Consider the following 56,984-nt stretch of genomic DNA (forward strand, 5'->3'; position numbering starts at 1 on the left):
CCGGCATTCCGCCTCGCCGTACCGGGGGCGCTGCACTGATGGCCACCTACGCCGTCGGCGACTTGCAGGGTTGCCTGGAACCGCTCAAGTGCCTCCTGGAGCAGGTAAAGTTCGACCCGGCCCGGGACAAGCTGTGGCTGGTGGGCGACCTGGTCAACCGCGGCCCGGCGTCGCTGGAAACCCTGCGCTTCCTTTTTGGCATGCGCGATTCGCTGGTCTGCGTGCTGGGCAACCATGACCTGCACTTGATCGCCGTCGCCTACAACGCCGAGCGCCTGAAGAAGAACGACACCCTGCGCGAGATCGTCGAGGCGCCGGACTGCGCGCAACTGATCGAATGGCTGCGGCAAATGCCGCTGGTGCACCACGACGCCCAGCGCGACATGACCCTGGTGCACGCGGGCATCCCGCCGCAATGGGACATCGACAAGGCCCTGCAACGCGCCGCCGAAGTCGAAGCTGCCCTGCGCGACGACGCCCAGCTACCGATGTTCCTCGATGGCATGTACGGCAACGAGCCTGCCAAGTGGGACAAAAAGCTCACCGGCATCGCGCGCCTGCGGGTGATCACCAACTACTTCACGCGCATGCGTTTCTGCACCCCCGACGGCAAGCTCGACCTGAAATCCAAGGAAGGCCTGGACACCGCGCCTCCTGGCTACGCCCCCTGGTTCAGCTTTGCCGAACGAAAGGCCGCCGGACGCAAGATCATCTTCGGCCACTGGGCCGCACTGGAAGGCCAGTGCGATGTCCCCGGCCTGTTCGCCCTCGACACCGGCTGCGTGTGGGGCGGCAGCATGACGCTGATGAACGTCGATACCCTCGAGCGCATCCACTGCAGCTGCGCCGATAAACCAGAATGAATGATTGCAGCGCAGCCACAGGCTGCGCGCCTTGCGAGGTAACCCCATGAGCGACTTCAAGCGCATCGCCCCCGACCAGGCCCAGCAACTGCGCGAAAGCGGCGCCCAGGTCGTCGACATCCGCGACCCGCAAAGCTACGCGACGGGCCACATCAGCGGCTCGCGGCACATCGACAACTACTCGGTGGCCGACTTCATCCGCGAGGCCGACATGGACGCACCGCTGGTCGTGGTCTGCTACCACGGCAACTCCAGCCAGAGTGCGGCAGCCTATTTCGTCCAACAGGGCTTCTCCGAGGTCTACAGCCTCGATGGCGGCTTCGAACTGTGGCGCAGCGTCTACCCCGCGGATACCAGCGCTGGCGGCTCCGACTGAAAGCCCCTACGAAAGGGGCGGATTAGCCCCTTCAAAAAATCTGTAACTTCTCGCTCTTTCGTCCTTTACACACTGAAGAACGAACTATCCTTTCCCTCAGGCCATCCAAAAAAGGGAGAGCCGGCACACCGGCTTCCGGTTAATCGGCAGTGACCATTGGGGCGGATCAGGGCAGTGGCCAGGTTCCGTTGGAGTTCTGGGGGATTCTCGCCGGTAAGCACTGGCAGCCCGACCGCACCCGCACAGACCGATCCGGCGCCGGCTCCATGCATCGAGCGAGGAGACGTCATGAGCATTTTCAGTCACTTCCAGGAACGCTTCGAAGCGACCCGTCAAGAAGAGTACTCCCTCCAGGAGTACCTGGATCTCTGCAAGCAGGACAAGATCGCCTATGCCACCGCCGCCGAGCGGATACTGATGGCCATCGGCGAGCCTGAGCTACTCGACACATCCGTCGATTCCCGCCTGTCGCGAATATTCTCCAACAAGGTGATCCGCCGATACCCGGCCTTTGCCGACTTCCATGGCATGGAAGAGTGCATCGACCAGATCGTCTCTTTCTTCCGCCACGCCGCCCAAGGCCTGGAAGAGAAGAAACAGATCCTTTACCTCCTGGGCCCGGTCGGCGGTGGTAAATCCTCCCTCGCCGAGAAGCTCAAGCAGTTGATGGAGCACGTGCCCTTCTATGCGATCAAGGGCTCGCCGGTGTTCGAATCGCCCCTGGGGCTGTTCAACCCGGACGAAGACGGCGCCATCCTCGAGGAAGACTACGGCATCCCGCGCCGCTACCTGCGCTCGGTGATGTCGCCCTGGGCCACCAAGCGCCTCAACGAGTTCGGTGGCGACATCAGCCAGTTCCGCGTGGTCAAGCTGCACCCCTCGATCCTCAACCAGATCGCCATCGCCAAGACCGAACCGGGCGATGAGAACAACCAGGACATCTCAGCGCTGGTCGGCAAGGTGGATATCCGCAAGCTGGAAGAATTCCCGCAGAACGACGCCGACGCCTACAGCTACTCGGGCGCGCTGTGCCGGGCCAACCAGGGCCTGATGGAATTCGTCGAGATGTTCAAGGCACCGATCAAGGTCCTGCACCCCTTGCTCACCGCGACCCAGGAGGGCAACTACAACAGCACCGAGGGCCTCGGCTCGCTGCCCTACAGCGGTATCATCCTCGCCCACTCCAACGAATCGGAATGGCACAGCTTCCGCAACAACAAGAACAACGAGGCCTTCATCGACCGGATCTACATCGTCAAGGTGCCGTACTGCCTGCGCGTCTCCGACGAGATCAAGATCTACGACAAGCTGCTGATCAACAGCTCGCTGGCGCACGCCCACTGCGCGCCGGACACCCTGAAGATGCTCTCGCAGTTCTCCGTGCTGTCGCGTCTGAAGGAGCCGGAGAACTCCAACATCTACTCGAAGATGCGCGTCTACGACGGCGAAAACCTCAAGGACACCGATCCCAAGGCCAAGTCCATCCAGGAATACCGCGACACCGCCGGTGTGGACGAGGGCATGTCCGGGCTTTCCACCCGCTTCGCCTTCAAGATCCTTTCCAAGGTATTCAACTTCGACCCGCATGAAGTCGCTGCCAACCCGGTGCACCTGCTCTACGTGCTGGAACAGCAGATCGAGCAGGAGCAGTTCCCGCCGGAAACCCGCGAGCGCTACCTGCGCTTCCTGAAGGAATACCTGGCCCCGCGCTACGTCGAGTTCATCGGCAAGGAAATTCAGACCGCGTACCTGGAGTCCTACAGCGAGTATGGCCAGAACATCTTCGACCGCTATGTGCTGTACGCCGACTTCTGGATCCAGGACCAGGAATACCGCGACCCGGAAACCGGCGAGATCCTCAACCGCGCCGCCCTCAACGAGGAGCTGGAGAAGATCGAGAAACCGGCTGGCATCAGCAACCCGAAGGATTTCCGCAACGAAATCGTCAACTTCGTGCTGCGCGCTCGCGCCGGCAACAACGGCAAGAACCCCAGCTGGCTGTCGTACGAGAAGCTGCGTGTGGTGATCGAGAAGAAAATGTTCTCCAACACCGAGGACCTGCTGCCGGTCATCAGCTTCAACGCCAAGGCGAGCAAGGAGGATCAGCAGAAGCACAACGACTTCGTCAAACGCATGGTCGAGCGCGGCTACACCGAGAAGCAGGTGCGCCTGCTGTCGGAATGGTATCTGCGGGTTCGCAAGTCGCAGTAGTCTGCCATCGGCGCGGCGGCATTCCCGCCGCGCCGGTCGCCGTCGCATTCGGACCTGTCCGTGGCGGCTCCACGCCGCTACGCAGCAGGCCCTGAGGAGCATTCATGAGCTACGTCATCGACCGGCGTCTGAACGGCAAGAACAAGAGCACGGTGAATCGCCAGCGCTTCCTGCGGCGTTACCGTGAGCACATCAAGAAGGCCGTCGAAGAGGCCGTCAGCCGCCGCTCCATCACCGACATGGAACACGGCGAGCAAATCAGTATTCCTGGCCGCGATATCGACGAGCCGGTCCTGCATCATGGTCGTGGCGGTCGCCAGACGGTGATCCACCCCGGCAACAAGGAATTCACCACCGGCGAACACATCCCGCGCCCCCAGGGCGGCGGCGGTGGCCGTGGCGCCGGCAAGGCGAGTAACCAGGGTGACGGGATGGACGACTTCGTCTTCCAGATCACCCAGGAGGAGTTCCTCGACTTCATGTTCGAGGATCTGGAGCTGCCCAACCTGGTCAAGCGCCACCTCACCGGCAGCGACACCTTCAAGACCGTGCGCGCCGGCATCAGCAACGAAGGCAACCCCTCACGCATCAACATCGTGCGCACCCTGCGCTCGGCCCACGCGCGGCGCATTGCCCTGTCCGGCTCCACCCGCGGCAAGCTACGTGCAGCGATAGCGGAGCTCGACCGCCTGAAACGCGAGGAACCGGACAACCTCGGCGATATCCAGGAACTTGAGCAGAAGATCGCCGGCATGCGCGCGCGCATCGACAAGGTGCCGTTCCTCGATACCTTCGACCTCAAGTACAACCTGCTGGTGAAGCAGCCCAACCCGACCTCCAAGGCCGTGATGTTCTGCCTGATGGACGTCTCCGGCTCCATGACCCAGGCCACCAAGGACATCGCCAAGCGCTTCTTCATCCTTCTCTACCTGTTCCTCAAGCGGAACTACGAGAAGATCGAGGTGGTGTTCATCCGCCACCACACCAGCGCCCGCGAGGTGGACGAGGAGGAGTTCTTCTATTCCCGCGAGACCGGCGGGACCATCGTTTCCAGCGCCCTGAAACTCATGCAGGAAGTGATGGCCGAGCGGTATCCCACCAACGAGTGGAACATCTACGCCGCCCAGGCCTCGGACGGCGACAACTGGAACGACGACTCGCCGGTCTGCCGCGACATCCTGATGAAGCAGATCATGCCCTTCGTCCAGTACTACACCTACGTCGAGATCACCCCGCGCGAGCACCAGGCGCTGTGGTTCGAGTACGAGAAGATCCGCGATACCTTCGAAGACAGCTTCGCCCAGCAGCAGATCGTCTCCGCCTCGGACATCTACCCGGTGTTCCGCGAGCTGTTCCAGAGGAGGCTAGTCGCATGAGCAAGCGCCAGCCGATCGCCACCGGCTCGGAGTGGACCTTCGAGCTGATCCAGCAATACGACCGCGAGATCAGTCGCCTCGCCGAGCGTTATGCACTGGACACCTACCCCAACCAGATCGAAGTGATCACCGCCGAGCAGATGATGGATGCCTACGCCTCCGTCGGCATGCCCATCGGTTACAACCACTGGTCCTATGGCAAGCACTTCCTCAGCACGGAAAAGAACTACAAGCGCGGTCAGATGGGCCTGGCCTACGAGATCGTGATCAACTCCGACCCTTGCATCGCCTACCTGATGGAAGAGAACACCCAGTGCATGCAGGCACTGGTGATCGCTCACGCCTGCTACGGGCACAACAGCTTCTTCAAGGGCAACTACCTGTTCCGCACCTGGACCGACGCCACCTCGATCATCGACTACCTGGTGTTCGCCAAGTCCTACATCAACAAGTGCGAAGAACGTCACGGCATCGACGCCGTGGAAGACCTGCTGGACTCCTGCCACGCCCTGATGAACTACGGCGTGGACCGCTACAAGCGGCCCTACCCGATCTCCGCCGAGGAAGAGAAGCAGCGCCAGAAGGAACGCGAGGAGCAGATCCAGCGGCAGGTCAACGACCTCTGGCGGACCATTCCCAAGGCCGGCGGCAAGGACAAGGAGCAGGGCCTGGCCCGCTACCCCAGCGAGCCGCAGGAAAACATCCTCTACTTCATCGAGAAGAACGCCCCGCTGCTTGAGCCCTGGCAGCGAGAAGTGGTGCGCATCGTGCGCAAGGTGGCGCAGTACTTCTACCCGCAGCGCCAGACCCAGGTCATGAACGAAGGCTGGGCGACCTTCTGGCACTACACCCTGATCAACGACCTCTACGACGAAGGCCTGGTCAGCGATGGCTTCATGATGGAGTTCCTCCAGTACCACACCAGCGTGGTCTACCAGCCCGGCTTCGACAGCCCCTACTACAGCGGCATCAACCCCTACGCGCTGGGCTTCGCCATGTACCGCGACATCCGCCGCATCTGCGAGAACCCCACCGAGGAAGACAAACGCTGGTTCCCGGACATCGCCGGCAGCGACTGGTTGGCCACCATCAAGTTCGCCATGAAGAGCTTCAAGGACGAGAGCTTCGTCCTGCAGTTCCTCTCGCCCAAGGTGATCCGCGAATTCAAGCTGTTCAGCATCCTCGACGACGACCAGAAGGACGACATGCTGGTCGACGCCATCCACGACGACGACGGCTACCGCAAGATCCGCGAAACCCTGGCCGCGCAGTACAACCTCGGCAACCGCGAGCCGAACATCCAGATCTGGGACGTCGACCGCCGCGGCGACCGCTCGCTGACCCTGCGCCACCAGCAGCACGACCGCAAACCGCTGGGCGAATCCACCGACGACGTGCTCAAGCACCTGCACCGCCTGTGGGGCTTCGACATCCACCTGGAAACCCTGCAGGGCGAGAACATCGTCAACACCTTCCACATGCCCCCAAAGGGTGAACGCGACAGCGAGGAGGGCTACCCGCGTCTCGACCTGATCATCCCACCCATTTGATCGGTTGACCGGGGCAGCAGGCGTGACAAGCATGGCGGCAACCCCGCTGGAGACCGCCATGCGTCTGTTCGCCATTCTCCTGCTCTGCCTTGCTGTCGCGACCTGCAGCAACCCCGTCCCGCACGCCCAGGTCGCGCATCCCGCCGATGCGCGACTGGCCGGGCTACGCGACTTCCAGCTGATGCCGCCGGAAAATGCCGTCGATGCCCTGCCCTACCGCAGCCGTTACCCCCTGATCAACGCCCAGGTGCGCCAGGGCCTGATCGAGCGCGGCTACCGTGAAAGCGCCGCGCCGCAGCTGCGCGTCTACTACTGGCTGGCGCTGCAGGACGCGCCGCTGGAGTTCAAGGTCGACGTGCCGCCACCCGACCCGCTCGGCCCTTACCTCGCCATCCACCGCCTGCGCGATGAGACCGGCACCCTACGCCTGCGCCTGACCGACGCGCAGGAGCAGACGCTCTGGGAAGGCACCGTCAGCACCGGCCTGAGCCCCGCGCACTCCAGCGCCGCCCTGCTGCAGGACGCCATCGGCGCGCTGCTCCAGCAGGTCCCCGTCGCCACGCCTTGAACCAGAACTTCCTGTAGGAGCGGGCCATGCCCGCGACCGGCGCCGCAGGCGCCCCCTCCCGCCGCTGCGCTTGCCCCACCCGCCGCAAACCCCGAAGCTATCCCCCAGAACAGGAGACAGCTTCATGCAGATCTACAAGGTGGGCGGCGCCGTGCGCGACCGCCTGCTCGGCATCCCCTTCAGCGACACCGACTGGGTGGTGGTCGGCGCCAGCGCCGACGAAATGCTCGCCCAGGGCTACCGCCCGGTGGGCGCCGACTTCCCGGTCTTCCTCCACCCCAGGACCGGCGAGGAATACGCCCTCGCCCGCACCGAGCGCAAAAGCGGGCGCGGGTATGGCGGCTTCACCTTCTACGCCAGTCCCGACGTCACCCTGGAAGAAGACCTGATCCGCCGCGACCTGACCATCAACGCCATGGCCGAGGGCAATGACGGCCAGGTCGTCGATCCCTACCACGGCCAGAAAGACCTCGAAGCCCGCCTGCTGCGCCACGTCTCCCCGGCCTTCGCCGAAGACCCGTTGCGCGTGCTGCGCGTTGCGCGCTTCGCCGCCCGCTATGCGCCGATGGGCTTCGCCGTGGCGCCGGAAACCCTGGCGCTGATGCGCAAGCTGTCGGAATCCGGCGAACTGGAAGCGCTGACCGCCGAACGCAGCTGGAAGGAAATCTCCCGCGCCCTGATGGAATCGCGCCCGGACGTGTTCATCCAGGTCTTGCGCGACTGTGGCGCCCTGGCCGTGCTGATGCCGGAAGTCGATGCGCTGTTCGGCGTGCCGCAACCGCCGCAGCACCACCCGGAAGTGGATAGCGGCGAGCACGTGCTGGCCGTACTGCGCGAGTGCGCCAGGCACGATCAACCGCTGAGCGTGCGCTGGGCCTGCCTGCTCCATGACGTGGGCAAGGGAGAGACGCGCAAGGAAGAGTGGCCCAAACACCACGCCCACGAACACCTGGGCCTGCCGCTGATCGACGCGATCAATGCACGCTTCAAGGTCCCGCGAGATTGCCAGGAGCTGGCGCGACTGGTCGGCGAGTACCACACCCACTGCCACCGCGCGCTGGAGCTGCGGCCAAACACCATCCTTGAGCTGCTGCAATCCTTCGACGTCTACCGCCGGCCGCAGCGCTTCGAAGAGTTTCTCGCCGCCAGCGAGATGGACGCCCGCGGCCGCCACGGGCTGGAGGATCGCGAATACCCGCAGGCCGAGTACCTGCGCGGCGCAGCACAGGCCGCCCGCTCGGTCGCGGTGCAGCCATTGCTGGACAAGGGATACAAGGGTGCCGAGCTAGGCGAAGCGCTCAAGCGTGAGCGGCTGACAGCACTGAAGGCCTACAAGGAAAGCCACGCCGCCTGACAGCACCGCGGAGGGATCGCCCCTCCAACGACGAACTCTCACTGTAGGAACGGTCCATGCCCGCGATCGCGCCCATGGGGCGCTCCTACAAATGAGGCGTCAAGCTGTCGGATGCGCCTCGATCAGCGCCGCCGGTGTCAGCTCCACACCGCGCCACTGGAAGGGCACCGGCCAGAGTTTCTGCCCGATCTGCGCGTCCGCCCAGAGTCCGGCAAACGAACGCTGCGCTCCCGGATGCTTCACTTCAGGCGCCAGCAACGCCAGCGGCCAGAGCACGAAGGCATTCTTCAGCACCTCCGCGCGCGGCAGCGTCAGGCCGTCGAACTCCCCGTGCAGGTCGCCATATAGCAGCACGTCGATATCCAGCGGCAGACCCTTGCGCTCCGGCGCATAGCGACCGTTGTCCGCCTCGATATGCTTGAGCCGCAGGCTCAGCTCCGCCAATGGCAGGTCGGTGCGTGCGACGATCACGAAGTTGTAGAAGGGGCCGCTGCGGATGCCCACCGGCTCGCTCTCGAAGACCGGCGAGCAGTGGATGTCCTCGAGGAAACCGTCCAGCGCCTCCAACCCGGCGAGCAGATGGCGCTCACGGTCGAAATTGCTGCCCAACCCGAGGTAGACCGTCGTCAGCGGCATCCGCGTTCGATCTCCACACCCACGCCGATGGCAGCCGCGACGGCGCCGGGCTTGGTGACTTTCAGGCGCAGCCACTGAATGCCGAACTCCGCCATCAGCAACTCGGCCAGGCGCTCGGCGAAGGTTTCCACCAGCTGGAAATGCGCGTCACGGGCGAAAGCCATGACCCGCTCGGAGAGCACGGCGTAGTCCAGGGCCTTGGCAATATCGTCGTCGGCCGCCGCCGGGCGGTTGTCCCAACCCAGCGTCAGGTCCAGGCGCAGGCACTGCCGGATACCCCTTTCCCAGTCGTAGACGCCGATCACGGTGTCCACTTCCAGCCCCTCGATGAAAACTCTGTCCACTGACTGCATGCTCCAAGGCGACACGACAAGCGGCCGGCGCCCCGTTAGAATCGGAAACGACCTCGTCTCCGGTGGAAACCATGTTCTGGTTCTTGGCGATCCTCGCCTACCTGCTCGGATCACTGTCCTTCGCGGTACTCCTCAGCCGCCTGTTCGGCACAGCAGACCCGCGCGCCAGCGGCTCGGGCAATCCCGGCGCCACCAACATGCTGCGCCTGGCCGGGAGGAAGATCGCCATCCTCACCCTGCTCGGCGATCTCGCCAAGGGGCTGGTTCCGGTTCTTTTCGCCCGGATGATCGGCCTGTCCGACGTGGAGCAGGCCTGGATCGGGCTGGCAGCGGTGATCGGCCACCTCTACCCGCTGTACTTCAACTTCCGTGGCGGCAAGGGCGTCGCCACCGCCGCCGGCATGCTGCTGGCGCTGTACCCGCCGGCCGCCCTGCTCGCGGCAGTGGCCTGGCTGGTGACCTTCAAGCTGTCACGCACCAGTTCGCTGGCTTCCCTGGTGGCCACGCCACTGACCCTGCCGCTGCTGGCCTGGCAGGAGCCTTCGGCGCTGCTGCCAATGACCGCACTCACCGGCCTGATCGTCTGGCGTCACCGCAGCAACCTGCGCGACCTGATCGCTGGACGCGAACGTCACTTCTAAAGCCGCGAGCTTCCCGGCCCGCGTACCACGCTGCAAGCGAAAAAACGGCCCATGCCGCTCAGAGCATGGGCCGCGTCGTTTGCAGCTTCATTATTCAGATCGCCGGCAGCGACTCCATTGGCCAACGCGCCTGGACGCCGATCGACGGGCCGTCCTGCTGCCCGGCCACCAGCCGCTGGCAGCCAGCATAGGCGATCATCGCGCCGTTATCGGTACAGAAGCGCGGGCGGGCATAGAACACCTGGCCCTTCATCTCGCCGAGCATCTTTTCCAGATGCTGGCGCAAGGCCTGGTTGGCGCTGACGCCACCGGCGATCACCAGGCTCTTCAGGTGAGTCTGCTTGAGCGCGCGCTTGCACTTGATGGTCAGGGTCTCGACCACCGCCGTCTGGAACGCCAGGGCGATGTCGCAGCGGGTCTGCTCGCTGTCGTCACCTTCGGCCACGCAGCGCTGCCAGGTGTTCAGGGCGAAAGTCTTGAGGCCGCTGAAGCTGAAATCCAGGCCCGGACGGTCGGTCATCGGGCGCGGGAAGACGAAGCGACCAGCGGTGCCGCTCTGGGCCAGACGTGCGATTTCCGGACCACCGGGATAGGCCAGACCAAGCAGCTTGGCGGTCTTGTCGAAGGCTTCGCCGGCCGCGTCGTCCACCGACTCGCCGAGCACCTGGTACTGGCCGATGCCATCCACCCGCACCAGTTGGGTATGGCCGCCGGACACCAGCAAGGCGACGAACGGGAACTGTGGCGGCTGCTCTTCGAGCATCGGCGCCAGCAAGTGGCCTTCCATATGGTGCACGCCGACGGCCGGTATACCCCAGGCAAACGCCATGGCCTGGGCGCAGGACGCGCCGACCAGCAGCGCGCCCACCAGGCCGGGGCCGGCGGTGTAGGCGATGGCATCGATGTCTTCGGCAGTCCGGCCGGACTCATCCAGCACCTGGCGAATCAGCGGCAGCATGCGCTTGACGTGATCACGGGAGGCCAGCTCGGGAACCACGCCGCCATAGATGCGGTGCAGGTCGATCTGGCTGAACAGCGCGTCGGCCAGCAGGCCTTTTTCGCTGTCGTACAAGGCGACGCCGGTCTCGTCGCAGGAGGTTTCCAACCCCAGCACTAGCATGGGTTTGAGCCTTTACTCTGGGCAAAATTGAAGCCGCGCATCATAATCGCCGGCTGGGCTTCGGACCAGTGCTTTTCGATCGGAGGCTTTGCATTCCTCCTTCCGAACGTTTAATATCCGCAACCCTTGAAAACCGCCGACTCCGAACAACCGTCAGGAGCGCGATAAATCCTCCGGTAATCATTGAAGGTACGACCTGGATGCCCGCCGTCAAAGTTAAAGAGAACGAACCCTTCGACGTAGCTCTGCGTCGTTTCAAGCGCTCCTGCGAAAAAGCAGGCGTACTGGCCGAAGTCCGTAGCCGTGAGTTCTACGAAAAGCCGACCGCCGAGCGTAAGCGCAAGGCCGCTGCCGCTGTTAAGCGTCACGCCAAGAAAGTGCAGCGCGAACAGCGCCGCCGCGAGCGCCTGTACTGAGTTACAGCGCTTCGTCGCACGCTTTCCGCATCGCCCGGCCCACTCGCCGGGCGAGTGCCTGAAACAAGGCACCCCACTCCGATTCGCATTCGCGGACTTCGGAGTTTTTGCTTTTCCAGCCCCATGCTTAGTCTCAAGCCTCGCTAGCGGCCTCAACGCCCCGCGCTATGCTTGGGTCCACCCTGCGTCCCGATGAGTCTATGGCCGGCCTGATTCCACAATCCTTCATCGATGACCTGCTCAACCGCACCGACATTCTCGATGTGGTGAGTTCGCGCATCCAGCTGAAGAAGACCGGCAAGAACTACAGCGCGTGCTGCCCGTTCCACAAGGAGAAGACACCCTCCTTCACCGTCAGCCCGGACAAGCAGTTCTATTACTGCTTCGGCTGCGGCGCCGGCGGCAACGCTCTCGGCTTCATCATGGACCACGACCAGCTGGACTTCGTCCAGGCAGTGGAGGACCTGGCCAAGCGCGCCGGCATGGACATCCCCCGCGAGGAAGGCCGGCGCGGCAACAAGCCCCGACAGCCGGTCGACTCGCCGCTCTACCCGCTGCTGGCTGCCTCTGCCGAGTTCTACCGCCAGGCGCTGAAAGGCCACCCGGCGCGCAAGGCAGCGGTGGAATACCTCAAGGGACGCGGCCTCACCGGCGAGATCGCCCGCGACTTCGGCCTGGGCTTCGCGCCGCCGGGCTGGGACAACCTGCTGAAAAACCTGGGCGGCGACAACCTGCAGCTCAAGGCCATGCTCGATGCAGGCCTCCTGGTGGAAAACCCCGACAGCGGCAAGCGCTACGACCGCTTCCGCGACCGGGTGATCTTCCCCATTCGCGACAGCCGCGGCCGGGTGATCGCTTTCGGCGGCCGGGTGCTGGGCGACGACAAACCGAAATACCTGAACTCGCCGGAAACCCCGGTCTTCCATAAAGGACAGGAGCTCTACGGCCTGTACGAGGCCCGGAAGAACAACCGGGATCTCGACGAGATCATGGTGGTCGAAGGCTACATGGACGTCATCGCGCTGGCCCAGCAAGGCATCCGCAATGCGGTCGCCACCCTGGGCACGGCCACCAGCGAAGAACACATCAAGCGGCTGTTCCGCATCGTGCCGAACATCCTCTTCTGCTTCGACGGCGACCAGGCCGGCCGCAACGCCGCCTGGCGCGCACTGGAGTCGGCACTGAGCAACCTGCAGGACGGGCGCAAGGTGCGCTTCCTGTTCCTGCCCGAGGGCGAGGACCCGGACAGCCTGGTACGCGCCGAAGGCCCGGACGCGTTCCGCGCCCGCCTCGCCCACCAGGCCCAGCCGCTGGCGGACTACTTCTTCCAGCAACTGACCCAGGAAGCCGACCCCAGCACGCTGGAAGGCAAGGCGCACCTGGCGACCCTGGCCGGGCCGTTGCTGGAAAAAATCCCCGGCAACACCCTGCGCCTGCTGATGCGCCAGCGCCTGGGCGAGATCACCGGGCTGTCCGCCGAGGCGCTCAGCCAGATCAGCGCGCCGCGCTCGGGCCTCACCGGGCAGGGCAAGCCCAGCCAGGCGCCCGCTCCGACCAAGACGCAGGGCTCAGAGCAGCACGCCCACGAATACGCCGACTACGACATGGGCCAGTTCGCCGGCCAGTTCGCAGAGCATGGCGACAGTCACTACCAGGATGCTTCGAACTACTTCGAGGCGCCGCAGGAATTTTCCGCCGGCAACGGCGGCGCCAAGCAGGGCAAGAAGCCCTGGAAGGGCGATCGCAAATGGGACGGCAAGGGCAAGAAAGGCGACTTTACGCCGCGCCAGCCACGTACCGAGATCAGCGTCGAATCGCCGACCCTGACCGCGCTGCGCACCCTGTTGCACCATCCTCAACTGGCGCAGAGCGTCGAGGATGCGAGCCACTTCTCCAACGAGGGACAGACCTACTCGCAACTGCTCGCGGCCCTGGTCGAAGCGTTGCAGAAGAATCCGAAACAGAGCTCGATGCACCTCATCGCGCGCTGGCACGGAACACCCCAAGGGCGCCTGCTACAGGTGCTGGCGGGGAAAGAATGGCTGATCGATGACGGCAATCTTGAAAAGCAGTTCGTCGACACCATTACTACACTTGCACACAACCAACTGCTCAGCAGCCGCGAAGCCCGCCTGCACAGTGTGCTGCGAAAGAATCCCAGTGAACTGACCGACGAAGAGAAAGCGTTACTGCGGGAGCACTACAGCACCCCCTCTTCAACAGGCAGCCAGAGCTGAACTGGCGCCTGAAGCCTCGAATCTGGTATAATCCTCGGCTTATTTCAGCCCGCCAAGACCTTCAGTGGATAGGGTGTTATGTCCGGAAAAGCGCAACAGCAATCTCGTCTCAAAGAGTTGATCACCCGCGGTCGTGAGCAGGGTTACCTGACTTACGCGGAGGTCAACGACCACCTGCCGGAGGATATCTCTGATCCGGAACAGGTAGAAGACATCATCCGCATGATCAACGACATGGGGATCAACGTATTCGAGACAGCCCCGGATGCGGATGCCCTGCTGCTGGCGGAAACCGATACCGATGAAGCTGCCGCCGAAGAAGCTGCTGCCGCCCTTGCCGCGGTAGAGAGCGACGTTGGCCGCACGACCGACCCGGTGCGCATGTACATGCGTGAAATGGGTACCGTGGAACTGCTGACCCGCGAAGGCGAGATCGAAATCGCCAAACGCATCGAGGAAGGCATCCGCGAGGTCATGAGTGCCATCGCCCAGTTCCCGGGCGCGGTGGACGGCATTCTCGAAGAGTACAACCGCATCGTCGCCGAAGGCGGCCGCCTGTCTGACGTCCTCAGTGGCTACATCGACCCGGATGACGGCACCCTGCCGGCCGAAGAAGTCGAGCCGGTCGGTCTGAAAGACGACGCCGAAGCCAAGGACAAGGATAAGGACGAAGAGGACGAAGAGTCCGACGGCGACAGCGAGGAAGAAGAAGGCGACGGTGGTCCGGATCCGGAAGAAGCCGCTCGTCGCTTCGGCGCCGTTTCCGAGCAGCTGGAAAAAGCCAAGAAAGCCCTGAAGAAGCACGGTCGCGGCAGCAAGCAGGCGACCGAAGAACTGGTCGCCCTGGCCGAACTGTTCATGCCGATCAAGCTCGTGCCCAAGCAATTCGACGTGCTGGTCGCCAAGGTCCGCGATTCGCTGGACAGCGTCCGCCGCCAGGAACGCGCCATCATGCAACTGTGCGTGCGTGATGCCCGCATGCCGCGTGCCGACTTCCTGCGCCAGTTCCCCGGCCACGAAACCGACACCGCCTGGGTCGACTCCGTACTCAAGGGCAAGCCCAAGTACGCCGAGGCCATCGAGCGCCTGCGTGACGACATCCTGCGCAACCAGCAGAAGCTGGTCGACCTGGAAGCCAGCTCGCAGCTGACCGTTGCCGAGATCAAGGACGTCAACCGCTCCATGTCCATCGGCGAGGCGAAAGCCCGTCGTGCGAAGAAGGAGATGGTGGAGGCGAACCTGCGTCTGGTGATCTCCATCGCCAAGAAGTACACCAACCGCGGCCTGCAGTTCCTCGACCTGATCCAGGAAGGCAACATCGGCCTGATGAAGGCGGTGGACAAGTTCGAATACCGTCGCGGCTACAAGTTCTCGACCTATGCCACCTGGTGGATTCGCCAGGCGATCACCCGCTCGATCGCCGACCAGGCCCGCACCATCCGTATTCCGGTGCACATGATCGAGACGATCAACAAGCTCAACCGTATCTCCCGCCAGATGCTGCAGGAGATGGGCCGTGAACCGACCCCGGAAGAGCTGGGCGAACGCATGGACATGCCGGAAGACAAGATCCGCAAGGTCCTGAAGATCGCCAAGGAACCGATCTCCATGGAAACGCCGATCGGTGACGACGAAGACTCGCATCTGGGCGACTTCATCGAGGACTCCACCATGCAGTCGCCGATCGAAGTGGCGACCAGCGAGAGCCTCAAGGAAGCCACCCGCGAAGTCCTCGCCGGCCTTACCGCTCGTGAAGCCAAGGTCCTGCGCATGCGCTTCGGCATCGACATGAATACCGACCATACCCTCGAGGAAGTCGGCAAGCAGTTCGATGTAACCCGCGAGCGTATCCGCCAGATCGAAGCCAAGGCGCTGCGCAAGCTGCGCCACCCGTCTCGAAGCGAGCATCTGCGCTCCTTCCTCGACGAGTGACGAAGAACCCCCGGCCAAAACCGGGGGTTTTTCTTTGGGCCTTCCATCGGGCAAAGTGCCACGTCTACACTTCGGCATAGTCCCCCCTGGAATGAGGCCCTTCATGCCGCGTCTGCAGGCAGTTCTACTGTGGTGCCTCGCATTCTGGGCGGGACAGGCATTCGCCCTGAGCCTCACGCCCGAGGAGCAGCAGTGGCTGCAGGCGCATCCCACGCTGCGTCTGGGCGTGGACGCCTCCTGGCCTCCCTTTGAGTTCCGTGACGCGCAAGGCCTCTACCAGGGTCTCGCCCCGGCGTACGTGGAATACCTCAGCGAACAGCTCAAGGTGAAGCTGGAGTCGGTCGAACCGAAGGACTGGAACGACCTGCTGCAACAGGCCCGCGCCGACCAGGTCGACCTGCTTCCCGGCGTCATGGCCACGCCCACCCGCCTCGACTACCTCAGCTTCACCCGCCCCTACCTCGACTTTCCGATCATCATCCTCGCCCGCCGCAACGGGCCGGAGCCGGCGAACGTGAAGGAGTTGTACGGCCTGAGAGTCGGCGTGGTGGCCCACTACGCGCCTCACGAGCTGCTGGTCGCCAACCACCCCGACCTGAACCTGCAGCCGCTACCAAGCATCGCCGCCGGCCTGCAGGCGCTGGCCACCGGTCAGGTAGACGCCTTCGTCGGCGACCTCGCGTCCAGCGTCTGGAATCTGCGCCAGCTCAAGCTAGAAGGCCTTCAGATCAGCGGCGAGACGCCGTACCGCTACCAGTTGGCAATGGCCGTCCCCAAAGAGCAGACCATCCTGCTGGGAATCCTCGACAAGGTGCTCGCCGATATGAAGCCCGAACAGATCGAGGCGCTCCAGGCGCCTTGGGTCGGCGGATTGGTAGATCGCCGCAGCGTCTGGCCCGAGCTGTTCCGCGTCGTGCTCCCCATCGCCCTGCTCACCGCCCTCACCCTGCTGGTGCTGTTCACCATGAACCGCCGTCTGCGCGGCGAGATGCAGCGCCGCGAGAAGCTCGAGCAGGCCCTGCGCGACAGCGAGCAGCACTACCGCGGCTTGGTGGAAAGCCTCACCGCCATCGCCTGGGAAATGCGCCTGGCGGAAAACCGCTTCACCTACGTCTCGCCCCACGCCCAGCGGCTGCTCGGCTACCCGATCAAGGACTGGCTGGAACCCGGCTTCTGGCAGCGCACCCTGCACCCGGAAGACGCCGAGCGTGCCATCCACTTCTGCCTCAGCGAAAGCCAGGCCGGGCGCAACCACAGCTTCGACTACCGCATGCTGGCCGCCGACGGGCGGATCGTCTGGATTCGCGACATCGTCACGCTGATCCAACACGACGACGAGATGATCCTGCGCGGCCTGATGATCGACATCACCGACGCCATGCACACCGAGCAGGCCCTGCGCCTGTCCGAACAGAAATTCGCCTCGGTGTTCCACCACTGCCCGGACATCATCGTCCTCGCCCGTCGCGTCGACGGGCAGTTGTTGGCGGTGAACAGCACCTTCGAACAGCAGATCGGCATCCCCGCCAGCGAGGCGCTGGGCAAGACCTCCACCGAGCTGGGCATCTGGGGCGAACCGGGCATGGGCCCGGCGATGCTCGCACGCCTGCAGGGCGAGCCGCTGAACAACGTCGAGATTCCGCTCAACCGCCGCGACGGCACGCGCTTCACCGCCCTGCTCTCGGCCCAGCACATCGTCCTCGACGACACCCCGGCGCTGGTGGTGGTGGTGCGCAACATCTCCCAGGTCAAGGAAACCCAGGAACAACTGCGCGTCTCCGAGGAAAAGTTCGCCAAGGCCTTCCACGCCTCCCCCGACGGCATGCTCATCTCGCGCATCAGCGACGGCCGTCTGGTGGAAGTGAACCAGGGCTTCACCCGCATCACCGGGTACAGCCGCGAAGAAGCCGCCGAGCGCTCCACGCTCGACCTGCGCCTGTGGGCCAACCCGGCCGACCGCAGCAAGCTGCTGGGCATCCTCGACAACGCCTCCAGCGCCCCGGACTTCACCGCACAGATTCGCACCCGCGACGGCAGCCTGCGCCTGTGCGAGCTATCCGCCCACCGCATCACCATAGGCAGCGACGACTGCATGCTGACCATCGCCCGGGACATCACCGAGCAGCAGCAGATGCAGGAAAAGCTCCGCCTCGCCGCCACCGTGTTCGAAAGCACCGCCGAAGGCGTGATGATCACCGACGCGCACCAGCAGATCGTCGCGGTCAACCGCGCCTTCAGCGAAATCACCGGCTACAGCGAACAGGAAGCCCTCGGCAACTCGCCGCGCCTGCTTGCCTCCGGCCAGCATGACACCAGTTTCTACGTCGCCCTCTGGCACCAGCTCAACGCCGAAGGCCACTGGCAGGGCGAGATCTGGAACCGGCGGAAGAACCAGGAACTGTACCCGGAGTGGCTGACGGTCAGCGCCGTGCGCAACGCCGACGGCGAGCTGACCCACTACGTCGGCGTGTTCGCCGACATCTCCACCCTCAAATACGCCCAGGCGCGGCTCGACTACCAGGCCCACCATGACCCGCTCACCGGCCTGCCCAACCGCCTGCTGTTCGAAAGTCGCCTGAACGCCTCGCTCAAGGAAGCCCAGGAAGACGATCACCAGGGCGCCGTGCTGTTCCTCGACCTCGACCGTTTCAAGCACATCAACGACAGCCTCGGCCACCCCGTGGGCGACCTGCTGCTGAAATCCATCGCCACCCGCCTGCGCGAGCAACTGCGCGACGTCGACACCGTGGCCCGCCAGGGCGGCGACGAATTCATCATCCTGCTGCCCGGCCTCCACCACGCACTGGACGCCGAGCACGTGGCGAACAAACTGCTGGTCTGCTTCGACAAGCCGTTCATCGCCGGCGAACAGGAGTTCTTCGTCAGCGCCAGCATCGGTATCTGCCTCTATCCCAGCGACGGCGGCGACGTCGCCACCCTAGTGAAGAACGCCGACGCTGCCATGTACCGGGCCAAGGCCCAGGGCCGCAACCGCGTCGAGTTCTACACCCGTGAGCTGACCTTCCAGGCCACCGAACGCATGGCCCTGGAGCACGAACTGCGCCGTGCCCTGGAAAGCGACCAGCTCCAGCTCTACTACCAACCCAAGCTGTCCCTCGCGAGCGGGCAGCTTGTAGGAGCAGAAGCGCTGATCCGCTGGAAACATCCGCAATTCGGCGCGATTTCTCCGGATCGCTTCATCCCCCTGGCCGAGGAAAACGGCCTGATCCTGCCGCTGGGCGACTGGGTCCTGCGCGAAGCCTGCCGGCAGATGAGCCGCTGGCAGGACAGCCACGCCGCGTTCGGCCCGCTCTCGGTCAACCTCGCCGGCGCCCAGCTGCGCCAGACCAACCTTGTCGAACGCATCCGCGAACTGCTCGCCCACTACAACCTGCAGTCCTCGCGCCTGCAGCTGGAGATCACCGAGAGCTTCCTCATGCACCAGACCGAGGAAGCCCTGTCGATCCTGCACAGCCTCAAGCACCTGGGCGTGCAACTGGCCATCGACGACTTCGGCACCGGCTACTCCTCGCTCAGCTACCTGAAGCAGCTACCGCTGGACACCCTGAAGATCGACCAGTCCTTCGTCCACGGCCTGCCTGACGACCCCCACGACGCCGCCATCGCCCGCGCCATCATCGCCCTGGGCCGCAGCATGAACCTCACGGTGATCGCCGAGGGCGTCGAACACGAAGCCCAGGAACGCTTCCTCGAAGCCGAAGGCTGCGACCAGATCCAGGGTTACGCGCTGAGCGCCCCGCTCCCGGCCGACGCCTTTGCCAACCGCTTCCTGGTCCCGCTGCATCCGGTTGGCGCAAGCCAGAACGCACCGGTATAATCCGCCCGCCTTCTGGGGGCCTATAGCTCAGTTGGTTAGAGCAGAGGACTCATAATCCTTTGGTCCACGGTTCAAGTCCGTGTGGGCCCACCACCCTTTCAGCAAAAAGCCGCGCAGATGCGCGGCTTTTTCGTATCCGAGCTTTGGCGAACCGCACCGGTTACCTCAAGAGCAGCGCAGCCCGCATCGTGCCCATGCCAGGACGTACAGTTCCGACGGTTTTTGCCCCTGCAATGAGCACCCTTTCACACCAGCCGTCGACTCTCTGACGGAAGACGCCTCAGCCTATGACAGGGGTCAATATCAGATAGCCATTAGCCATTAAATTGGCATCTCCCTGATATGAGTGATCCCCTCATGACTCTCCACCGGCATCCCGTCCAATTGCTTGTCGCGTCCGAGGACCCGGCGCTGGCCCGTCAGGTTCGTGCCCTGCTGGCGGCCTATGAGCTGCGCTGCGGGGTGATGGAAGGCCCTTGTGACTGCCAGCAGGCGCCGCTGTGCCGCTGGTTTCAGGACGCACCGCTGGGCGAGACCGGGAAGATCACCGCGCTGCTGGCCGATGCCATCGGCGTGCTGGAGCGCACCCGCCATGCCTTCCGCTCCCGCGAGCTGGGCGAGCTGCGCCAGCGCCTGAGCGGCGCGCTGCAAGAGTTGTCGGGGCCCCGCCCCCTGGTGTAAAAGACAAACCACCCGCGTTCCGCCATTGCGGAAGCTGGCTTTGCCGGGCAGGACTTGTGGGCCTGCAAGACAAAGCGCCGAGTTGGTCGCCGTCGATTTCGACGGGATGACGAGCCGGCGCTTTTTTCATGCCCGACAAAAACAGCAGACCCGCAAGGAGCCGAACATGGGCCTGGGACCGAAGCTCGAGAGCGTGCTCGAGCGCATCGGCCTGTCGACGATGGAAGTCGATCAGCGCCTGAGTTACCTGGAGTGGCGCGAGGAGGATGGCTGCCATCTCCACGGCCGCGCCGCCGAATTGGAAGGCTGCCACCAGCGCTTCATCGAGCAGCTCTACGACCACCTGCGCCACTACCCGCCGCTGGGGGCTATCCTCGCCGAGCCGGCCACGCTGGCGCGGCTGAAATGCAGCCAGCTCGACTACTACCGCCAGCTCTGGGATGCCCCGCAGGACGCCGACTACGTGCGCGACCGCCTGCGCATCGGCCTGGTGCACCAGCAGGTCGGCGTCGAGCTGAAGTGGTACCTGGGCGCGTATCGCCTGTACCTGGACCAGATGCTCGCCGACCTGATGGGCGATGCCCACGAAGCCAAGACCTACGCCAGTCTGCTCAAGCGGGTGTTCTTCGACATGTCGCTGGCCATCGACACCTACGGCGCGGCCCAGCGCCAGGCGCTGGAGGACAGCGAGGCGCGCTATGCCCGCGCCCTGCGTGGTGCCAACGACGGCATCTGGGACTGGGACCTGGGCAATGATCGCCTCTACGTCTCCGAGCGCTGGGCGCGCATGCTCGGCCTGACCCGCGACAACCTCGGCGAAGGCAGCACCAGTTGGTTCGCCCGCGTCCACCCGGACGACCTGCCCGGCCTGCGCAAGGCCATCGACGCCCACCTGCGCGGCAGCAGCGCGCTGCTCAGCCACGAATACCGCATCCGCCAGCGCGACGGCAATTACCTCTGGGTGCTGGCGCGGGGCGTGGTCACCGACGGGCGCATGGCCGGCTCGCAGACCGACATCAGCCAGCACAAGGCCAGCGAGCACCAGCTCAGCCACGCGGCGCGGCACGACCCACTCACCGGCCTGGGCAACCGCCTGCGCCTGGACGAACTGCTGCAACAGGCGCTGATGCGCCAGCGCCGCCCCGGCGCGCGGGAGTCCGGCCTGCTGTTCATCGACCTGGACCGCTTCAAGCTGATCAACGACAGCCTCGGCCACGCAGTGGGTGACCGCGTACTGGTGGAAGTCTCCCAGCGCCTGCTGCGCTGTCTGCGGCCGGGCGATCACCTGGCGCGCTTCGGCGGCGACGAGTTCGTCGTGCTGCTGGACGATCTGGCCAGCCTGGTCGACGCCGAGCAGGTCGCGCAGCGCATGCTCGATTGCCTGCGCCAGCCGCTGCACGTGGATGGCCGCACGCTGGTGGTCAGCGCCAGCATCGGCATCACCGGGCTGATGACCGACGGCCAGGCCATCGACACCCTGCAGGCTGCGGACCTTGCGCTGTACCGCGCCAAGGAAGCCGGCAAGGCGCAGTACGCGCGCTTCAGCCTGGAGCTGCAGGCCGAGGCGCAACGCCGGCTGGACCTGGAAAGCGCGCTGGCCCAGGCGCTGCGCCGCGAGGAGTTCAGTCTGCACTACCAGCCCATCGTCCGCCTCGACCGCGATTCGCCGCACTGGGAAGCGGTGGAGGTGCTGCTGCGCTGGAAGCACAACGGCCAGTCGATCTCGCCGCTGGACTTCATCCCGGCGCTGGAGGAATCCGGCGAGATCGTCCCGGTCGGCGACTGGGTACTGCGCCAGGCGTGCCGGCAGACGGCGTTGTGGCAGCGGCAGGGGCATCGCAGCCTGTACTGCTCGGTCAACCTGTCGAGCCGGCAACTGCAGCAGCCGGGGTTCGCCGCGCGGGTGCAGCAGATTCTCGCGGAGAGCGGCCTGTCGCCGCGCAGCCTGGTGCTGGAGATCACCGAAAGCCTGCTGATGCAGGATGGCGCAGAAACCCTCGCCTGCCTGCGCGAACTGGCCGCCGAGGGCGTGCGCCTGGCGCTGGACGACTTCGGCACCGGCTATTCCTCGCTGGGCTATCTCAAGCGCTACCCGCTGCACATCCTCAAGGTCGACCGCAGCTTCATCACCCGCGTGCCGGACGACCCGGAGCTCAGCGCCATCTGCCGCGCGATCATCGGCCTGGGCCACAGCCTCGGCCTGGAAGTGGTGGCCGAAGGCGTGGAGCGCCAGGAGCACCTGGACTTCCTGCGCGCCGAAGGCTGCCGCCACGCCCAGGGCTTCCTGTTCAGCAAGCCGCTGGCACCGGAGCAACTCTTCCAGACCCGCCTGGAGCACCAGCGATGAAGCTCAACATGCCCGTCACCGGGCGCCAGGTAGACGTGCCGGTCAATGCCAACATCCTCTCCACCACCGACCTCAAGGGCGCGGTCACCCATGTGAACCCGGACTTCATCAAGATCAGCGGCTTCGACGCCGAGGAGCTGGTGGGCTTCAACCACAACCGCGTGCGCCATCCGGACATGCCACCCGCCGCCTTCGCCCACCTCTGGCAGACCTTGCAGGCCGGGCGCAGCTGGATGGGCCTGGTGAAGAACCGCTGCAAGAACGGCGACCACTACTGGGTCAGCGCCTTCGTCACGCCGATCCGCCATGGCGGCAAGGTCGTGGAGTACCAGTCGGTGCGCACACGCCCCGGCGCCGAGCAGATCGACGCGGCGGAGCGCCTTTATGCGCGCATGCGCCAGGGCAGGACATTGCGTCGCCCGCGCGTGCCGCTGGTGCTCCAGTTGCTGCTCGGCCTGTTGCTGGCGCAGGCCAGCGGCGCTCTTCTCGCGCTGCTGCTGCCCAAGCTGACCGCACTGGCCTTCCTGTTGGCGCTGGGCGCATCAGGCACTTGGCTGGTACTGCGCCTGCAACCGCTGGGCGCGCTGCTCGGGCGCGCACGGAAGATTGCCGACAACCCGCTGAGCCAGCAGCTCTATTCGGGCCGCGCGGACGAATTCGGCGAGCTGGATTTCGCCTTGCGCATGCTGGAGGCGGAGACCGCCGCGGTGGTCGGGCGCATGGCCGATGCGTCCCAGCAACTGGCCGAGCACTCCGCCGCGCTCGCCGACGCCATGGCCGGCGGCAGCGCGGCTTCGCAGTTGCAGCAGCGCGAGACCGAACAGGTCGCCAGCGCCATGCAGCAGTTGGCGCAGAGCGTCCAGGAAGTCGCCCGTCACGCGCAGCACAGCGCGGTGGCGGCGCAGTGCAGCGAGCGCATCACTCAGTCAGGGCATCAGGACGTGCACGGCACCCGCGGGCAACTCGCTGCGCTGGAAGCCGGCGTGCGCGCGGCCAGTGCCGCGGTGGAGCAACAGAAGGAACACAGCGAGGCGATCTCGCGGATGCTCGAGGTGATCCGCGACGTCGCCGGGCAGACCAACCTGCTGGCGCTGAACGCCGCCATCGAGGCGGCGCGCGCCGGGGAAAGCGGACGCGGTTTCGCGGTGGTCGCCGACGAGGTTCGCGCGCTGGCTTCGCGCACGGAGCATTCCGCGCGGGACATCCAGTCGCTGGTCGGCAACCTTCAGCAGGGAGCCGAGGATTCGGTGCGTGCGCTATGGCACTGCTGCGACCAGGCGGTGGCGAGCCTGGCCCAGGCTGGCCAGGCGGCGGGCACGCTGGAGCGCATCAGCGAGCAGGTCTCCGCGATCCAGCGGATGAGCCTGGAGATCGCCGAAGCCATCGAGGAACAGGGCGCCGCCAGCGAGGACGTGCAGCGCAGCCTGCACGCCATCCGCGGTTCGGCCGACAGCAACGCGGCGAAGGTCGGTACCTGCCAGCGCAGCGCAGCGCGCATGGCGGAACTGTCGGCGGAGCTGCGGATGCTGGCGGAGCATTTCTGGGAGGGCAGCCGGGCGGGTTAGCGCTTGGCGATGATGTACACGGCGTGGACGATGCCGGGGATGTAGCCGAGCAGCGTCAGCAGGATGTTGAGCCAGAACGCTCCGCCGAAACCGACCTGGAGGAACACGCCCAGCGGCGGCAGAAGGATGGCGATGAGGATGCGGATGAGGTCCATGCGGTGGCTCCTTGTGAGATTGCCTCGTGCATGGAATGGACCGCCGGGCAGCGGAGCGGGTTCAGAGAATCTGGTGTTCCCTGCAGGAGCGGGCCATGCCCGCGATCGCGTCCATGGGACGCTCCTACAGGGTGCATTGGCCGTTACAGGAACCAGCGGTACTCCCGCGCGCTGACTTCGTTCATGAAATCCAGGTGGTCGTGGCGTTTGTTCTCGCAGTAGACGAAGACGAACTCGCTGCCCAGGCCTTCCTTGACCACCGGGTGGTCTTCCATCTCGGCGACGGCGCCGAGCATGTCGCGGGGGAAGTCGATGCCGCTGGTGCGGTCTTCGTTCAGCGGCGGGATCGGTTCCTGGCGGGTTTCCAGGCCGTGCTCCATACCGGTGAGGATCGCGGCGAGCACCAGGTACGGGTTGGCGTCGGCGCCGGCCAGGCGGTGCTCGATGCGCAGGTTCTTGCCGTCAGACTCCGGAATGCGGATGCACGCATCGCGGTCCTCGAAGCCCCAGCTGGCCTTGCTCGCGGCGTTCACGCGGGAGCCGTAGCGGCGGTAGGCGTTGTGGTTGGCGGCGAAGATCGGCATGCAGTGCGGCAGCAGCTCCAGGCAGCCGGCCACGGCGTGGCGCAGGGCCTGCTGATTGTCGCGGTCGAGCAGGTTGTTGCCGTCACGGTCGTACAGGCTGACGTGTACGTGCATGCCGCTGCCCGGCGCATGCAGGTAAGGCTTGCTCATGAAGCTGGCGCGGTAGCCGTGCTTGAGCGCCACGCCACGGGTGGCGCGGGTGAACAGCGCAGCCTGGTCGGCGGCGTGCAGGCCATCGTCGCAGTGGGCGAAGTTGATCTCGAACTGGCCCGGGCCGATCTCGGCGGTAATGACGTTGGCGTCCACGCCCTGCTCGCGGGAGGCTTCGACGATTTCATGGAGCACATCGGAGAAGCGCGACAGGCGCTCGATGTGCATGTTCGGCTGGTCGTCCTCGTCGTCGCTCAGCGGGTCGCGCGGGTACTGCGGCAGGCCGGCATCCAGTTTTTTGTCGAACAGGTAGAACTCCAGCTCGAAGGCCACCACCGGACGAATGCCCTTGGACTCCAGGCGCTGCATGACGCGGGCGAGTACTTCGCGCGGTTCGAATTCGATGGGCGCCTCGGTGCCGTCGGAGCTGATCAGCATCTGCCCCAGCGGCTGGTTCTCCCAGCGCACCGGCTTGAGCGAGCCGGGGATCAGGCGGCGCGGCGCATCCGGGTCGCCGTCGTTGAAGCAGTAGTCGCCGATGGGGTGCAGGCCACCTTGTACGCCCAGCAGCACGCAGTTCTGCGGCAGTTTCAGCGGGCTGCCGGCGGCGACCTTTTCCAGCATGTCCACGGGGTAGCGCTTGCCGTAGAAGTGGCCGGGAATGTCCAGGCAGATCAGGTCGACGTAGCGGATGTCCGGGTATTGCTGGCGGAAGGCGCGGACTTCGCTGAGCAGGTCGGGATGCATCGGGCGGTTCATGATGTTCTCTGGGGCCTTTGTGCGGGAGCGGCCGGATCGTTTTCCCAAGCCAACCCTCGCGGGCTGGCTTGGGAAATCAGGTGAAGATCCACAGCACCCTGGTTGGTTTGTCGGTGAGGTTGCCGTAGCGGAACTGGCTGTGCGGCGGCAGCTGGAAACTGTCGTTGGGGTAGAGGGTGACGGTGTCGTCCTCGTACCAGATGGTCAGTTCGCCTTCGAGGACGAAGCCGCCCTGCTCCGAGCTGTCGTCCAGGTGGCCTTCGCCGCTGGTGGCGCCGGGGGCGAGAATGCTGTCGAGCAGGGAGAAGCCGCCGGACATGTTCGGCGAGGCGAGGATGTCGGTGACGCCGCCGGCGTAGTACAGGGTGCGGCGGTCGTTCGGCCGGGTCACCCAGTCGCGCTCGCGGCGGGTGTCGCCGGCGTAGAAGTAGGTGGTCGGTACGCCCAGGGCTTCGCTGATGGCGGTGAGGTCGGCGACGGTGGGTTGCGACAGGCCACGCTCGACCTGGGAAAGAAAGCCCACCGAGCGGCCGATCTGCTCGGCCAGCTCGCCCAGGGTGAGGTTCTTGTGCTTGCGCAGGTCGCGGATCAGCGTGGCAAGGTGTTCGTTGGCAACCGTCTGGGTCATGTCAGGGTCCGGATCAGATGAAATCCCGTAATCGATACCAGGCCTTGCCGACGGCTTCCAGTGGCGCGGCGAAGCGCTGGCCGCCGGGGAACCCGGGATTGCGGATGCGTTGATAGAGGTCAAGCTCGTCGCTGCGGCCGCCCATGGCTTCGCTCACGGCGTGGGCGGCGGCCAGGCTCGGCAGTACGCCGTGGCCGGAATAGCCCTGCAGCCAGTAGAGGTCGCCGCGCCGGCCGATATCCGGGGTGCGCCGCATGCTGCAGTCGATGTGCCCGCCCCAGGCGTATTCCAGCTCCACGCCCTTGAGTTGCGGGAATACCCGTTCGACGTAGGGGCGCGTAGCCGCGCGGATGTCCGAGGGCATGCCGCCCAGGTAGGTGCAGCCGCCGCCGAACAGCAGGCGATGATCGGGGGTCAGGCGGAAGTAGTCGAGGACGAACTGGTTGTCGGTGACGCAGCAGTTCTTCGGCAGCAGCGAGCGGGCCAGTTCCTCGCCCAGCGGCGCGGTGGCGACCTGGTAGGTGCCCACCGGCAGGATGCGTTCGGAGACGTCGCGGTCCAGCCCGTCGATGTAGGCGTTGCAGGCCAGCACCAGGGAGGCGCAGCGCACGCTGCCATGCTCCGTAGTCACTTCATAGCCGTTGCCGCTTTCGCGGAAACTCAGGGCGCGAGTCTGTTCGAAGATGCGGCCGCCGGCGCGCTCGATGGCGCCGGCCAGGCCGTAAGCCAGTTTCAGCGGGTTGAGGTGCGCGGAATTCGGGTCATACAGGCCGGCCTGGTAGCGGTCGCTGGCGATCCACTGCGGGAGGTCTTCACGGGGAATGAACTGTAGGCCTTCGTAGCCCCAGCGGCGATTGGCTTCGGCCTGCCAGTCGTAGAGCGAACCAACCCGGCGCGGCAGCACGGCGGTCCACAGGTGGCCGATGCGGTAGTCACAGTCGAAGCCGTGGCGTTGCGGCAGGTCACGCAGTTCGTGGGCAGCCCAGAGCATGCCCTGCCAGAGGCGCAGCGCGCCTTCGTGGCCGAGGTCGTCCTCGATGGGGCCCAGGTCGCTGGACCAGCCCGGCAGTGCCTGCCCGCCGTTGCGTCCGGAGGCGGCCCAGGCGATGCGGCTGGCCTCGATCATGCAGACCTGGCGGCCGCCTTCGACCAGTTGCAGCGCCGTGTGCAGGCCGCTGAAACCGGCACCGATCACCAGGACTTCGCACTCCAGCGGCTCGCGAAGGGCTTCGCGGTGCTGGATCAGCTCGGGGTTGGCGCCGGCGTAGTAGGTGCCGACCGGTTCGGGCGAACGCAGGAACATCGCTACCTCGTGAAATTGTTCTGATTATTTTTCATGAAAAATAACAGAACAAATTTCACAAGGCTAGCCCGTCGCACTTTTGCGGACGGGGTGCGTTTCAGATCATCAGGAAGACAGCACCGCAGCGCTGCCCTGCTCCTCGCGCTTCTGCCGCACGCTGACCACCACCACCAGCGCCACCAGGATAGCGGCGAGGATGGCCGAGGAGCCGATGGTGCCGAAGTCCAGACCGCCCTTCTCGTGGGACTTGGTCAGCACGTCGCCCAGGGTCGCGCCGAACGGACGGGTCAGCACGAAGGCCACCCAGAACAGCAACACCGAGGACAGCTTGGTGAAGTAGTGCAGCGCCACCACCACGGCGATCAGGCTACCGATCAGCAACGCGCCGCCGGCGAAGCCCAGGCCGGAGTCGTCGGCGAGGAAGTCGCCCAGCGCGGTGCCCAGGGTGTTGGAGAAGAGAATGGCGATCCAGTAGAACATCTCGCCCTTGAAGCTGCGGATGTTGTCCACCGACAGCGAGGTGCCGCTGAAGCGCCAGGCCGCGAAGATCGCCCCCAGGATGCTGATGAGGATCGCCGAACCGGTGGCGTAGCCCAGGCCCAGCGTGCGGTCCATGAAGTCCGACATGGTGGTGCCAGCGGTGCTGGTGGAGAGGATCACCAGCCAGTACAGCCAGGGTACGTAGCGCTTGCTGGCGAGCTGGCCGACGAGGGTGACGAGGGTGACGAGGAACAGGCTGATGAGGATCAGCGAGCTGATCGCATAGCCGACATTGAGGGTCATCGACAGCAGGTCGCCGGCGGTTTCCCCCAGGGTGGTGGCGCAGATCTTCATCACCCAGAAGGCCAGGGTGATCTGTGGCAGTTTGTTGTTCACGGGTTTGTCTCCGGAAATGAGCGGGATAGACGCGCGTCGGTCACGTCGCTGCACCCGGAGTTGGCGGTCTCCCCCGATACCCCCTGGCGCATGGTCGTGGAGACTGAGGGCGGCGCGGTGAAGAAAGGGTCAAGCCGGTATGAAAAATCCATTGGCCAATTTCGCTTCTGCGGCGACCGACGGATGACAGATCACGCTCAGTTGCTATGGTTTTACGTGGGGGCGATGCGCCCGAAGACCGCTTGACTGCGCGCAATTGGCCGGCGCATGGGGATATGGATGAATCAGATGATCAAACCGCAACCGTACTGCAAGAACTGCCGGCTGGCGCCGCCGACCCTGAGCGACGACAAGGTCATGGAGCTCGAGGCGATCATCAAGCCAGGGCACCTGCTGCACAAAGGGGACTTCGTATTCCGCCAGGGCGACCCGTTCCACAGCGTGTACCTGGTGCGCTCCGGTTCGATCAAGACCTTCACCACTAACGAACAGGGTCTGGAGAAGATCACCGGCTTCTACTTCGCCACCGAGATTTTCGGCTTCTCCGGGATGGGCGAAGGCAGCTACCCGGTTTCCGCGCAGGCGCTGGAAAGCACGCTGTGCAGCGAGATTCCGTTCAGCCAGCTGGAAGAGCTGTCGCTGCAGATTCCAGGGTTGTCGCACCAGATCATGCTGATGATGAGCCGCAAGATCCGCGAGGATCAGCAGATGAAGCTGCTGCTCTCGCGGCTGAACTCCGACTCGCGCATCGCCGCCTTCCTTCTCAACATTTCCGCGCACTTCCGCGAGCGCGGCTTCTCCGCCACGCGTTTCCGCCTGAGCATGTCGCGCAACGAGATCGGCGATTACCTGGGGCTGGCAGTGGAGACGGTTTCGCGCAGCTTCACCCGCCTGCAGAAGCACGGGTTGATCCGGGTGGATGGGCGGGAGACGGAGATCGTCGATTTCACCGAGCTGTGCGCGCTGGCCGGAGGTGAGGTCGAGCTTTGAGATGCAGCCCTCTCAGGGCTTCGCTGGCATGACCCGCTCCTGCAAAACGCAGGGCGTCTGACGTTCGATGTCAGACGCCGCTTGCCCTCCCTCGCCTTCCTCTGCCTGAACGGCGTACAACCATGACCGGTTGTACGCCCTACGGACCGTCGAGTCCTTGCGTACCCGTAATCAAGTCCCGATCACACCGCCATCATCCTTGGTGATCACCAGCGTCGTGGAACGCGGGATGCTCTTGCCGTCGCTGGCCGGGAAGCTCAGCGTCGGGTGCTGGATGTTCACCCACAGCGTCTTGCCGTCCGGCGTCTGGGTGATGCCGGTCAGCTCGCAGCCGCGCGGGCCGACCAGGAAGCGCCGTACTTCACGGCTGTGCGGGTCGGCGCAGAGCAACTGGTTGCAGCCCATGGCTTGCATCGCCGGGACGTCATCGTCGTAGTCGGTCTCGATCCACAGGCGCCCGGCGGCGTCGAAGTACAGGCCATCCGGCGAGGAGAAGATGTCGCCGTTGATGGTACCGATCAGGTTCTCCGGCGCGCTGGCGCCCTGGTGCTCGCCGGCCAGCAGGAAGATTTCCCACTGGAAGGTGGTGGCGGTCGGATCACCGCCGGCCTCGTTCCAGCGCAGGATCTGCCCGTGCAGGTTTTCCTTGCGCGGGTTGGCGGCGTCCACCGGCTGCTTCTTGCCGCGGGCATCGTTGTTGGTGAGGCTGACGTAGACCTCGCGGGTGGTCTGCTGCACCGCGACCCACTCGGGGCGGTCCATGGGCGTGGCGCCCAGCCTGTCGGCGGCGGCGCGGGCGTTGACCAGCACCTCGGCCTGGCTGGCGAAGCCATTCTCGGCGCTCAGGCCATTCTGCCCATGCACCAGCGGCAGCCACTGTCCGCTGCCATCGGCATTGAAGCGGGCGACATAGAGGGTGCCTTCGTCGAGCAGGTCGACGTTCGCCGCGCGGTTGTTTGCGTCGTATTGGCCGGCCGGGACGAATTTGTAGATGTACTCGCCCTTGGTGTCGTCGCCGTAATAGAACGCCATGCGGTTGTCGGCGCCCAGCGAGAGGGTCGAACACTCGCGGCAGAAACGGCCGACGGCGGTGCGTTTCTTCGGCGTGGAGGTCGGGTCGAACGGGTCGATCTCCACCACCCAGCCGAAGCGGTTCGGTTCGTTGACGTGGCCGCCATGGGGCTGGTCGGCTTTCGGCGTGGCGTCGAAGCGCGCATCCACCGCTTCCCAGGCGTAGTAGTTGCTGAACTGGCCGTTGGACAGGCCGTAGCGCTTGTGCGAAACGCGCTTGGCGTAGTCGTCCTTGTCGCGGTTGACGAAGTACTGGTGCCAGTTCTCTTCGCAGGCCAGGTAGGTGCCCCAGGGCGTGACGCCCATGGAGCAGTTGTTCAGGGTGCCGAGCACCTGTTTGGCCTCGGGGTCACTGGCGGTGCGCAGCAGGTCGTGGCCGGCCAGCGGGCCGGACAGGTCCAGCGGCGAGCTGCCGGTGATGCGGCGGTTGTAGCTCGAGCCTTCGACGCGCAACCACTGGCCGCCGGCGTCCTTCTTCACCTCGATCACGCTCAGGCCGTGGGCGGCGATTTCCTTGCGCACTTCGCCTTCCGGGCGGCCGCGCGAACCATCGGGGCGGTCCTCGAAGGTCTGGCCCTTGGGGTGCAGCGTCGGGTTGATGTACTCGTGGTTGATCACCAGCAGGCCGTGGCTGTCCGGCGCATTGGGGAAGGGGAAGTAGTGCATGCCGTCATGGTTGTCGCCGGCCTGCAGTTCCTGGGCTTTCCAGTCCTCGCTGGCGTCGCCTTTCCAGGCCGGCGAGCCGCTCACCACAGCGTCGCCCCAGGAGAAGAACGGCCGCGCGCTGTAGCCCTCGGCGACGATCACCCGGTCGAATTTCGGGTCCTGCTGCACCGGCACGCCCTTGAAGCCCAGCAGCGCGGTGGGCACCGGGGCGTCGGCAGCAAACAGTGAGCGGCCGGGGAAGAGGCCGCCGCCGAGGAAGCCGACCGCGCCCAGCACCAGGCTGTTCTTCAGCAGGCGGCGGCGCGAGGCGTCGATGATCTCGCTCATCGGCAGGTTGCCGGAGGGGTTGATCGCCTGGTCGTCGAAGGCGGCCAGTCGGTCGTGGAAATCCTGGAAACGCTCGCTCATCAGATGGTTCCTTCCGCGCGGCCGTCTTTCTGACGGCTCGGGTTGTCAGTAATAGCTATCGGCGGAAGGTTAGGAACGCGGTGTTACGTCGGCATGACAACGCCGCCGAGCCCTGTGACAGGCTCGGCGGCGGTAATAAAAGCCGCCCCGCAGGACCAAGACGACGTCCGGGGGCGGGCGCGAGGGCATTTGCGAAACAGTGCGGCTCAGCTCTGCAGGCCGCCCTGCTCCGAACATTCGGGGCCCGCCAGGCGGGCCGTCCAGTCTTCCAGCACGCCACTGGTGAGGCGTTGCGCGGCGGTCTTGCGCCAGCGCAGGGAAAGCGCGTCGCAGGCCATCATCAGGCGCAGGCCGGTACGTTCCAGCGGGTGGCCGAAGTACCAGTCCAGCAAGCTCGCCACGCTGAGCTGCGGGTAGTGCCGCTGCACCAGTTCCAGCGGTGCATCGGGGACGACCATGCCGGAACGGCGCACCCGGTAGAACCAGCCGCAGCGCCCCTGCTCCTGCACTTGCTGCGGCAGCTCGGGGAGATTCCAGCGCCGCGCCAGGCGGTAGCTGGGCGAGCGCGGCTGGCTCACTTCGATCAGCGCTTCGCCCCAGCGGAACAGGTCGCCGATGCAGACCTCCTGTTCACTGAGGCCGAAGGTCGACAGGTTCTCGCCGAAGGCCGGCTGTCGCCAGCGCGTCTGCGGGTGCTGCTTGCGCCAGTGGCGGTAGTGCTCGGCCGGGTAGTGGTGCAATGCGCGGTCCAGGCCGCCGTCGCGGCGCAGCTCAGGCCTTGCGTCCCCCGGCAGCCCTTCGGCACCGAGCCAGACTTCCTGATGCGCTTCCAGCTTGTCGATATCGCTGAGCAGACCTCCCCAGCTTTCTTCGACTTTGCCTATGAAAACGCCCTGGATGACGATGCTTTCCACCTTTGTCTACCCATCTGAGACAGCGGACAAGCGCTAGAGTAGTGGCCTGGATAGCTGACTATCCATTTCGATTTTCCAGTTTCGTTGATAAGCAGACCTTATGGATTTCCGCCAGCTCCGCTATTTCGTCGCGCTCTACGAGGAAGGCCATGTCGGGCGCGCGGCCGAACGCCTGGCGATTTCCCAGCCGGCACTGTCGCAGCAGATCCGTCAGTTGGAGCAGAACCTCGACGTGGCACTGTTCCAGCGCAGCGGCAAGCGCCTGCTGCCCACCGCTGCCGCGCACACGCTGTACAACCATGCAGTGCCGCTGCTGGAAGGCCTGGAACGTGCCCGCGAGGCGCTGCGGGGTTTCCGTGGACAGAGTGCGCGCAGCCTGGCCATTGGAGTACTGCAGACGGTCAACGCGAGCTTGGTGCCGCACTTGGTGGAACGCCTGCACGCTGCCCAGCCGCACGTGCAGGTGCGCATCTACGAACTCTCCGGGGTGGAGATCGAGCGCCGCCTGCTGATCGGCCAGCTGGATATCGGCATCGGCTTCCTGCCTCCGCGCCAGCCGGCGCTGCATGGCGTGGAGCTGTACCCGGACGAGTTGCAGTTGGTGATCCCGGCGGAGCATCCGCTGAAGGACTTCAAGAAGGTCTCGCTGGCCCAGGCGGCGGAACTGCCGATGCTGCTGCTCGGCGAGGAATTCCGTGCCCGGCAGATCTGGCAGGAACAACTGGCGGCCATCGGCCGGCGGCCACGGGTGCAGGCGGAGCTGAACCACATGGGCGGCATCCTCGACAGCCTGCCGCAGAGCCGTTTTGCCACCGTACTGCCGGGGCGGGCGCGGCAGATGCACGCGCACAAGGACCTGCTCTGGAAGCCATTGAGCGAACCGCGCATTCCGCTGAGCGTGGGGCTGGTCTATCGCGATGCGCAGCGGCAGCAGCCGACGGTGGAGCTGTTGCGGTCGTTGCTGGATGGGGCGGTGTGACGCCCAAATTCCCGATGGGTATCGCAGGCCCGCACGGAGCTTCTACGTAGGGCGCATAACCTGGAACAGGTAATCCGCCGTCCCGACCACCAGCGGCGGATAACGCTGGCGCGTTATTCGCCCTACGGGTAGACAGACCGAATCGCAGGCAAGAAAAAACCCCGCTTCTTGCGAAGCGGGGTTTTGCAGACCGATATCCTGACGTCCATGCAGGCCACCATCCGTGGTGGAATCCCTATATTTCCGTGTTGTCTTTGGCGCTTCCTGCGCAATGTCCTGACTGAGGAGAAGGTTACCGCCGTAAGCCTTTGTCAGAAAGACGCCGATCACCACCGCTGTTTGTAAGCTTTGGCTTACACGGATTCGTACTAGCGCCCTTCGGAAAGGAAATATCCCCATAAAAAAGCCCCGCCGGAGCGGGGCTTTTCAGAACGAACGCTTAGAACTGCGCAGCGTCCAGCAGGTAGAGCGACTCGCTGCCGGCCTTCACCGAGGCACTCAGCGAGTGAATGCGCGGCAGCAGGCGAGCGAAGTAGAAGCGCGCGGTGCCGAGCTTGCTGGCATAGAACTCGTCCTGGCCTTCCTTGCCCAGCGAAGCGCGAGCCATCAGGGCCCACATGTACGCGTAGGCGGTGTAGCCGAAGGCATGCAGGTACTCGACCGAGGCGGCGCCGATTTCGTTCGGGTTGCCCTTGGCGCGGTCCAGGACCCAGGCGGTCAGCTCGTCCAGGTTCTGCACGGCGGCGTTCAGCGGGCCGGTGAATTCGGCCAGCTCGGCGGACGCCGAGGCGGTGAAGGCGCGGATCTCGTCGGTGAACAGCTTGCAGTAGGCGCCGCCGCTGCCGACGATCTTGCGACCCATCAGGTCCAGCGCCTGGATGCCGTTGGTGCCTTCGTAGATCTGGGTGATGCGGCAGTCGCGTACCAGCTGCTCCTGGCCCCACTCGCGGATGAAGCCGTGGCCACCGAAGATCTGCTGGCCGTGGATGGTGGTTTCCAGGCCCATGTCGGTGAGGAAGGCCTTGGCCACCGGGGTCAGCAGGGCAACCAGTTCCTCGGCGCGCTTGCGGGTGGTCGGCTCTTCGCTGTACTTGGCGGTGTCCAGCTGCATGGCAACGTAGCTGGAGAAGGCGCGGCCACCCTCGTTCAGCGCCTTCATGGTCAGCAGCATGCGACGCACGTCCGGGTGGACGATGATCGGGTCGGCAGCCTTGTCCTTGGCGACCGGGCCGGTCGGCGCGCGGCTCTGGATACGCTCGCGGGCGTATTCCACGGCGCTCTGGTAGGAGCGCTCGCCGGTGGCCAGGCCCTGGATGCCAACGCCCAGGCGCTCGTAGTTCATCATGGTGAACATGGCGGCCAGGCCCTTGTTCGGCGCATCGACGATCCAGCCGGTGGCGCCGTCGAAGTTCATCACGCAGGTGGCGGATCCCTTGATGCCCATCTTGTGCTCGATGGAGCCACAGGACACGGCGTTGCGCTCGGCCAGGGAGCCGTCTGCGTTGACCATCACCTTCGGCACCAGGAACAGCGAGATGCCCTTGGAGCCGGCCGGCGCGTCGGGGAGCTTGGCCAGGACCAGGTGGATGATGTTCTCGGTGAGGTCGTGCTCGCCGCCGGTGATGAAAATCTTGGTGCCGGAAATCTTGAAGCTGCCGTCGGCCTGGGGTTCGGCCTTGGTGCGGATGATGCCCAGGTCGGTGCCGGCGTGCGGCTCGGTCAGGCACATGGAACCGGCCCAGGTGCCGGCGTACATGTTCGGCAGGTACTTGGCCTTGAGTTCTTCGCTGGCGTGGTTGAGCAGCGACAGGCAGGCGCCGGCGGTCAGCATCGGGTACAGACCGAAGGACAGGTTGGCCGAGTTGACCATTTCCTCGACCTGGGCGCCGATCACCTTGGGCATGCCCATGCCGCCGAACTCCGGCGCGCCGCCCACGCCCACCCAGCCGCCTTCGGCGTAGGTGCGGTAGGCCTCGGGGAAGCCAGCCGGGGTCTTCACGCCCTCGGCGCTCCAGCTGCAACCTTCCTCGTCGCCGCTGCGGTTCAGCGGGGCGATCACACCGCCGGTGACCTTGCCGGCCTCTTCGAGGATCGCGGATGCGGTCTCGGCATCGACGGTCTCGGCCAGAGCGGGCAGTTCGGCCCACAGGTTGGCGACCTCGAAGACTTCATTGAGGACGAATTGCATGTCGCGCAGGGGAGCTTTGTAGTCAGCCATGATGGATCCTCGAACGAAAACGACGGCTGATCTGGCAGCCAGCGGTATCAGAATAGGAGGTACACGAAGGTACGCCGCCGGAGTTTACTCCAACAACTTTTCAGACTTTAAGCGTCATGTTGTGACCGCACAACTATAGATTGGTCACAATATGTAGCGAAAAACGAGGAGGCCCGCGCGGGGCGGGCCTCCTCGTCTGGCACGCGGATTACAGGGCGAACTGCTCTGCCGACAGGCGCATCAGCACCTCGGAACCGGCTTCCGCCGCTGCAACGTGAGCCTGCGCGCGCGGCAGCAGGCGGCTGAAGTAGAACTCGGCGGTGGCCAGCTTGGTCTGGTAGTAGGCCGCCTCGCTGGCGCCCTGCTCCAGCTTCTGCTGGGCGACGAGCGCCATGCGCAGCCAGAAGTAGCCGAGGGTGACGTAGCCGGAGAACATCAGGTAGTCGACCGAGGCCGCGCCGACTTCGTCCGGGTTCTTCATGGCGGCCATGCCGACTTTCTGGGTCAGCTCGCCCCACTGCTTGTTCAGCGTCGACAGCTGGGCAACCTGTGCCTTCAGTTGCGGGTGCTCCGCGTGCTGCTGGCAGAGCTGATGGACGAGCTTGGTGAAGCCCATCAGCAACTTGCCCTGGCTGCCGAGGACCTTGCGGCCCAGCAGGTCCAGCGCCTGGATGCCGTTGGTGCCCTCGTAGATCGGCGCGATGCGGCAGTCACGCACCAGCTGCTCCATGCCCCACTCGCGGATGAAGCCGTGGCCACCGAATACCTGCATGCCGATGTTGGTGACTTCCAGGCCGGTCTCGGTCATGAAGGCCTTGCAGATCGGAGTGAGGAAGGCCAGCAGGCTGGCGGCGCGTTCGCGCTCCTCGGCGTCCTGGGACAGGTGCTCGATGTCCAGCAGTTGCGCGGTGAAGTAGGCCAGCGCGCGGTTGCCTTCGTTGAACGCCTTCATGGTCAGCAGCATGCGGCGCACGTCCGGGTGGACGATGATCGGGTCGGCGGGCTTCTCCGGCGCCTTCGGGCCGGTCAGCGAACGCATCTGCAGGCGGTCCTGGGCGTAGCGTACGGCGCCCTGGTAGCTGGTCTCGCCGAGGCAGAGGCCCTGCATGCCGGTGCCCAGGCGCGCGTGGTTCATCATGGTGAACATGCAGGCCAGGCCCTTGTTGGCCTCGCCGATGAGGAAGCCGCGGGCGCCGTCGAAGTTCATCACGCAGGTGGCGGACGCCTTGATGCCCATCTTGTGCTCGATGGAGCCGCAGGCCACGGCGTTGCGCTCGCCAGCCTCGCCGTTCGCATCGAGGTTGAACTTCGGCACGATGAACAGCGAGATGCCCTTGGTGCCGGCCGGCGCATCGGGCAGCTTGGCCAGGACCAGGTGGATGATGTTCTCGCTCATGTCGTGTTCACCGGCGGAGATGAAGATCTTGGTGCCGGTGATCGCGTAGCTGCCGTCCGCATTGGGCACGGCGCGGGTCTTGATGATGCCCAGGTCCGTGCCGCAGTGCGGCTCGGTGAGGCACATGGTGCCGGTCCAGACCGCGCTGGTCATGCGCGGCAGGTAAGTGTCCTTCTGCTCCTGCGTGCCGTGGGCGTGGATGGCGGCCATGGCGCCCTTGGTCAAGCCGGGGTACATGCCCCAGGAACAGTTGGACGCGCCGATCATCTCGCTGACCAGCAGGCCGAGAGACGGCGGCAGACCCTGGCCACCGAATTCCGGGTCGCTGGAAACGCCGTTCCAGCCAGCCTCGACGTACTGCGCGAAGGCTTCCTTGAAGCCCTTGGGCGTGGTCACCACACCGTTGTCGAAGTGGCAGCCTTCCTCGTCGCCGGAGCGGTTCAGCGGGGCGATGACCTGCTCGCAGAACTTCGCGCCTTCCTCGAGAATGGCGGCGAACATGTCCGGGGTGGCATCGGTGGCGCCGAGGGCTTCATAGCGGCCGGTGAAGTCGAAGACTTCGTCGGTGAGGAAGCGCACGTCGCGCAGGGGGGCCTTGTACTCGGGCATCGCGAATCTCCGTTCGGTTCGGGGCGCCAGCGTGGCGCGGAAAACTCGAACCTAACGGCCCGCTACGATGCGGACAATCACGCTGCACGCGCTGAATGCGCGGTCATAACGCAGGCCGCTCAGGCGGTGCGCACCGCTCCGCGACGCGACTGCCCGTGCACGGCCACGCGGTTGCGCCCGCCGCTCTTGGCCGAGTACAGCGCCTCATCGGCGCCCTTGATGACTTCCTCGGGGCTGCGCCGCTCGCCGTCGCGCTCGGCGACGCCGACGCTGATGGTCACCGAGACCGTCTGCGCCTCCTTGCCGGCGCGCTTGCCGCGGCCCTGGCGGTCGTCCTTGGGGCGGTTGCCACGGTCGCGCAGGTGCATGGCGTAACCCTCGATGGCCTGACGCACGCCATCGAGGTAAGGCAGGCACTGCTCCACGGTCTTGCCGGCGAACACCACGGTGAATTCCTCGCCGCCATAGCGGTACGCCTTGCCGCCGCCACCGGTACGACGCAACTGGCTGGCGACCATGCGCAGCACCTGGTCGCCGACGTCGTGGCCGTGGCTGTCGTTGAATTTCTTGAAGTGGTCCACGTCGATCATCGCCAGCACGTACTGCTGGCCCAGGCGCTGGAAGCGCTCGTTCAGCGCGCGGCGTCCGGGCAGGCCGGTGAGCTCGTCGCGGAAGGCCATCTGGTACGCCTCGTGGGCCACCGCGCCGGCCAGGGTGAGCATCACCAGGCTGGTCATCACGGTCAGCGCGTGGGGCAGGATGAATACCTTGGGCAGCATCCACAGCAGCCCGAGCAGGCCCAGCAACTGCGCGGCGTGCAACGGCCGCGGCTGGCGCACGTAGGCGGCGACCAGGGCGACGAAGGCCATCAGGAAACCGAAGTAGGACAGCTGCGCCAGGCTCATCCAGTGGCCGTGCAAAGCCGGCCAGTAGGTGTCGCTGAGCAGCTCCGCCAGCCCCTGTGGGAAGCGCTTGGCCAGTGCTGTCGCCACCCCGGCCACGGCGACCAGCGCGGCACTGCGGGCGAGCAGGTCCTGCAGCATGTGCATGCGCTCCTGCCAGATGCCGTACAGGCCGTAGAGCAGCGGCAGCAGCACGCAACACAGGTGGAACACCAGCGCCGCTTCCGGCATTACCACGCGGTGCGCCTGGAAGTAGTCGACCTGGGTATCGAGCAGGAAATAGGCGATGTACACCACCGTCAGCATGAACAGCTGGCGCTGGCGGCCATAGACCATGCACAGCGCGCCGCCGAGCAGGAGCAGCAGGGTCGGCAGGACGTTGAACAGGGAGATGAAGAAGTCAGACAGTTCGCCCAGGGAGCCGGCGGCGATGCCGGCCGGAATCAGCAACAGGGGCGTGAGGAAATGGCTGATCCGGTAAGGGGCCGTGGGTCGCACAAAGGGTTCCGCAGAGTGGGTGCCGGTCTTGCCGTCAGTCGATCGGCAAGTGGCGTAATGATGGCATTTTCTGCGGCGTTTTGTGTGGATTCGGATACGAAAAAGCCCGCCTTGCGGCGGGCTTCCTGCTGTTCAGCAGACGGACGGCGAACCGTCCGTCCAAGGCGCTGATCAGTAACCGAGGGCGAAATCTTCCTCGGCCAGGTCCATCAGGTTGTTGGCGCCGGACAGCATGGAGCCAACGTGCGCGCGGGTGCGCGGCAGGATACGCTGGAAGTAGAAGCGCGCGGTCTTCAGCTTGGCCTGGTAGAAGGCCTCTTCGCTGGTACCGGCAGCCAGCTTCTCGGCAGCCAGGCGAGCCATGTCGGCCCAGAAGTAGGCCAGGCAGGCGTAGCCGGAGAACATCAGGTAGTCGACCGATGCGGCGCCGACTTCCTCGCGGTCCTTCATGGCAGCCATGCCGACCTTCATGGTCAGGTCGCCCCACTCCTTGTTCAGCGCAGCCAGCGGTGCAACGAACTCCTTGACGGCTTCGTTGGCTTCGTTGGCCTGGCAGAACTTGTGCACGATCTTGGTGAAGCCCTTGAGCGCTTCGCCCTGGGTCATGAGGATCTTGCGGCCCAGCAGGTCCAGCGCCTGAACGCCGGTGGTGCCTTCGTACAGCATGGAGATACGGCTGTCGCGGACGTTCTGTTCCATGCCGTGCTCGGCGATGAAGCCGTGGCCGCCATAGATCTGCACGCCGTGGTTGGCGGCTTCGAAGCCCACTTCGGTCATGAACGCCTTGGCGATCGGAGTGAGGAAGGCCAGCATCGCGTCAGCGGCTTTCTTCTCTTCTTCGTCCTGGCTGCGCTGGACGATGTCGACCTGCTTGGCAGCGAAGTACAGCATGGCGCGGTTGCCTTCGGCGAAAGCCTTGGCGGTCAGCAGCATGCGGCGTACGTCCGGGTGCACGATGATCGGGTCAGCGGCTTTTTCCGGAGCTTTCGGGCCGGTCAGCGAACGCATCTGCAGACGCTCGCGAGCGTAGGCGATGCCACCCTGGAAACCGATTTCGGCGTGGGCCAGGCCTTGCAGCGCGGTACCCAGGCGAGCGGTGTTCATGAAGGTGAACATGCAGTTCAGGCCCTTGTTCGGCGGGCCGATCAGGAAGCCGGTGGCAGCGTCGAAGTTCATCACGCAGGTGGCGTTGCCGTGGATGCCCATCTTGTGCTCGATGGAGCCACAGGAAACGGCGTTGCGCTCACCCACGTTGCCTTCGGCGTTGGGCAGGAACTTCGGCACGATGAACAGCGAGATGCCCTTGGTGCCCTGCGGGGCGTCGGGCAGGCGGGCCAGCACGATGTGGACGATGTTGTCGGCCATGTCGTGTTCGCCAGCGGAAATGAAGATCTTGGTGCCGGTGATCTTGTAGGTGCCGTCAGCCTGCGGCTCGGCCTTGGTGCGCAGCATGCCCAGGTCGGTGCCGCAATGCGGCTCGGTCAGGCACATGGTGCCGGTCCACTCACCGGAAACCAGCTTGGTCAGGTAAGCGTGCTGCTGCTCCGGAGTACCGTGGGCGTGCAGGGTGTTCATAGCACCGTGGGACAGGCCCGGGTACATGCCCCAGGACCAGTTGGCCTGGCCGACCATTTCGCTGATGGCCAGACCCAGGGATTCGGGCAGACCCTGACCGCCGTGCTCGACGTCATGGGCCAGGCTCGGCCAGCCGCCTTCGACGAACTGCTGGTAGGCCTCTTTGAAGCCGGTCGGAGTCTTGACGCCTTCCGGGCTCCATTTGCAGCCTTCCAGGTCGCCAGTGCGGTTCAGCGGAGCGATTACCTGTTCGCAGAACTTCGCACCCTCTTCGAGGATGGCATTGACCATGTCCGGGGTAGCGTCTTCGGCGCCCGGCAGGTTCTGGTAGTGCGCTTCGTAGCCCAGCAGCTCGTCGCGAACGAAACGGATATCACGCAAGGGGGCCTTGTAATCAGGCATAGCGGTAAACCTCTACGAAGGGTTCTGGTTAATGGGCGACCGGTTGCTGCGGTCGCAGTGCGGGAGCATTCCCGGCCGCCCAGTCGGTGCGCGTGCGCATCCGGACAGTCAAACAGGCGTTTGAAACATACGTTTACGCCATACCCTTGTCAAGCGTGCAAACCGACCGCCTGGTCACGCTCGCAGGGCTGTCGGCGGGGCGTATTGGCAGCGAGGCCCTGAGGCTAATTAAAGCCCATGGCAGAGCGGCCGGCGTGTCACAAGGACAGCCGGCCGCGCGGGGGGATTCAGGGCGGGGAAAGGGTCGCGGTCAGGCGCGGATATCGATGAGGGTGCCGAGCGTTTCGTCGGCAGCCTGGATGACCTTGGCGTTGGCCTTTACCTCGTGCTCGCCGCGGCGCAGGTCCACCAGACGGTCGTTGAGCACTTCGCTGGGCGCGCTGCCGGCAGTGGCGATGTCGGTGCTGGCGCGGTCGACGCGGCGCTGGCCGTTCTGCACGCCATACAGGCCCGCAGAGAAAGCATTACCGGAAATTTCCATCGACACGCCTCCAGCAAAAAGCAGCAAGTGGCCACTATTCAAGCAGACGGAGTCCGCCAGGCCAAGGCCCGGTTACAAATCCAGGATGCCCAGGTCCAGGTGCGCGGCCACTGCCGCCGGAGTCGCGTGAGCCAGGCGCGGCACGCGTCCGATGCAGGGTGCGGGCAGACGTTCGGCGAGGGTCGCGAGGTTTTCTTCCAGACGGGAGGTCTGCGGATCGACGATGTTCGCTACCCAACCGGCCAGCAGCAGGCCGTCGCGCTGGATCGCCTCGGCGCTGAGCACCGCATGGTTGATGCAACCCAGGCGCACGCCGACGACGAGGATCACCGGCAACTCCAGGGCGATGGCCAGGTCGGAGAGGTTCTCCTCCCCTGCCAGCGGCACGCGCCAGCCCCCGGCGCCTTCCACCAGGGTGAAATCGGCGCCCAGTTCCAGCACCGAACGCACCGGCCCCTTGAGTGCTCCGACTGTCAGCTTCACGCCCTTCTCGCGAGCAGCGAGGTGCGGCGCAATGGCCGGCTCGAAGGCGAAGGGGTTCACCTGTTCATAGGCCAGCGGCAGGCTGCACTCACCCAGCAGCGCCAACGCGTCGGAATTGCGCAGGCCCTCGGGGCTGCGCTCGCAGCCGGAAGCTACCGGCTTGGCAGCTGCCGTGGACAACCCGGCCAGCCGTGCCGCATGCAGCAGGCCGGAGGCGATGGTGGTCTTGCCGATTTCGGTGTCGGTGCCGGTGACGAAGTAGGCGTGGGACATGGCGTTCCTCTGGTGCTCTTGCCGGATTCAGTGCTTGCGCAGGACGGCGTAGACCACCCGGTAGGTTGCCGGCAGCCCCTGGGGCTGGCGGAAGTGCTCGTAGGCAGCGATCAGCGCGCGCACCCGCTCGCGCCCGGTGAGACCGTCGGGCCGGCCGGGATTTAGGTTGTGCGCGCCGAGCGCCTTGAGTTCATGGGTCAGGCTGCGCAGATCGGGGAAGTGCAGGACGCGGTCCTCGGTGCGCAGCTCCAGCACTTGCAGGCCGCTACCTGCGCAGTGCTGCTGATACTGCTCGAAGGCGCGGAAGCGGTTCACGTGGACGAAGCCGTCCACCGCTTCCCAGCTCTGCCGCAGCTCGCCCAGCGTGCCGATGCACAGGCTGCTGAACGCCGCGACGCCGCCAGGACGCAGCACGCGGCGCGCCTCATCCAGCACCGCCGGCAAGTCCCCGCACCACTGGATCGCCAGGCTGGAGAACAGCAGGTCAGCGGCGCCATCGCGCAACGGCAGCCGTTCGGCATCGCCGCCGATGAAGTGCTGCGCACCGCCCTGCTCGCGGGCGTGACGCAGCATGCCCTCGGCAATATCGACGGACAGGCCCTGTGCCTGTGGATAGCGCGCCGCCAGAGCGCGGGTGAAATAACCGGTGCCGCTGCCCAGGTCGATCCAGCGCTGCGGCACGACGTGGGCCGGCAGCAGCTCCAGCAGACGACCGCCGACGGCGCGCTGCAGTTCGGCCACCGCGTCGTAGGTCGACGCGGCGCGGGAGAAGGAGGCGGCTACCTGGCGTTTGTCGGGCAGCGCGCTGGTACTGCAATCAGGCATCGTCGCCCTCGTGGATGAACTTCAGAATGGCGCCGGCCACTTCGTCCGGCTGCTCCAGCGGCAGGCCGTGGCTGGCGCCGGGCAGCAGGCTGACTTCGACGTCCGGCAGCCACTCCAGCAGGGCGTCGGCAGCGCTGGCCGGGACCAGCGCATCGTTGGCGGCGAACAGGTGCAACTGCGGGCCGGGATAGCGACCGAGGGCGGCGCGGGTATCGAGCTGCCCCAGCAGTTGCAGGCCGGCGGTCAGACCTTCGGCATTCAATTGCGGCAGCGCCACCTGCAGCTGGCGTGCGAGCGTGCGCGGGTCGCGGGCGCCCTGGCTGACCAGCAGCGTGAAGCGCTTGCGCACCAGGTGTGGCTCCAGCAGAAAGGCCTCGAAGAAATCCTCGAAAACTTCATTGGCCATCGCGTCCGGCCAGTCCTCGCGGCGGCGGAAGCAGAGGTTGCTGGCGATGGTCACCAGCCCCCGACAGGACTCGCCACGGCGCGCCGCCAGTTCTGCGCCCAGCATGCCGCCCAGCGACCAGCCGGCGATCCAAGCGTCGTGAGCGACGTTGTCGTCCAGCTCGTCGAGCCAGGCATTCGGATCGGTATCCGCCGGTAGCGGTTCGATCTGCACATTCAGGTGCGGAGCCTGCTCCAGCAGCGCATCGCGCAACGGTTCCAGCGGCGCGCTGCCCAGGCCCCAGCCCGGCAACAGGATCAGTTGGTCACGCATCATCGCCCTCCTCGGCATCAATCTCTGCCAGAAGGCTAGACGACACGCGCTGCCAGCTTTCGGCGAGCGCCACCAGCAGGCGGTCGACCTGCGCTTCGGTGTGCGAAGCGGACAGGGTCACACGCAGGCGCGCGGTGCCGGCCGGCACGGTTGGCGGGCGGATCGCGCCGACGAGGATGCCGCGCTGGCGCAGCTCCGCCGACAACGCCATGGCCTGGGCGCTACCGCCGATGAGGATCGGCTGGATCGGCGTCGGGCTGTCCATCAGGCTCAGGCCGATGGCCTCAGCGCCGGCGCGGAAGCGCGCGATCAGCGCATTCAGGTGATCGCGGCGCCAGCTCTCGGCGCACAGCAGCTCCAGGCTCTTCAGCGTGGCGCAGGCCACGGCGGGAGGCTGGCTGGTGGTGTAGATGTAGGGGCGGGCGAACTGGATCAGCGTCTCGATCAGTTCCTCGTTGCCGGCGACGAAGGCACCAGCGGTGCCGAAGGCCTTGCCGAGGGTGCCGACCAGCACCGGCACATCATCCATCCCCAGGCCGAAGTGTTCGACGATGCCACCGCCAGTCGCGCCCAGCGGGCCGAAACCATGGGCGTCGTCGACCATCACCCAGGCGCCCTTCTCCCGGGCCCTGGCGCAGAGCGCCGGCAGGTCGGCCAGGTCGCCGTCCATGCTGAACACGCCGTCGGTGACCACCAGCGTGTTGCCTTCAGCCTTATCAAGGCGGGAGGCGAGGCTGGCGGCGTCGTTGTGCAGGTAGCGCGAGAAGCGCGCACCGGAAAGCAAGCCGGCGTCCAGCAGCGAGGCGTGGTTGAGGCGGTCCTCCAGCACGCTGTCGCCTTTGCCGACGAGGGCGGTGACGGTGCCGAGGTTGGCCATGTAGCCGGTGGAGAACAGCAGCGCGCGCGGGCGGCCGGTGAACTCGGCGAGCGCCAGCTCCAGCTCGTGGTGCGGGCCGCAGTGGCCGTTGACCAGATGCGAGGCGCCACCACCGACGCCCCAGCGTTCGGCGCCGGCGCGCAAGGCGGCAATCACCTCGGGGTGATTTGCCAGGCCCAGGTAATCGTTGGAACAGAAGGCCAGCATCGGCTGGCCGTCGATGACCACTTCCGGCCCCTGCGGCGATTCCAGCAGCGGACGGCGGCGGTAGAGGTCCTCCGCCTGGCGCTGGGCCAAGCGGGCGGCGAGATCGAAAGGCATACGCAACCCCGTGTCGGCGGTGGTCCTGCGAGGCGAGGACCTGTAGGAGCGAGCTTGCCCGCGAACAGTCTTCCCGAACACTTCGGTGCCGGGCGGTTCGCGAGCAGGCGCGCCCCTACATGAAGAAAAGCGGCTCTATCAGGCCGAAGCCGCGTTATAGAACAGCTGGGAGTCGCGTTGTTCCACCAGCGCCTGCTCGATGGCGGCCTGGTGTACCTCGTCAGCGTGCTCCTCGCGCTCTTCGGGCTTGATGCCCAGACGCGCGAACAGCTGCATGTCCTTCTCGGCCTGCGGGTTGGTGGTGGTCAGCAGCTTCTCGCCATAGAAGATCGAGTTGGCGCCGGCCATAAAGGCCAAGGCCTGCATCTGCTCGTTCATCTGCTCGCGGCCGGCGGACAGGCGCACATGGGATTTCGGCATCATGAGGCGAGCGACCGCCAGGGTGCGGATGAAGTCGAACGGATCGACGTCCTTCTCCTCGGCCAGCGGGGTGCCCTTCACTTTCACCAGCATGTTGATCGGCACCGATTCCGGGTGCTCGGGCAGGTTGGCCAGCTGGATCAGCAGGCCGGCGCGGTCGTCCACCGACTCGCCCATGCCGAGGATGCCGCCGGAGCAGATCTTCATCCCCGCTTCGCGCACGTACGCCAGGGTCTGCAGGCGCTCGCTGTAGGTGCGGGTGGTGATGATGTTGCCGTAGAACTCCGGCGAGGTATCGAGGTTGTGGTTGTAATAGTCCAGGCCTGCTTCGGCCAGCGACTGGGTCTGCTCCTGGGTCAGCTTGCCCAGGGTCATGCAGGTTTCCAGGCCAAGCCTCTTCACGCCCTTCACCATTTCCAGCACGTAGGGCATGTCCTTCGCCGACGGATGCTTCCAGGCGGCGCCCATGCAGAAGCGCGTGGAGCCGATGGCCTTGGCTTCGGCAGCGGCCTGCAGCACCTTCTGCACTTCCATCAGCTTTTCCTTGTCCAGGCCGGTGTTGTAGTGGCCGGACTGCGGACAATATTTGCAGTCTTCCGGGCAGGCGCCGGTCTTGATCGACAGCAGGGTGGACACCTGTACGCGGTTCGGGTCGAAATGCGCGCGGTGCATGGTCTGCGCCTGGAACAGCAGGTCGTTGAAGGGCTGTTCGAACAGGGCGCGGACTTCGGCAAGGGTCCAGTCGTGGCGGGTTACTTGGGCTGCGGTGGCACTCATCGGCAAAGTCCTTCGACGCTTGGGGGCGCCTCTTGTCTAGGGTGCCCCGGCGGCGCGCCACCGGGGAAATCAGGCTCAAGGCATCATATGTGGAGCTGTGACGCTGTCAACCACTCTCGCGACACAGGTCGACAAGTGACCATTTATTGATCAATCGCGGCGATCTCGTTACCGCTGCGGCTGAACCGATCCGGTCCATTGCCGCTCCAATCAGGCAGAACACTCAGGAGTCAGACCCCAGATGGGAACAGAAGGATTCTTCGACGGCCTTGGCCAGATGGTCGGCAAGGCCATCCGCTTCATCGTCGATCTGCTATCGGGCGTGCTCGGCGGCCTGTGGCGCGCCATGGACGACTTCTTCCACGGCTTGGCGCGGGCTGTGGGAATCGACGTCTCGATCTTCAGCTTCGTCCTGCTCTTCATCGGCCTGCTGCTGCTCTACAGTGGCATCCGCGCCTTCCTGCGGCGCTCGATCTTCGGCGGGCTGATCTGGACGGTGCTGGGCCTGGTGGTATTGAGCTGGCTGATTCACTGACCCGCTCACCCCTGAACGCCCCGCCCATGGAGGGGCTGAATGTGGATATCTCAATGGCGCCCCATCTGGTGGCGCCCTCGCGTGCAATGTCTTCTTTGCGGCGGGGCGGCGGAACAGGCCGCCCTGCCCCTCTGCACCGGCTGCGACGATGACCTGCCGTGGCTCGCCGGGCACTGCGCGGTCTGCGCCCTTCCCCTCCCAGCTTCCGGACTGACCTGCGGCCAGTGTTTGCGCCGCGCTCCGGCTTTTCACCGGGTCGAGACACCCCTGCGCTACGGCTTCCCCGTCGATGCGCTGGTCACCCGCTTCAAGCACCAGGCCAATGCGCCGCTCGGGCGTCTGCTCGGCGAGTTGCTCGAACGCCATCTGCTGCATGCCTTTGATGAAGGATTGCCGCGCCCGGACCGGCTGATCCCCGTGCCACTGTCGCGCCGGCGCGAGCGGCAACGGGGCTTCAACCAGGCGCAACTGCTGGCCGACTGGCTGGCCGCGCCGCTGCATCTGCCTGTGGATAACCGCCTGGTCCGCCGCACGCAGGACACCCCGGCCCAGCAAGGACTGGACGCCGCCGCCCGCAAGCGCAACCTGCGCAGCGCCTTCACCCTGGCCGCTGGCGCGAGCGTCGAAGGCCTGCACCTGGCGCTGGTGGACGACGTGCTGACCACCGGCGCCACCGCCGAGCGCATCGCCCGCCTGTTGCGTCGTGCTGGTGCGCGGCGGGTCGACGTCTATTGCCTGGCGCGCACGCCGGCCCCGGAATAGACGACCGTTCGGCCACATTCCCGACATCTGCCCCTTGCGTTTTGCACGCCAGCAACGGAGCCTCGTCGCATACCAATAAGTACCCGCGAAACCATGACCACCCTCAGCCTGTTGACCCAACACGTTACCCGCCGCCCGCAGCGCATCGCCCTGCTGGCGCAGATCGCCCAGCTCGGCTCGATCACCCACGCCGCCAAGGCCGCCGGGATGAGCTACAAGACCGCCTGGGACGCCATCGATGAACTGAACAACCTCTCCGACCGGCCGCTGGTGGAACGCAGCGTCGGCGGCAAGGGCGGTGGAGGCGCGCGCCTGACCGCCGAAGGCGAACGCCTGCTGGCGCTCTACCAGCGCCTGGAAGCCCTGCGCGAGCACATTGTCGAGCACGTCGAGCACCAGGCCGACCTGGAACTGATCGGCCGCCTGATGATGCGCACCAGCGCACGCAACCAGCTTCACGGGCGCGTCTGCTCGGTGGAGCCGTCCGGCCTCAACGACCTGGTGTGCATCGAACTGCCTGGCGGCTCGCGCATCCAGGCGCGGGTCACCCGCGAAAGCACCGAGAAGCTGGAACTGGCCGACGGCGTGCCGGTGGTGGCGCTGATGAAGGCCGGCTGGCTCTACGTCGACCTGCCGCACATCCCCTGCCCGGAGGGCCTGAACGCGCTGGAAGGCCACGTCGATGACATCCGCGAAGCCGAAGACGGCCCCAGCGAAGTGCGCATCCAGCTGCCCAGCGGCCAGATGCTCTGCGCCCTGACCGACCCGGAGCGCATCGAAATCCTCGGCCTGCAAGCCGGTTCGGCGGTGCGCGCGCAGTTCTCCCCGGCGCAGGTGATCCTCGGTACGCCGCTGTAGTCGCCCCGGCAAATAGGTTTCCCTGCCTCATATCAAGCCCGACGAGTGCGCGGCGCGCTCCAATAACCGCCTGAGTCCCGCCCGGGGTCGGGCGGGGCCGTGGTCAATCGGAGCTCCCACCATGCGCCGCTCGCTCGCCCTGCTTGCCCTGCCGTTCCTGCTTTCCCTGCCCCTGGCCAGCCAGGCCGGCCCCGATGTCCTGCGGGTCGGCGCCAGCACCGAACTGATGCCGACGCTGGAACCACTGGTTGACCAGTACCAGCTCGCCACCCACAACAAGGTCCTGCTGATCGGCGGCGGCGAAGGCGAACTCGCCGAACAGGTCCGCCAGGGCACGCCCTACGACCTGCTGCTGACGCCGCTGCACAACACCGACAAGCCCTCGCAAAGGCTCGAGTGCAAAGCCCGCACGATGCAGAAGCTGACCCTGGTGAAGGGCGAGCGCCGGGCGCTCGCCACGGACTTCGTCGAGTACCTGAAAAAACACTGCGCTGACCACTGAGGCGACTGCGCACCCAAACAGAGCGGACTGGGTAAACTAGGCAGCTTTACCATTGCCGGAACGTCGCCATGTCCCATCCCTTCTCCGACCTCACCCCCGACCTGGTGCTGGATGCGGTGGAAAGCATCGGTTTTCTCAGCGACGCCCGCGTACTCGCGCTCAACAGCTACGAGAACCGCGTCTACCAGGTGGGCATCGAGGACAGCGAGCCACTGATCGCCAAGTTCTACCGACCCGGCCGCTGGACCACCGAGGCGATCCTCGAGGAGCACGCCTTCTCCGCCGAGCTGGCCGAATGCGAAGTGCCGGTGGTGGCGCCGCTGGTGCATGAAGGCAAGACCCTCTTCGAGCACGCAGGCTTTCGGTTCACCCTGTTCCCCCGCCGTGGCGGCCGCGCGCCGGAGCCGGGCAACCTCGACCAGCTCTATCGACTCGGCCAGTTGCTCGGCCGCCTGCACGCCGTGGGCGCCAACCGCCCGTTCGAGCACCGCGAGGCGCTTACGCCACAGAACTTCGGCCACCAGTCCCTGGCCACCCTGCTGGAAGGCAACTTCATTCCCAAGAGCCTGCTGCCGGCTTACGAATCCGTGGCTCGCGACCTGCTGAAGAAGGTCGACGCCCTCTACGCCCGAACGAAGTACACGCCCATCCGCATGCACGGCGATTGCCACCCCGGCAACCTGCTGTGCCGCGACGAGACCTTCCACGTCGTCGACCTCGACGACTGCCGCATGGGCCCGGCCGTGCAGGACCTGTGGATGATGCTCGCCGGCGAGCGCCAGGAGCGCCTCGGGCAGCTCTCGGAACTGGTGGACGGTTATCAGGAGTTCCACGACTTCGACCCACGCGAGCTGCCGCTGATCGAGGGCCTGCGCGCCCTGCGCCTGATGCACTACAGCGCGTGGCTGGCGCGGCGCTGGGACGACCCGGCGTTCCCGCCGAGTTTCCCCTGGTTCGGCACCGAGCGTTACTGGGGCGAACAGGTGCTGGTGCTGCGCGAGCAGCTGGCAGCGCTGGATGAGGAGCCGCTGCGGCTGTTCTGATTTCCGCGTTCATTCAGCAATCTCGCGGACATCCCACTGACAATCTGCAGGAGTGCCCCATGGGCGCGATCGCGGGCATGGCCCGCTCCTACAGGTCGACTCCGCTGGCGTGGCGTTATCCACAACCCCGTAACGGCATCGTTACGCACATTCGCCAGCGCCACTGGGACATCCAGCGAAGCGGCACAGACAAGCCAGCACGAGCGCCCTAGAATTGTGCAGCCACTCATTAGCTGCCTAACCAAGGATGTTCCATGGCCACCGCCAACCCCCGCCGGGGCTACGCCCTGGGCTTGACTGCCTACGTCATCTGGGGACTCTTCCCGATCTACTTCAAGCTGCTCGAACGCATCCCCGCCCTGGAAATCATCACCCACCGGGCCATCTGGTCGGCGGTGTTCGGCGCCCTGCTCCTGCTGGTGTGGAAACACCCCGGCTGGTGGCGCGAGCTGCGCGAGAACCCCAAGCGCATCGCGGTGCTCACCGCCAGCGGCCTGCTGATCGCCAGCAATTGGCTGGTCTACGTCTGGGCGGTCAACAACGGCCACATGATCGAGGCCAGCCTGGGCTACTACATCAATCCGCTGATCAACGTATTGCTGGGCCTGGTGATCCTGCGCGAACGCCTACGCCCGCTGCAGTGGGTCGCGGTCGGCCTCGCCGCGCTGGGCGTGGCACAGCAGCTGTGGCAACTGGGCAGCCTGCCCTGGGTATCCCTGGCGCTGGCGCTGACCTTCGGCTTCTACGGGCTGATCCGCAAGCAGGCGCCGGTGGCTGCCCTGCCCGGCCTGGTGGTAGAGACCTGGATCCTGCTGCCACTGGCGATCGGCTACCTCGTGTTGTCCGCCGATGGCCCGAGCGTACACGCGGACTTCTGGACCACCAGGGACGCCATCTGGCTCGCTGCCGCCGGCCCGATCACCCTGGTGCCGCTGGTGTGCTTCAACGCTGCCGCGCGCCACCTGCCTTACGCGACACTGGGCTTCCTGCAGTACCTGGCGCCAACCCTGGTGCTGCTGCAGGCGATCCTGCTGTTTGGCGAGCACCTGGACACCACGCGCCTGATTTCCCTCTGCTGCATCTGGGCCGGCCTGGTCGTCTACAGCGTGGACATCTGGTACCGCCTCGCCCGCGGGGATTGATCATTAATTGATCCACTGCCTGCAAGCCACACCAACTGTGGCTTGCAGGCAGTCACCCGCAGATTGTCCACAGCTCTATCCCGCGATTGCGGGGATAACGGCTGTTTCTTCCACAAGCCGCCTCACCTCCCACTTCCAGTGCAATCCTCTCTGGCTGCACACAGCAGCATGATCAATATTTGCTCAACTCCATGTAATCCACGTTATTCCTGGCCTCCAGAGATATTCCCCCGGCTTTTCCACAGGCTGATCCACGCCTTGTGTGGATGGAAAAACGCCGCCCGCCCAGAAAGTGGACAACCCTGTTAAAGCCATAGGCTGCGCGGCCTGCAGCGTTCCATGAACGGCTTCTCCACAGACTCTTCCAGTGGTTTTGTGCACAGCGCCTGGAAAGTCCGGGTCGCTCAGTTCGCCGCACCAGTCTTGTGCAGAAAACGATCAATACACTGGAGAGCCCATAAACAGGAGGCTACAGCCACTTATCAACAGAATGCCCACGGTACGATCCCCGCAATTTGTGCACAGCGGCGAGGCAGGAAGTGGATAAACAGATCGACGTGAAACCCAAATAGAATGGGCCCTCTGTCAATCCATCAACAGGGAGCCCACAGGTTTTTCCACAAGCCTTGCGATCAGAGCGGGACGGTCATTCCCCGCTGTGGAAATTCAGCTCCACCATCAAGTCATCGGCCAGCTCTTCCAGCTTCTGCTGCAGGGTTTCCAACGGCAGGGTCAGCGGCACGGCCAGCAGCGCCTCGGCATGGAACAGCGGCTCGCTACTCATGGGCGCGGGGAGCACCTCGGTGGTCAGGCTCTCCAGGTTCACGCCATGCTCGGCCAGCAGCTGGGTGATATCGCGGACGATGCCGGGGCGGTCGTTGCCCACCAGGTCGAGATGGATCGGCTTCCAGTTGCAGGCCGGCTCGATGCCGCTTTCCGCCAGCAGCACGCGGATGCCGTGCTCGCTCAGCTCCTGCAGACCTTCCACCAGCTCGTCATAGCCTTCGGCGGGAACCGCCACGCGAAGGATCCCGGCGAACTGCCCGGCCATGCGCGACATGCGACTTTCCAGCCAGTTGCCGCCATGGGCGGCGATGCATTTGGCCACGCGCTCCACCAGACCGGGCTGGTCCTGGGCGATGACGGTCAATACGAGGTGGTCCATGAGCAGTCTCCGCGAAGGGCTAGGCCGTGAGGTCCAGCCAATAGGTGTAGAACTTGTCGTCCCGCTGGTATCCCAGGCGCTCGTACAGCGACTGGCCAGCATGGTTGGTCTTCGCCGTCTCCAGCATCAGGCCGCAGGCGCCGGTCGCTTCACCGTGGGCGCGGGCGGCGTTCATCAGCGCCTCGCCATAGCCATCGCGGCGCGCAGCGGGCAGCACATAGAGGTCACTGATCAACCACGACGCCTGCAGCGCCAGGGAAGCGAAGAACGGGTACAGCTGCACGAAGCCTACCGCCAACCCATCGATGCTGCGCGCGATGAATACCGTGGACTGCCCGCTGCCGATGCGCGCCCCGAGAAACTCGCGAATCTTCGCGTGGGGCGCGGGCACTTCGTAGAAATCGAGGTAGCCGGAAAACAGCGGAACCAGGTCATCCAGATCGGTGGGGGTGGCAAGCGTCACGGACATGCGGGATTCTCCAGGAGGGAAGAAGCAGTATAGGCACGGCGAGGTTAGCCGGCTGCGACGGGCTGCCACAGGTACCCGTCCGGGTAATGCGTGTACAGTTTTAAGATTTATCTGGAACAATCCAGATGATATTTGCGAACATAAGACCTGCTACGTGACTGATATGCGTACTTTGGTCTAACCGCGACGCTAGCCCACTGATTTTTCCCACGGCATCATGTAGTATTCCGCGGCTCGGACTACAAGGCGTTTTGCCTGTGTCCAGAGCTGGTCCTGAGCAGAGTGAGGCAAGCAATGACTGAACGCGTTCAAGTCGGTGGCCTGCAGGTCGCCAAAGTCCTTTTCGACTTCGTGAACAACGAAGCCATTCCCGGCACCGGCATCGAGTCCGGCAAGTTCTGGGCGGGCGTAGAAACCGTAATCAACGACCTGGCCCCCAAGAACAAGGCCCTGCTCGCCAAGCGCGATGACATCCAGGCGAAAGTCGATGGCTGGCACCAGGCCCGCGCCGGCAAGCCGCATGATGCGGTCGCCTACAAGGCCTTCCTGCAGGAAATCGGTTACCTGCTGCCCGAGCCGGCCGACTTCCAGGCCAGCCCGCAGAACGTCGACGACGAAATCGCCCGCATGGCCGGCCCGCAGCTGGTAGTGCCGGTGATGAACGCGCGCTTCGCCCTGAACGCCGCCAACGCCCGCTGGGGCTCGCTGTACGACGCACTGTACGGCACCGACGCGATCAGCGAAGAGAACGGCGCCGAGAAGGGCAAGGGCTACAACAAGGTCCGCGGTGACAAGGTGATCGCCTTCGCCCGCGCCTTCCTCGACGAAGCCGCCGCACTGGAATCCGGCTCCCACGTCGACGCCATCGCCTACGTGGTGAAGAACGGCGCACTGGCCGTGACCCTGAAGAACGGCAGCGAGACCGGCCTGAAGAACGCCGCTCAGTTCCTCGCCTTCCAGGGCGAAGCCGCCAAGCCGAAGGCCGTGCTGCTCAAGCACAACGGCCTGCACTTCGAAATCCAGATCGACCCGACCAGCCCGATCGGCCAGACCGATGCCGCTGGCGTGAAAGACGTCCTGATGGAGTCCGCGCTGACCACCATCATGGACTGCGAAGACTCCGTGGCCGCCGTCGACGCCGACGACAAGGTCGTGGTCTACCGCAACTGGCTGGGCCTGATGAAAGGCGACCTCGCCGAGCAGGTTTCCAAGGGCGGCAGCACCTTCACCCGTACCATGAACCCCGACCGCGTCTACACCAGGCCCGACGGTTCCGAGCTGAGCCTGCATGGCCGCTCCCTGCTGTTCGTGCGTAACGTTGGCCACCTGATGACCAACCCGGCGATCCTCGACGCCCAGGGCAACGAAGTGCCCGAAGGTATCCAGGACGGCCTGTTCACCAGCCTGATCGCCATTCACAACCTGAACGGCAGCGCGACCCGCAAGAACAGCCGCACTGGCAGCGTGTACATCGTGAAGCCGAAGATGCACGGCCCGGAAGAAGTCGCCTTCGCCGCCGAAATCTTCAGCCGCGTCGAGGACCTGCTGGGCCTGCCGCGCAACACGCTGAAAGTCGGCATCATGGACGAAGAGCGCCGCACCACCGTCAACCTGAAGGCCTGCATCAAGGCCGCCGCCGAGCGCGTGGTGTTCATCAACACCGGCTTCCTCGACCGCACCGGTGACGAAATCCACACCTCCATGGAAGCCGGCGCCATGGTGCGCAAGGGCGCCATGAAGACCGAGAAGTGGATCGGTTCCTACGAGAACAACAACGTCGACGTCGGCCTGGCCACCGGCCTGCAGGGCAAGGCCCAGATCGGCAAGGGCATGTGGGCCATGCCCGACCTGATGGCCGCCATGCTCGAGCAAAAGATCGCTCACCCGCTGGCCGGCGCTAACACCGCCTGGGTTCCGTCGCCGACCGCCGCCACCCTGCATGCGCTGCACTACCACAAGGTCGACGTGTTCGCCCGTCAGGCCGAACTGGCCAAGCGCGCGCCGGCTTCGGTGGACGACATCCTGACCATTCCGCTTAGCGCCAACACCAACTGGAGCGCGGAAGAGATCAAGAACGAGCTGGACAACAACGCCCAGGGCATCCTCGGCTACGTAGTCCGCTGGATCGACCAGGGCGTCGGCTGCTCCAAGGTGCCGGACATCAACGACGTCGGCCTGATGGAAGACCGCGCCACCCTGCGCATCTCCAGCCAGCTGCTGGCCAACTGGCTGCGCCACGGCGTGGTCACCCAGGAGCAGGTGCTGGAAAGCCTCAAGCGCATGGCTTCGGTGGTGGATCGCCAGAACGCCGGTGACGCCCAGTACCGCGCAATGGCGCCGAACTTCGACGACAACGTGGCCTTCCAGGCCGCGCTGGAACTGGTCCTCGAAGGTACCCAGCAGCCCAACGGTTACACCGAGCCGGTCCTGCACCGCCGCCGCCGCGAGTTCAAGGCCAAGAACGGTCTGTAAGAACATCGCCAAGCGTTGAAGAAACCGCCCTCCGGGGCGGTTTTTTTATGGCTGCCGATCCGGGAACCGGCGCTACGCCCAGTCAATGGTGGACTCCTCCCGCGATGCACTCTGACCACAGGGAATCGGACACGTAACGCATGTGCACAATTATTGTGTACAAAATCCCCACCCTGAATATCCGAGAATCGCAACCAACCTGACTCCCAAGTCAATGATTGCTATGGAAATTTAATTTCCTGACCACTTGGACATCCATCAAGGCCGCACCAATAAAGGGCTCAAGCGGGATTCGAACCTACCTCCAGCGAGATCTGGAAGGCGGCAGACGGTTGCACTGGCATGGAATTGGCTTTGCACACAAATCACAAAAAGCCGTGCATACAAACCGAGTAGCCCATGAACTCCAGCCCTACCCACCTGTCCGGCGTTTCCCCTGTCCAACCTGTCGATGGCGCGGCCTGCGCGAAAACTGCCGCGCCGACCCTGAGCCCGCGCCTGTACAGCGCCGACCTGGCCCCGACCAAGGCCGCCGGCCGCAACTGGGGGCGCTACAGCCTGTTCGCGCTGTGGACCAACGATGTACACAACATCGCCAACTATTCCTTCGCCATCGGCCTCTTCGCGCTAGGCATGAGCGGCGCGCAGATCCTCGCCGCGTTCGCCCTCGGCGCGCTGGTGATCTATGCCCTGATGAACCTGTCCGGTTACATGGGCCAGAAGACCGGCCTGCCCTACCCGGTGATGTGCCGCATCAGCTTCGGCATCCACGGCGCGCAGTTGCCGGCGCTGATCCGAGCGGTGATCGCCATCGCCTGGTTCGGCATCCAGACCTACCTCGCCTCGGTGGTCCTGCGCGTGCTGCTCAGCGCCATCGCGCCGAGCCTTGCGGCCTACGACCATGACTCGATCCTCGGCCTGTCGACCCTCGGCTGGATCACCTTCCTCGGCATCTGGTGCGTGCAACTGGTGATCTTCGCCTACGGCATGGAGATGGTGCGCCGCTACGAATCCTTCGCCGGCCCGATCATCCTGGTGGCCTTCGCCAGCCTCGCCGGCTGGATGTACTGGCGCGCCGGTCTGTCGATCTCCTGGTCCAGCGGCAACGCGCCGACCGGCTCGGCGATGTGGCTGAAAGTCCTGGGCGCCGCCGCGCTGTGGGTCTCGCTGTACGGCACCATGATCCTGAATTTCTGCGACTTCACCCGCAACTGCCCGGACCGACGCACCATCAGCGTCGGCAACTTCTGGGGCCTGCCGGTGAACATGCTGGGCTTCGCGCTGATCGCCGTGGTGCTGGCTGGCGCGCAGTTCAGCATCGACGGCAAGCTGGTGCAGAACCCCACGGAGATCGTCGCCGCGATCCCCAACACCTTCGGCCTGGTGCTGGCCTGCCTGGCCTTCCTGATCGTCACCGTGGCGGTAAACATCATGGCCAACTTCGTCGCCCCGGCCTACGTGCTCACCAACCTCGCGCCGAACCTGCTGAACTTCCGTCGCGCCGGCCTGCTCAGCGCCACCATCGCGGTGCTGATCCTGCCCTGGCACCTGTACAACAGTCCGGCGGTGATCGTGTATTTCCTCGGCGGCCTGGGTGCGCTGCTCGGCCCGCTGTACGGGATCATCGTCACCGACTACTACCTGGTACGCCGCA

The 56,984-nt window shown here is 65.2% G+C and carries 48 protein-coding genes and 1 tRNA gene (2 of these 49 running past the window's edge); 27 read left to right on the plus strand and 22 right to left on the minus strand.

Annotated features, from left to right (window positions below):
• From apaG to IB256_RS14510, 8 genes are all read left to right on the plus strand, one after another.
• Positions 1-39: the 3' portion of a Co2+/Mg2+ efflux protein ApaG gene (apaG, locus tag IB256_RS14475; RefSeq protein ID WP_138213007.1), read on the plus strand. Its footprint begins 342 nt before the window's first position; 39 of the gene's 381 nt are visible here — the last part of the coding sequence; its start codon lies off the left edge, out of view; the stop codon is at positions 37-39.
• Positions 39-863 carry a symmetrical bis(5'-nucleosyl)-tetraphosphatase gene (locus IB256_RS14480; RefSeq protein WP_192296251.1) on the plus strand — a complete coding sequence of 275 codons (825 nt, stop codon included), beginning with the start codon at positions 39-41 and terminating at the stop codon, positions 861-863. Before apaG ends, IB256_RS14480 begins: the two co-directional genes overlap by 1 nt.
• Before the next feature lie 46 nt (positions 864-909).
• Positions 910-1,239, plus strand: coding sequence for a thiosulfate sulfurtransferase GlpE (gene glpE / locus IB256_RS14485; RefSeq protein WP_045212715.1), 330 nt, complete (start codon positions 910-912; stop codon positions 1,237-1,239).
• Between the two features lie 288 nt (positions 1,240-1,527).
• The gene (locus IB256_RS14490; protein WP_045212719.1) at positions 1,528-3,450 is read left to right on the plus strand and encodes a PrkA family serine protein kinase; all 1,923 of its coding nucleotides are present in this window, start codon (positions 1,528-1,530) and stop codon (positions 3,448-3,450) included.
• Positions 3,451-3,554: 104 nt separating this feature from the next.
• Positions 3,555-4,826, plus strand: a complete 1,272-nt coding sequence (locus IB256_RS14495; RefSeq protein ID WP_045212721.1) for a YeaH/YhbH family protein — start codon at positions 3,555-3,557, stop codon at positions 4,824-4,826.
• The gene (locus IB256_RS14500) at positions 4,823-6,376 is read left to right on the plus strand and encodes a SpoVR family protein (RefSeq protein ID WP_192296253.1); all 1,554 of its coding nucleotides are present in this window, start codon (positions 4,823-4,825) and stop codon (positions 6,374-6,376) included. Before IB256_RS14495 ends, IB256_RS14500 begins: the two co-directional genes overlap by 4 nt.
• 58 nt (positions 6,377-6,434) lie before the next feature.
• Positions 6,435-6,944: a DUF4136 domain-containing protein gene (locus tag IB256_RS14505; protein WP_192403548.1), complete on the plus strand. Its 510-nt coding sequence runs from the start codon at positions 6,435-6,437 to the stop codon at positions 6,942-6,944.
• A 124-nt stretch (positions 6,945-7,068) separates the two neighbouring features.
• Complete coding sequence (locus IB256_RS14510) at positions 7,069-8,298, plus strand: multifunctional CCA addition/repair protein (RefSeq protein ID WP_192403031.1); 1,230 nt, start codon at positions 7,069-7,071, stop codon at positions 8,296-8,298.
• 99 nt (positions 8,299-8,397) lie between these two features.
• On the opposite strand, the gene folK is transcribed toward IB256_RS14510, so the two are convergent.
• Positions 8,398-8,934 (minus strand): 2-amino-4-hydroxy-6-hydroxymethyldihydropteridine diphosphokinase, encoded by a 537-nt coding sequence (gene folK / locus IB256_RS14515; protein ID WP_192296256.1) that lies wholly within the window; start codon positions 8,932-8,934, stop codon positions 8,398-8,400.
• Complete coding sequence (gene folB, locus IB256_RS14520) at positions 8,925-9,278, minus strand: dihydroneopterin aldolase (protein WP_015475255.1); 354 nt, start codon at positions 9,276-9,278, stop codon at positions 8,925-8,927. The genes folK and folB overlap by 10 nt, the downstream gene beginning before the upstream one ends.
• Positions 9,279-9,358: 80 nt before the next feature.
• On the opposite strand from folB, the gene plsY reads away from it, so the two are divergent.
• Positions 9,359-9,928, plus strand: a complete 570-nt coding sequence (gene plsY, locus IB256_RS14525) for a glycerol-3-phosphate 1-O-acyltransferase PlsY (protein ID WP_192403033.1) — start codon at positions 9,359-9,361, stop codon at positions 9,926-9,928.
• A gap of 94 nt (positions 9,929-10,022) precedes the next feature.
• Here the strand turns inward: plsY and tsaD are convergent, their stop codons facing one another.
• On the minus strand, positions 10,023-11,048 hold the full coding sequence (tsaD, locus tag IB256_RS14530; RefSeq protein ID WP_192296258.1) for a tRNA (adenosine(37)-N6)-threonylcarbamoyltransferase complex transferase subunit TsaD: 1,026 nt from the start codon (positions 11,046-11,048) through the stop codon (positions 10,023-10,025).
• 200 nt (positions 11,049-11,248) lie between these two features.
• On the opposite strand from tsaD, the gene rpsU reads away from it, so the two are divergent.
• The 8 genes from rpsU (at position 11,249) to IB256_RS14570 (ending at position 24,064) form a co-directional block, all read left to right on the plus strand.
• Positions 11,249-11,464 (plus strand): 30S ribosomal protein S21, encoded by a 216-nt coding sequence (rpsU, locus tag IB256_RS14535; protein ID WP_003085057.1) that lies wholly within the window; start codon positions 11,249-11,251, stop codon positions 11,462-11,464.
• A 200-nt stretch (positions 11,465-11,664) separates the two neighbouring features.
• Positions 11,665-13,701 (plus strand): DNA primase, encoded by a 2,037-nt coding sequence (dnaG, locus tag IB256_RS14540; RefSeq protein ID WP_192296259.1) that lies wholly within the window; start codon positions 11,665-11,667, stop codon positions 13,699-13,701.
• A 78-nt stretch (positions 13,702-13,779) separates the two neighbouring features.
• On the plus strand, positions 13,780-15,633 hold the full coding sequence (rpoD, locus tag IB256_RS14545) for an RNA polymerase sigma factor RpoD (RefSeq protein ID WP_192296260.1): 1,854 nt from the start codon (positions 13,780-13,782) through the stop codon (positions 15,631-15,633).
• A gap of 103 nt (positions 15,634-15,736) precedes the next feature.
• On the plus strand, positions 15,737-19,471 hold the full coding sequence (locus IB256_RS14550) for a bifunctional diguanylate cyclase/phosphodiesterase (RefSeq protein WP_192403035.1): 3,735 nt from the start codon (positions 15,737-15,739) through the stop codon (positions 19,469-19,471).
• Positions 19,472-19,487: 16 nt separating this feature from the next.
• Positions 19,488-19,564: transfer RNA gene (locus IB256_RS14555), tRNA-Ile, on the plus strand.
• 264 nt (positions 19,565-19,828) lie between these two features.
• On the plus strand, positions 19,829-20,152 hold the full coding sequence (locus tag IB256_RS14560) for a hypothetical protein (RefSeq protein ID WP_081520808.1): 324 nt from the start codon (positions 19,829-19,831) through the stop codon (positions 20,150-20,152).
• A 166-nt stretch (positions 20,153-20,318) separates the two neighbouring features.
• Positions 20,319-22,499 (plus strand): putative bifunctional diguanylate cyclase/phosphodiesterase, encoded by a 2,181-nt coding sequence (locus IB256_RS14565; RefSeq protein ID WP_192403037.1) that lies wholly within the window; start codon positions 20,319-20,321, stop codon positions 22,497-22,499.
• Positions 22,496-24,064: a PAS domain-containing methyl-accepting chemotaxis protein gene (locus IB256_RS14570; RefSeq protein ID WP_192403039.1), complete on the plus strand. Its 1,569-nt coding sequence runs from the start codon at positions 22,496-22,498 to the stop codon at positions 24,062-24,064. The genes IB256_RS14565 and IB256_RS14570 overlap by 4 nt, the downstream gene beginning before the upstream one ends.
• On the opposite strand, the gene IB256_RS14575 is transcribed toward IB256_RS14570, so the two are convergent.
• From IB256_RS14575 to IB256_RS14595, 5 genes are all read right to left on the minus strand, one after another.
• Positions 24,061-24,219, minus strand: coding sequence for a YqaE/Pmp3 family membrane protein (locus tag IB256_RS14575; protein WP_003084988.1), 159 nt, complete (start codon positions 24,217-24,219; stop codon positions 24,061-24,063). The genes IB256_RS14570 and IB256_RS14575 overlap by 4 nt on opposite strands.
• A gap of 143 nt (positions 24,220-24,362) precedes the next feature.
• Positions 24,363-25,712 carry a glutamine synthetase family protein gene (locus IB256_RS14580; protein WP_192296264.1) on the minus strand — a complete coding sequence of 450 codons (1,350 nt, stop codon included), beginning with the start codon at positions 25,710-25,712 and terminating at the stop codon, positions 24,363-24,365.
• 76 nt (positions 25,713-25,788) lie between these two features.
• Positions 25,789-26,340, minus strand: coding sequence for a helix-turn-helix domain-containing protein (locus tag IB256_RS14585; RefSeq protein WP_192296265.1), 552 nt, complete (start codon positions 26,338-26,340; stop codon positions 25,789-25,791).
• A 13-nt stretch (positions 26,341-26,353) separates the two neighbouring features.
• Positions 26,354-27,643 carry an NAD(P)/FAD-dependent oxidoreductase gene (locus tag IB256_RS14590; protein WP_192403041.1) on the minus strand — a complete coding sequence of 430 codons (1,290 nt, stop codon included), beginning with the start codon at positions 27,641-27,643 and terminating at the stop codon, positions 26,354-26,356.
• Positions 27,644-27,748: 105 nt separating this feature from the next.
• Positions 27,749-28,477, minus strand: a complete 729-nt coding sequence (locus tag IB256_RS14595; protein WP_192403550.1) for a hypothetical protein — start codon at positions 28,475-28,477, stop codon at positions 27,749-27,751.
• Positions 28,478-28,807: 330 nt separating this feature from the next.
• On the opposite strand from IB256_RS14595, the gene fnr reads away from it, so the two are divergent.
• Positions 28,808-29,509, plus strand: coding sequence for a fumarate/nitrate reduction transcriptional regulator Fnr (gene fnr / locus IB256_RS14600; RefSeq protein ID WP_139791708.1), 702 nt, complete (start codon positions 28,808-28,810; stop codon positions 29,507-29,509).
• 171 nt (positions 29,510-29,680) lie between these two features.
• Here the strand turns inward: fnr and IB256_RS14605 are convergent, their stop codons facing one another.
• The gene (locus tag IB256_RS14605) at positions 29,681-31,654 is read right to left on the minus strand and encodes a PhoX family protein (RefSeq protein WP_192403043.1); all 1,974 of its coding nucleotides are present in this window, start codon (positions 31,652-31,654) and stop codon (positions 29,681-29,683) included.
• Between the two features lie 206 nt (positions 31,655-31,860).
• A complete protein-coding gene (locus IB256_RS14610; protein WP_192403045.1) occupies positions 31,861-32,568 on the minus strand; it encodes an MOSC domain-containing protein in 708 nt (235 codons plus the stop codon).
• 100 nt (positions 32,569-32,668) lie between these two features.
• Here IB256_RS14610 and IB256_RS14615 point away from each other — a divergent pair, with 100 nt between their 5' ends.
• Positions 32,669-33,547, plus strand: coding sequence for a LysR family transcriptional regulator (locus tag IB256_RS14615; RefSeq protein ID WP_081519682.1), 879 nt, complete (start codon positions 32,669-32,671; stop codon positions 33,545-33,547).
• A 439-nt stretch (positions 33,548-33,986) separates the two neighbouring features.
• Here the strand turns inward: IB256_RS14615 and IB256_RS14620 are convergent, their stop codons facing one another.
• The 10 genes from IB256_RS14620 to bioB form a co-directional block, all read right to left on the minus strand.
• Positions 33,987-35,765 (minus strand): acyl-CoA dehydrogenase C-terminal domain-containing protein, encoded by a 1,779-nt coding sequence (locus tag IB256_RS14620; protein WP_081519681.1) that lies wholly within the window; start codon positions 35,763-35,765, stop codon positions 33,987-33,989.
• 208 nt (positions 35,766-35,973) lie between these two features.
• On the minus strand, positions 35,974-37,770 hold the full coding sequence (locus IB256_RS14625) for an acyl-CoA dehydrogenase C-terminal domain-containing protein (RefSeq protein ID WP_192225439.1): 1,797 nt from the start codon (positions 37,768-37,770) through the stop codon (positions 35,974-35,976).
• Positions 37,771-37,889: 119 nt separating this feature from the next.
• Positions 37,890-39,170, minus strand: coding sequence for a sensor domain-containing diguanylate cyclase (locus tag IB256_RS14630; protein ID WP_192293680.1), 1,281 nt, complete (start codon positions 39,168-39,170; stop codon positions 37,890-37,892).
• Positions 39,171-39,341: 171 nt separating this feature from the next.
• Positions 39,342-41,147 carry a phenylacyl-CoA dehydrogenase gene (locus IB256_RS14635; RefSeq protein ID WP_081519678.1) on the minus strand — a complete coding sequence of 602 codons (1,806 nt, stop codon included), beginning with the start codon at positions 41,145-41,147 and terminating at the stop codon, positions 39,342-39,344.
• A 310-nt stretch (positions 41,148-41,457) separates the two neighbouring features.
• The gene (locus IB256_RS14640) at positions 41,458-41,688 is read right to left on the minus strand and encodes a hypothetical protein (RefSeq protein ID WP_081519677.1); all 231 of its coding nucleotides are present in this window, start codon (positions 41,686-41,688) and stop codon (positions 41,458-41,460) included.
• A 72-nt stretch (positions 41,689-41,760) separates the two neighbouring features.
• On the minus strand, positions 41,761-42,444 hold the full coding sequence (gene bioD, locus IB256_RS14645) for a dethiobiotin synthase (RefSeq protein ID WP_192293682.1): 684 nt from the start codon (positions 42,442-42,444) through the stop codon (positions 41,761-41,763).
• A gap of 27 nt (positions 42,445-42,471) precedes the next feature.
• Entirely contained in the window at positions 42,472-43,269 is a 798-nt protein-coding gene (gene bioC / locus IB256_RS14650; RefSeq protein WP_192293684.1) for a malonyl-ACP O-methyltransferase BioC, read from the minus strand.
• Positions 43,262-43,987: an alpha/beta fold hydrolase gene (locus tag IB256_RS14655; RefSeq protein WP_192293686.1), complete on the minus strand. Its 726-nt coding sequence runs from the start codon at positions 43,985-43,987 to the stop codon at positions 43,262-43,264. Before IB256_RS14655 ends, bioC begins: the two co-directional genes overlap by 8 nt.
• Complete coding sequence (gene bioF / locus IB256_RS14660; protein ID WP_192403047.1) at positions 43,980-45,185, minus strand: 8-amino-7-oxononanoate synthase; 1,206 nt, start codon at positions 45,183-45,185, stop codon at positions 43,980-43,982. Before bioF ends, IB256_RS14655 begins: the two co-directional genes overlap by 8 nt.
• Before the next feature lie 138 nt (positions 45,186-45,323).
• Positions 45,324-46,382 carry a biotin synthase BioB gene (gene bioB / locus IB256_RS14665; RefSeq protein WP_192293690.1) on the minus strand — a complete coding sequence of 353 codons (1,059 nt, stop codon included), beginning with the start codon at positions 46,380-46,382 and terminating at the stop codon, positions 45,324-45,326.
• A gap of 241 nt (positions 46,383-46,623) precedes the next feature.
• Here bioB and IB256_RS14670 point away from each other — a divergent pair, with 241 nt between their 5' ends.
• From IB256_RS14670 to rarD, 6 genes are all read left to right on the plus strand, one after another.
• Positions 46,624-46,917 (plus strand): hypothetical protein, encoded by a 294-nt coding sequence (locus IB256_RS14670; protein WP_081519671.1) that lies wholly within the window; start codon positions 46,624-46,626, stop codon positions 46,915-46,917.
• A gap of 39 nt (positions 46,918-46,956) precedes the next feature.
• Complete coding sequence (locus tag IB256_RS14675; protein WP_192403048.1) at positions 46,957-47,679, plus strand: ComF family protein; 723 nt, start codon at positions 46,957-46,959, stop codon at positions 47,677-47,679.
• A 93-nt stretch (positions 47,680-47,772) separates the two neighbouring features.
• Positions 47,773-48,537, plus strand: coding sequence for a TOBE domain-containing protein (locus IB256_RS14680; RefSeq protein ID WP_138213040.1), 765 nt, complete (start codon positions 47,773-47,775; stop codon positions 48,535-48,537).
• 121 nt (positions 48,538-48,658) lie between these two features.
• Complete coding sequence (locus IB256_RS14685) at positions 48,659-49,039, plus strand: substrate-binding domain-containing protein (protein ID WP_081519668.1); 381 nt, start codon at positions 48,659-48,661, stop codon at positions 49,037-49,039.
• Between the two features lie 68 nt (positions 49,040-49,107).
• Positions 49,108-50,082 (plus strand): serine/threonine protein kinase, encoded by a 975-nt coding sequence (locus tag IB256_RS14690; RefSeq protein WP_138213042.1) that lies wholly within the window; start codon positions 49,108-49,110, stop codon positions 50,080-50,082.
• Between the two features lie 254 nt (positions 50,083-50,336).
• Entirely contained in the window at positions 50,337-51,224 is an 888-nt protein-coding gene (gene rarD / locus IB256_RS14695; protein ID WP_192293694.1) for an EamA family transporter RarD, read from the plus strand.
• A 646-nt stretch (positions 51,225-51,870) separates the two neighbouring features.
• Here rarD and IB256_RS14700 read toward each other — a convergent pair.
• Both IB256_RS14700 and IB256_RS14705 read right to left on the minus strand, forming a co-directional pair.
• Positions 51,871-52,389 (minus strand): glycine cleavage system protein R, encoded by a 519-nt coding sequence (locus IB256_RS14700; protein ID WP_045212798.1) that lies wholly within the window; start codon positions 52,387-52,389, stop codon positions 51,871-51,873.
• 19 nt (positions 52,390-52,408) lie between these two features.
• Complete coding sequence (locus IB256_RS14705; RefSeq protein ID WP_192293696.1) at positions 52,409-52,858, minus strand: GNAT family N-acetyltransferase; 450 nt, start codon at positions 52,856-52,858, stop codon at positions 52,409-52,411.
• Positions 52,859-53,152: 294 nt separating this feature from the next.
• On the opposite strand from IB256_RS14705, the gene IB256_RS14710 reads away from it, so the two are divergent.
• Positions 53,153-55,330 (plus strand): malate synthase G, encoded by a 2,178-nt coding sequence (locus tag IB256_RS14710; protein WP_192403050.1) that lies wholly within the window; start codon positions 53,153-53,155, stop codon positions 55,328-55,330.
• Positions 55,331-55,729: 399 nt separating this feature from the next.
• On the plus strand, positions 55,730-56,984 hold the 5' portion of the coding sequence (locus IB256_RS14715; RefSeq protein WP_192293700.1) for an NCS1 family nucleobase:cation symporter-1. It continues 275 nt past the right edge of the window; only the first 1,255 of its 1,530 coding nucleotides appear in the window; the start codon lies at positions 55,730-55,732; the stop codon falls past the right edge of the window.

This window comes from Pseudomonas sp. PDM17 (genome assembly GCF_014851985.1).
Taxonomy (GTDB): Bacteria; Pseudomonadota; Gammaproteobacteria; order Pseudomonadales; family Pseudomonadaceae; genus Pseudomonas.

What these genes read in the sequence shown, in the direction of transcription:
- bioF (WP_192403047.1), bottom strand. Translation starts at nt 45,185, where the DNA reads ATGCCTTTCGATCTCGCCGCCCGCTTGGCCCAGCGCCAGGCGGAGGAC.
- bioB (WP_192293690.1), bottom strand. Translation starts at nt 46,382, where the DNA reads ATGAGTGCCACCGCAGCCCAAGTAACCCGCCACGACTGGACCCTTGCC.
- IB256_RS14550 (WP_192403035.1), top strand. Translation starts at nt 15,737, where the DNA reads ATGCCGCGTCTGCAGGCAGTTCTACTGTGGTGCCTCGCATTCTGGGCG.
- bioC (WP_192293684.1), bottom strand. Translation starts at nt 43,269, where the DNA reads ATGCCTGATTGCAGTACCAGCGCGCTGCCCGACAAACGCCAGGTAGCC.
- dnaG (WP_192296259.1), top strand. Translation starts at nt 11,665, where the DNA reads ATGGCCGGCCTGATTCCACAATCCTTCATCGATGACCTGCTCAACCGC.
- IB256_RS14635 (WP_081519678.1), bottom strand. Translation starts at nt 41,147, where the DNA reads ATGCCTGATTACAAGGCCCCCTTGCGTGATATCCGTTTCGTTCGCGAC.
- IB256_RS14620 (WP_081519681.1), bottom strand. Translation starts at nt 35,765, where the DNA reads ATGGCTGACTACAAAGCTCCCCTGCGCGACATGCAATTCGTCCTCAAT.
- IB256_RS14710 (WP_192403050.1), top strand. Translation starts at nt 53,153, where the DNA reads ATGACTGAACGCGTTCAAGTCGGTGGCCTGCAGGTCGCCAAAGTCCTT.
- tsaD (WP_192296258.1), bottom strand. Translation starts at nt 11,048, where the DNA reads ATGCTAGTGCTGGGGTTGGAAACCTCCTGCGACGAGACCGGCGTCGCC.
- IB256_RS14500 (WP_192296253.1), top strand. Translation starts at nt 4,823, where the DNA reads ATGAGCAAGCGCCAGCCGATCGCCACCGGCTCGGAGTGGACCTTCGAG.
- IB256_RS14560 (WP_081520808.1), top strand. Translation starts at nt 19,829, where the DNA reads ATGACTCTCCACCGGCATCCCGTCCAATTGCTTGTCGCGTCCGAGGAC.
- IB256_RS14510 (WP_192403031.1), top strand. Translation starts at nt 7,069, where the DNA reads ATGCAGATCTACAAGGTGGGCGGCGCCGTGCGCGACCGCCTGCTCGGC.
- IB256_RS14585 (WP_192296265.1), bottom strand. Translation starts at nt 26,340, where the DNA reads ATGACCCAGACGGTTGCCAACGAACACCTTGCCACGCTGATCCGCGAC.
- IB256_RS14490 (WP_045212719.1), top strand. Translation starts at nt 1,528, where the DNA reads ATGAGCATTTTCAGTCACTTCCAGGAACGCTTCGAAGCGACCCGTCAA.
- IB256_RS14615 (WP_081519682.1), top strand. Translation starts at nt 32,669, where the DNA reads ATGGATTTCCGCCAGCTCCGCTATTTCGTCGCGCTCTACGAGGAAGGC.
- rarD (WP_192293694.1), top strand. Translation starts at nt 50,337, where the DNA reads ATGGCCACCGCCAACCCCCGCCGGGGCTACGCCCTGGGCTTGACTGCC.
- IB256_RS14640 (WP_081519677.1), bottom strand. Translation starts at nt 41,688, where the DNA reads ATGGAAATTTCCGGTAATGCTTTCTCTGCGGGCCTGTATGGCGTGCAG.
- IB256_RS14655 (WP_192293686.1), bottom strand. Translation starts at nt 43,987, where the DNA reads ATGCGTGACCAACTGATCCTGTTGCCGGGCTGGGGCCTGGGCAGCGCG.
- fnr (WP_139791708.1), top strand. Translation starts at nt 28,808, where the DNA reads ATGATCAAACCGCAACCGTACTGCAAGAACTGCCGGCTGGCGCCGCCG.
- IB256_RS14590 (WP_192403041.1), bottom strand. Translation starts at nt 27,643, where the DNA reads ATGTTCCTGCGTTCGCCCGAACCGGTCGGCACCTACTACGCCGGCGCC.
- rpoD (WP_192296260.1), top strand. Translation starts at nt 13,780, where the DNA reads ATGTCCGGAAAAGCGCAACAGCAATCTCGTCTCAAAGAGTTGATCACC.
- IB256_RS14595 (WP_192403550.1), bottom strand. Translation starts at nt 28,477, where the DNA reads ATGAAGATCTGCGCCACCACCCTGGGGGAAACCGCCGGCGACCTGCTG.
- glpE (WP_045212715.1), top strand. Translation starts at nt 910, where the DNA reads ATGAGCGACTTCAAGCGCATCGCCCCCGACCAGGCCCAGCAACTGCGC.
- IB256_RS14690 (WP_138213042.1), top strand. Translation starts at nt 49,108, where the DNA reads ATGTCCCATCCCTTCTCCGACCTCACCCCCGACCTGGTGCTGGATGCG.
- IB256_RS14570 (WP_192403039.1), top strand. Translation starts at nt 22,496, where the DNA reads ATGAAGCTCAACATGCCCGTCACCGGGCGCCAGGTAGACGTGCCGGTC.
- IB256_RS14625 (WP_192225439.1), bottom strand. Translation starts at nt 37,770, where the DNA reads ATGCCCGAGTACAAGGCCCCCCTGCGCGACGTGCGCTTCCTCACCGAC.
- IB256_RS14700 (WP_045212798.1), bottom strand. Translation starts at nt 52,389, where the DNA reads ATGGACCACCTCGTATTGACCGTCATCGCCCAGGACCAGCCCGGTCTG.
- bioD (WP_192293682.1), bottom strand. Translation starts at nt 42,444, where the DNA reads ATGTCCCACGCCTACTTCGTCACCGGCACCGACACCGAAATCGGCAAG.
- folK (WP_192296256.1), bottom strand. Translation starts at nt 8,934, where the DNA reads ATGCCGCTGACGACGGTCTACCTCGGGTTGGGCAGCAATTTCGACCGT.
- IB256_RS14605 (WP_192403043.1), bottom strand. Translation starts at nt 31,654, where the DNA reads ATGAGCGAGCGTTTCCAGGATTTCCACGACCGACTGGCCGCCTTCGAC.
- IB256_RS14705 (WP_192293696.1), bottom strand. Translation starts at nt 52,858, where the DNA reads ATGTCCGTGACGCTTGCCACCCCCACCGATCTGGATGACCTGGTTCCG.
- IB256_RS14480 (WP_192296251.1), top strand. Translation starts at nt 39, where the DNA reads ATGGCCACCTACGCCGTCGGCGACTTGCAGGGTTGCCTGGAACCGCTC.
- IB256_RS14675 (WP_192403048.1), top strand. Translation starts at nt 46,957, where the DNA reads ATGTGGATATCTCAATGGCGCCCCATCTGGTGGCGCCCTCGCGTGCAA.
- IB256_RS14685 (WP_081519668.1), top strand. Translation starts at nt 48,659, where the DNA reads ATGCGCCGCTCGCTCGCCCTGCTTGCCCTGCCGTTCCTGCTTTCCCTG.
- IB256_RS14575 (WP_003084988.1), bottom strand. Translation starts at nt 24,219, where the DNA reads ATGGACCTCATCCGCATCCTCATCGCCATCCTTCTGCCGCCGCTGGGC.
- rpsU (WP_003085057.1), top strand. Translation starts at nt 11,249, where the DNA reads ATGCCCGCCGTCAAAGTTAAAGAGAACGAACCCTTCGACGTAGCTCTG.
- IB256_RS14565 (WP_192403037.1), top strand. Translation starts at nt 20,319, where the DNA reads ATGGGCCTGGGACCGAAGCTCGAGAGCGTGCTCGAGCGCATCGGCCTG.
- IB256_RS14495 (WP_045212721.1), top strand. Translation starts at nt 3,555, where the DNA reads ATGAGCTACGTCATCGACCGGCGTCTGAACGGCAAGAACAAGAGCACG.
- IB256_RS14680 (WP_138213040.1), top strand. Translation starts at nt 47,773, where the DNA reads ATGACCACCCTCAGCCTGTTGACCCAACACGTTACCCGCCGCCCGCAG.
- plsY (WP_192403033.1), top strand. Translation starts at nt 9,359, where the DNA reads ATGTTCTGGTTCTTGGCGATCCTCGCCTACCTGCTCGGATCACTGTCC.
- IB256_RS14670 (WP_081519671.1), top strand. Translation starts at nt 46,624, where the DNA reads ATGGGAACAGAAGGATTCTTCGACGGCCTTGGCCAGATGGTCGGCAAG.
- IB256_RS14505 (WP_192403548.1), top strand. Translation starts at nt 6,435, where the DNA reads ATGCGTCTGTTCGCCATTCTCCTGCTCTGCCTTGCTGTCGCGACCTGC.
- IB256_RS14580 (WP_192296264.1), bottom strand. Translation starts at nt 25,712, where the DNA reads ATGAACCGCCCGATGCATCCCGACCTGCTCAGCGAAGTCCGCGCCTTC.